Source organism: Kitasatospora aureofaciens, from assembly GCF_019192735.1.
Classification (GTDB): domain Bacteria; phylum Actinomycetota; class Actinomycetes; order Streptomycetales; family Streptomycetaceae; genus Kitasatospora; species Kitasatospora aureofaciens_A.
Genome location: NZ_JAHTKP010000041.1, coordinates 1 through 55323, shown reverse-complemented (window position 1 = coordinate 55323; position 55323 = coordinate 1). Strand labels below are relative to the sequence as shown.

Genomic DNA, 55323 nt, shown 5'->3' with positions numbered 1-55323 from the left:
GTCGGCCGCCCTGACGAAGTCACGACTGGTGGATTTACGGCCTGTTTCCACAGCCGAGATGTAGCTGTCCGAGTACCCCATGGCTGCGGCCAGATCCTCCTGGATCCAGCGCACCGCCTCACGTGAGCTGCGAAGTAGTGCACCGAAGGACTCGCGGGGGGATGACGTTGGATCAAGCTCCTTGCGGTTCACAGCTCACATCCAATTCCACTTGAGGCGCAGACAAGTTGAACGGTTCCCGAGCTTAGCGGACAGTAGACACCCCTGGTAGTCGCAGTGCTACAGAGAGGAGCGGACCTTGAACAGCCCCAAGCCCCCGCAGACCTTGCACGCCCCCGAAGTTGAGGTCATCGAACGCCTCCAGGTGGTGATCTACCTCTCCAAGACCACCTCCGCCTTCCCCGAACTGGAGATGCGGAGCTGCGAGGAGTACGCCCTGACCTTCGGCTGGGACGTCTCCCTGACCGTCGTGGACGACGACATGGAGACACCCCCGGACCGCCGCCCGAAGCTCCAAGTCGCCCTGCAGCGCCTCAAGGACAAGCAGGCCGGCGCGATCCTCGTCCCGAGCAGGGCGACGATCTCGCCCATCGACGGCGAGTACGACGAGTTCGCCCGGCAGGTCGAGAAGGCCGGCGGCTTCCTCCAGGTGGCCCCCCGGTGACCAGCCGATACGGGATCGTCCCCGCCGACGCCCCCAATGGCGCCTCGTACCCGGTGTGGGTCATCCGAGACCACGAGACCGGCCACCTGGTGAAGGCCCTCCCGCCGCGCCCCGAGCCGCTGCGCTTCTACTCCTACGACCGGGCGCAGATCTGGGTGCGCAAGAATGAAAAGCCCGCGCCGGCCAAGGAGGTCACATGACGACCACCGAGCCGGGCAGCAGGAACGTGCCTGGTTCGACATCCAGCTCGCCCGGCTGCTGGACAACAGCAGCTGAACGGCCACACCCGCGCACCATCCGCCACGCGCCGCGGAGACGCCGGGATGCGGACACTGCCAGAAGAACGTATGAGATGACGTATGACCCGCCACGCCCATGACGCCGAACAACCCGCCACCGGCAGCACCGCCCGCGACCACCTGGCCAACGAGCGGACCTACCTGGCCTGGCTCCGTACCGGCATCAGCGTGGCAGCCCTCGGTGTGGCGGTCGCGAAGTTCGCCCCGCACCCAGGCGCCCACGCCGTGGCGGCCGGCCTCATCCTGCTCGTCGCCGGCCTGCTCGTCACCGCCTACGGAACCATCCGCTACCGCTCCGTCGCGCGACAGCTGAACGCCGGCGTGTTCGCACCCGTGAGCTTCGGCGCCATCACCACCGCCGGCGTGGTGACCGTCCTCGCCCTGATCGCCGTCCTGGTCCTGATCTGACGAAGACGCTGGGCTGTCGAGCGCAGTCCGGGATGGATCATGCTGCCTCGACCGCCCGTTCAGAACTGCGCGTCGCTTTCCAACGGACCATGACGTGGATGGAGTCCACTCCCTCAGGCAAGACAGAGATCGCACAGGCGGCCATGCAGCGTATGCGCCGGAGAGCCGAAGAGCTCACCCACCGCGAACACCCCCTCCTCTCCCGGCCCCTTGACGGCCGGCTTCCCAATGGGCCTCAGATCTTCTATCGGTATGCGATACGTGCCGCATTTCCACCTGACTGGACTCATGGTTCACACCCTTGGACATGTCCGAAATGACAGCCTTAAGAGCTCTCGTTACGTTCATCGCAGGTCGGTCGCCCGACCGGCGTCCGTGAGACAGAGAGAAGTGACATGCGCACGCGTACATTAGCTGTGGCCGCTGCCGGAATAGGCGCAACGGTCCTTGCAGCCACCGGCATCACCTACGCCTCGACCCCCGGATCCACCCTGGCGCCCCCGCCCGTCCAGCCAGCGGCCCAGCCTGTCGAGCTGGTGGCCCCGCCCGTCCAACCAGCCGCCCAACCTGTCCAGCCGGTGGCCCCGCCTGTCCAACAAGCCGCCCCGGCCGCGGTCACCTCGGGCGGCGGCAGCGCAAGCGGAGAGAAGCACGAGGACCGCGGACGCGAAGGCGGCGGACGCGAAGGCGGCGGACATGAGGACCGCGGACGCGAAGGCGGCGGACGCGAAGGCGGCGGACATGAGGACCGCGGACGCGAAGGCGGCGGACGCGAAGGCGGCGGACATGAGGACCGCGGACGCGAAGGCGGCGGACGCGAGGACCGCGGACGCGAAGGCGGCGGACGCGAAGGCGGCGGACACGAGGACCGCGGGCGCGAGGGCGGACGCGAAGGCCGCGGACACGAGGGCGGACGCGAACACGGCGGACGCGGCCACGGCCACAGGGAGGGAAGGATCTTCGTCAACGAACGTACGTACTCCGCCCACACCGAGGGCTGCATCACTGTGGCCAGCGGACTGGGCGCCACCAGTTTCAACATCTTCAACGACAGCTGGAAGACTGTCGAGGTCTTCCGCGGCTTCAACTGCGACAACGGCGGTCCGGTCGCCACCGTGGGCCCCCGCAGCGCCACCAACGGCGTTGTGACCCATCGCGGCCACGAAGGCTCGTTCGATTTCGATTGCGATGCCGTCGTGGGCAGCTTCCGGGTGATCCGCCACTTCGACGAGTGGTGACAGCGCCGCCCGGAGCACGGGAACGATCCCGGCCCGCCGGAATCGGGCCGACGCGTTGATCTTCGCTACGACCGTGCGGCATCGGTTGTTGCCACGCTTGCGCCGGCACGTCTGCCGTCACGACAGCGCGGACCGGCTCCCGGCCCCCGCTCACAAGACCGCGAGCGGATTGAGCCGGGGAGCCGGTGGCGCGGTGATGTTCAGGGGCGCGCGGCGACGAAGCGGAACTCCCATCGCGCGGTGCGCGCGCACGCCTCGGCCGGCGGTTCCAGGTCCAGGTTTCTGATCGGCCTTCACCCGGTGAAGGCCGACCGGCCCGAGATGCCCTGCCTCAGACCCAGGAGAGGGGCATCTCGTGCTCCGATCCCCCGTCAACGCCGCCCGGCGCCGTGTCTGACCTGGACGACCGTCAGAATGGCGCCATGAGGATGATCCACACCCTGGCCGGCGTACTGCTGCTCCTGCTCGTCATCGGCAGCATCCTGCGCACGCTGGTCGTCCCGCGCGGCCTGTACTCGGCCCTGGCGCACCGGCTCTGGCGGCTGCTGCGGACGATCCTGCGGCTGTCCGCGGCGCCGATCGGCGGCTACCGCGCCCAGGACCGGGCGCTGACCTGGCTGGCGCCGCTGATCCTGCTCGGGATGCTCGGGGTATGGCTCAGCGGCATGCTGCTCGCGTACACCCTGCTCCTGCACGGCACCTCGGACCTCTCCTGGTCGGTGTCCTTCCGCGAGGCCGGGTCCAGCCTCTTCACCCTCGGCTTCGCCAGCGGCGAGCGGCTCCACCTGTCCGTGATCGACTTCCTGGCCGCCGCCAGCGGCCCGCTGGTGATCGCGCTCCAGATCGCCTACCTGCCCACCCTCTACGCCGCCTACCAGCGACGCGAGACCGAGGTGACCCTCCTCCAGTCCCGGGCCGGCGAACCCGCCTGGGGCCCCGAACTGCTCGCCCGCCAGTCCCTCGTCGACACCGAGACGGCCCTTCCCTCGCTCTACCAGGACTGGGAGCGGCTGGCCGCCGACATCGGCGAGAGTCACTCCAACTACCCGGTGCTGCTGTCCTTCCGCTCCCCGCAGCCCAACCGCAGCTGGGTGGTGGGCCTGATCGCGGTGATGGACGCCGCCGCCCTCCACCTCGCCCTCTGCCCCCGCTCGGCCCCGCCCGAGGCCCGGCTGGTGCTGCGCGCCGGCTTCACTGCGATGCGCGACATCGCGCGCTCGCTGCGCGTCGACTTCGACCCGGACCCCGCGCCGGAGACCGCGATCCGGCTGACCTACGCCGAGTACGACGGCGCCGTCGCGATGATCACCGCCGCCGGCTTCCCCCGCGAACGCGCGGTCGAGGACGCCTGGCCGCACTTCCACGGCTGGCGGGTCAACTACGAGGCCCTCGCCTACGAACTCGCCCGCCGCAGCGACGCCGTCCCCGCCCTCTGGACCGGCCCACGCGACTTCCACGCCCCCGTCATCCCCCCGGCCCGCCCCACCGACCGCCGCCCGGGCCCGTCCCGCCCAACCCTGCCGCCGACCTGACCCGCTACGGTCGGCAGGCCCGGATCATCGCGACCAGCGGCGGCGCGTCGGGGTTCGGCTGGACCTCGTTGACGGCCTCGTACCCCCACGCCTCGTACAGCGCGAGCACTTTGCCGTCCCCGGCCGCCGGATTCACCATCAGCGTGATGCGTTCCTCCGCGCGGCCGCCGGCCAGTTCCTCGTGAATGCTCCGGGCGATACCCGTCCCACGCCAGGGGATACGGACGCCGAGCTCTTTGAGGGCGAAAGTGGGATCGGCCGTCACCTCCGGCGTCATCGGTTTGGCCATCCGCGTCCACCAGCGGTCGCCGGACTCGATCGTGTTGCCGTACGCGTACCCGACCGGCTCCCCCCGGTCGTACCCGACGACGGCCTCGAACCCCGGCTCGCCACCATGCCGGTCCAGGCGTTCGGCGAACGTCTGGACGGCGTAGTTGGGCATGTGCAACAGCGGTGCCCGAACGTCCGCGTACAGGTCGAGCAGCGTCCGGCGCACGGATGCGGTCAGCTCGTGGTGCTGGCGCAGAACGATCTCCGTCACGCGGTCGCGCTCTCGGGCGAAGTCACTTCCCGAACCATCACGGCATAGCGCGGCGAGTCGGCGAACGGCTGCCGGAGGCCCACCTGCCGGTATCCCCAGGACTCGTAGAGCGCCTGCACCTTCGGGTGGTCCGGGTTGACCAGCAGGACTGCGAGCGCCTCGGACCGGTCCGTGATCAGGGCGAGGTGCAGTCGCTCGGCCGTGCCCGTCTTGCGCCAGCGAGGGCGAACCATCAGCTCCGACACACCGAACGTGCTGGACAGCTCCGGCACCGGGTCAAGATGCTCCCGCCACCACTCCCTGCCTTCCACCAGCGGCGCGCCATAGGCGTACCCGACCGCCTCTCCCTCGTCGTAACCGACCACGCAGCTGAATCCTGGCATTCCGCTCCAGTGATCCACGAACCAGGCGAACCGCTGGATGAACGGGTCATCCATACGGTCCGCATAGACGTCCGCATGCACGTCGAGCAGCAGTTGACGGAAGCCCTCGGGCAGTTCTCCGTGGTGGTAGTGCCGCAGGTCGATCAAGATCGGCTCCATTCGGTCCGGAACTGGTCCGCCCACTCTCGCGCAGCGGGTGCGTTCCCCGGAAGGGTCAGCAACTCTCGATGGAAATCACCGAGCCGAGTGCGCAGCCGGCCCGGAATCGGCGCACCGGACATCAGTGTGAAGACCCTGCCCGCCGTACTGGTGGCCAGCTCGACGTCTCCCTGGTGTAGTTGGGCGAACGCAAGGCTCACGGTCGCAAGCGCCCTGTTGCGCCTGAACTGGTCCGGCAGCAGCGCGAGAGCTTGGTGCGATGCCGCCTCGGCTGCCTCCGCGTCCCCGAGCCGGTCGCGAATAACGGCGGTCAGCGCGTGCAGCTCCGCAGGGCCGTAGAACGCGATCCAGGACGGACGAGGCATCTCCCGGGCGCGGCCCATCGCATCGCTGGCCAGCCCAATTGACCGGAGCGCCGCCTGTCTGTCATTCAGGTGCGCCTGTTCGATCGCCGTTCGGGCGTGGGCGAGGGAGGAAAGCATCGGGTCACGGCGCGTGATCCCGACCGCCTGCGCGGCCTTTCCGGCGGCGACGGCTTCGGTGTACTCGTGCCGCTGATGGGCCAGCATCGCAACCAGGTTCCACACGCGGAACTGCGCGTCTGGGTCCTTGGCAAGGCCGGCCAGCCTCATAAAGGTGTCCAGATGCTGCTGAGCACGGTCCAACTCGCGGGCGTCGATGCACGACCACGCGGCGACACCGTTGAACTCGGCAGCGAGGCCGAACATCCGACACCGGACGCGTTCGCTGGCGCTGCCGTTCTGCTGGAGGTCGAGCACCCGACCGGCCCCCATGAGTGCGGCGCGCTCCAACTCTGCATGCCCACCCCGGCGGTTATCCAGAGCGCGAAGCGCTTCCAGGTCTTCGCGCAGCCTCAGGACGTCGGACGCACCGATCGTTGTCCGGGTGGAAAAGACCGGGACGGCCGCCGCTATTGCCGCAGTTGGCCCGGAGGTTATGAAAGTTCGCCGTTGCACCTGCTCCTCCGCTGGCGACGCGGGGCATGCCGCGCCCCGTCGAACGAAACCGAGGGCTTCGGCCTTGCAACCGAAGACCGCCTCCAGTGCAGCACGTTGCTTGACATGTGGCCACCGTGTCTTCCCAGTCAGCCAATCGCGCACGGTGCGCTCGCAGCAGGTCCCGTATCGACCGCTGACGGTTTCGATGTGGTCGTTCACCCGGTGGGCCAACTCGACCTGGGTGATCTCCAGTTCGAGCATTCTCCGGCGAAGAGCAGCGTTGCCCGGCATGAACGCACCGTAACTCACCAGTCACCCTCAGCGCAGGCGCGGGGGGTAAACCCGTTCCCAAAACCACCGGTCGCTCGTGAACCGACAACCCTGAATTCCGCCTCTCCCACCACACCCTGACGGTCGTTGACTGGATGCAACCGCCCGGGAGGCCGCGTCTGCGAGGCCGTCGGGAAGGAACCGGGCGGTTTGCCGGTGCCCGTCTTCGGCCGGCCGAAGACGGGCACCGAACTCCCTCGCCCTGGGCCACCTGAAGGAGCCGCGCCATGCCGCCGACACCCCACCGCCCCGAAACGGCCGTCGTATACATCTGCACGGACGATGCCCCGGTCGGCCTCGCGCTCTGTGCCGACTGGTGCAGGGACCTCGTCACGGCGGCCGGCCTGGCGGTCGCCCACGTGGTTGCCGAGCCCGATCCGCGCACGGCTGTCGCGGATCGGGCGGGCTGGCGGCAGGTGGTCGAGTGGGCCGCATCGGGGCAGGTCGGGTCGGTCATCACCATGAACCGCCGGATGGTCGCGAACTCCCCGCACGAGTGGGCCCACCTGACTGCGGAGCTCCACGCCCTGGGCGTGGAGCTCCGCACCCTCACTTCCCTCTCGGCACCCCGCGCCGATGCCGCGTGAACGGCGGACAGCGTGGCCTGGTCCACCGCATCGCGCTCAACGCGTCTTCCCCTTGTCCGAACACACGGTTGGCGTGTGTCGGACCAGCCCGGGACGCCCTGCGTTCCGTAGCCGAGAGCTGGGGAATCACGGGAGGGGCCTCTCACGACCTCCTCACCGTCGCCTACGAGCTGATGGTCAACGCCATCCGTCACACCCCACCCGGCCGCCTCCAGGCTTCCCTTCGCCTCGCCCCCGATGGCCGCCGGCTCACGGTCGAGGTCCGAGACCTGAGCCGCCACTTGCCCCGCATCCCTGACAACGCATTCGGCGACGACGAGGACGAGTCCGGCCGGGGCCTGCTCATGGTGGCGGCCCTGGCCGAGCAGTGGGGCGCGACCCTCACGGCCGACGGCAAGAGCGTGTGGGCGCGGATCACCCTTCCGGTCGCGATTCCCGTCCCTGCGCTCGCCAGAGCCACCCACCGAGCCCTCGTCGTCGCGGATGTGGTCCGCGCCGCCCGTACTCGGGCATGGGAACCGTGCCCCAGGAGCTCAGACCTCCACCGGGCCGGCGGAGTCCAGGGAGCGCTCGGCAGCGGCCAGGATCTCGACCACGCGCAGGCCGAAGTCGGCGTTGCAGGGGTGCGGTTCGCCGGTCCGGGCGGATTCGCGGAGGGCGTCCAGGGCGCGGTGCAGAGCCGCGATCGGGCCCTCGCCGCGCTCGGGGAGGTGGGCGACGCCGTGCTCGCCGCGGATCTCCATGCCGGTGCCGCCGCTCGCGACGGGGGCGGTCAGGCTGAGCGCCAGCGTGCTGGACGCGCCGCCCGCGTGCCGCAGCACCAGGTGGACGGTGTCGAGCGGGCCCGCCACCGCCGTCACCTGCGTCGCGTCGCCGAGCACCGGCAGCAGCACGGACAGCGCGTGCGGGCCGACGTCCCACAGCGCGCCCTTCTCCTGCCGCCACGGCGAGGCCGCGTACGGGCTGCCGCTGCCGGGCGCGAACACCGAGCCGAGCCAGTCCGAGCGGCCGGTGAACCAGCCGCCCAGCGCCGCCTGCCGCTCGATCCACGGGATCTGGTCGCCGCCGAAGCGGACGGTGAAGAACACCACCGAGGCGACCTTGTGCTCCCGCACGGCCGAAGCCACCCGGCGCGCGTCCGGGACGGTCAGGGCCACCGGCTTGTCGAGCAGCAGGTGGCAGCCGGCCTCGGCGGCGCGCAGCGCGAGATCGGCCTGGACGGTCGGCGGCAGCGCGATCGAGACCGCGTCCACCTCGGCGAGCAGCTTGTCCAGGTCCGCGTACCCGGGGACCCCGTACGCTCCGCCGAGGTCGACGGCCGCCTCGGGGCGCCGGCCCCAGACTCCGACGAACTCCAGCCCGGGGTGCTCGGCGAGCACGGGCGCGTGCACCCGCTCCGCCCAGGGGCCGGTGCCCAGCAGTCCGATCCGCACGGGTTCCTCCAACTTCCTTGTGTCTCAGCTCTGCACGCGGGCCAGCGTGAACCCGTCGTAGCCCTTGCTGCCGACGGTCTGCACCGACGTCGCGGTGACCCGTGGCTCGGCCGCGATCACGTCGTGCAGCTTACGGGTGGCGACCACCGCCGGGTCGGTGCTGTCGGCGTCCGCAACGGCCCCGCCGCGCACCACGTTGTCGACGATGATCAGCGAGCCCGGCCGGGTCAGCTTCAGCGCCCAGCCGAAGTACTCGGGGTTGCTCACCTTGTCCGCGTCGATGAAGACCAGGTCGAACGGCTCCACGTCCGCCGCCGCCAGCGCGGCCAGCGAGTCGGCGGCGCGGCCGAGCCGTACCTCGGCGACCTTGTCCAGCCCGGCGTGCGCCAGGTTCTCCCGGGCGACCTCGGCGTGCTTCGGGTCGATCTCCAGGGTGATCAGCGTGCCGTCCGCCGGCAGCGCGCGGGCCAGCCAGATCGCGCTGTAGCCGCCGAGCGTGCCGACCTCCAGGATCCGCCGGGCGCCCTGGGCCAGCGCGAGCAGGTGCAGCAGCTTGCCCTGGTTCGGCGCAACGGCGATGTGCGGCAGGCCCGCCGCGTCGGCAGCGGCGGCCGCGGCCTCCAGCGCGGGGTCGTGCCCGACCAGCTTCTCGGAGAAGTACGCGTCCACAGCATCCCAGGTCGGCTGCGTCATCGGGGCCTCCAGTGCGGTGCATGATCAACGGTTGCCCGCCGATGCTACTCCGCGACCCCGCCGGCGCAGCCGACCTGCCGTCAGTCGGCGACGGGAGTCTTGACCGAGGCTTCAGCCGCCTCCGCGGCCTCGTGCGCGGCGTGCGCCTTCGCGGCGCGGCGCTTCATGATCCAGGCCGAGGCGCCGCCGACCACGAGGGCGGCGAGCAGCCCGGCCCACGAGAACCGGGACAGCCACGGCTCGATGCTCTTGCCGACCTTGTACACCAGCAGCGTCGTACCGCCGGCCCAGATGACGCCGCCGAGCACGTTCGCGATCAGGAACTTCCAGTACGGCATCTTCAGCGCGCCCGCCAGCGGCCCGGCGAAGATGCGCAGCAGCGCGATGAACCGGCCGAAGAAGACCGCCCACATGCCCCACTTCTGGAACGACCGCTCGGCGGTCGCCAGATGCGACGGTCCGAAGTGCTTCGGGAACTTCCGTCCGAGCTTCTCGAACAGCGGCTTGCCGCCCTTGCGCCCGATCGAGTAGCCGATCGAGTCACCGATGATCGCGCCGAGGATCGCCACCGCCGCGACGCCGACCGGGCTCACCACGCCCTTGACCGACATCAGCGCCGCCGTCACCAGCGCGATCTCGCCGGGCAGCGGGATGCCCAGCGACTCGAGCCCGATGATCAAGCCGACCAGGGCGTACACCGCGCCCGGGGGGACGCTCTCGATCCAGGCGTCGATGTGCAAGGCCAGTACCTCCGTGGCAGGACGGGACGGGCGCAGCCCTCAGCGGCACGCCCGTCCCGGGCAGTCGTTCGATGCGGCCGACCAGGCCGCTTTCCCCGAAAGGCAGCCTAACGCGCCGGGCGGATCCGATCCCCCCGCCGATCGCCTGGTCCGCACCTGGCCTTACGACGTACGGCGTCCGGCCATGGTTCCGGTACGGCCCGCCGGACCTCCCGTTTCGGCGAAGCGCAGTGCGACCACGGACGGCCGGGCGTTCACATGGGCCGCGAGCGGCAGCAGCGCCCGGACGAGACCGCGGCCGCCCTCGGGGTACACCTCGCGGATCCCGGTGACCGCCGGGTGGGCGGTGGCCAGCTTGCCGCGCTCGTCCGCGTTCATGCCGAACGGCATGGGCGGTGCCTGGTAGTGCCGGTCGCGCAGCTTCCCCCGCACGGCCCGGGCGCTGAACCAGCGCGGCACCGCGTCGAGCACGAACGAAGCACCGGGGAAGCGCTCGGCGCAGGCCGCGATCAGCGTGCGGACCTCGGCGGGCCGTAGGTACATCAGCAGCCCCTGGGTGCTGATCAGCACCCCCTGGGCCGGGTCCACCTCGTCCATCCAGCGCGGGTCGGTGGCCGAGCAGGGGAAGATACGGCGCCGGTCGTCGGGCGGCAGCAGGCGCTCGCGCAGCGCGGCGGCCTCCGGCAGGTCCACGGACAGCCAGCGGGCGCGGCCGTTGTCGACCCGCCAGGCCTGCGTCTCCAGCCCCTCGCCGAGGCAGACGACCGTGCCGCGCGGGTGGCGGGCCAGGAAGTCGGCCACCTCCCGGTCGAAGCAGCCCGCCCGCAGCGCCTGCAGCTGCGCGGCCAGCGCGCCGTGCCCGAACCGCTCCTCGAAGGGGAAGTCGATCCGCCCGACCAGCTCGACGGCCTTCGGATCGTGCAGGACGGTGTCCGGCCGCCGCGCCTCCACCGCCCGGTGCCACAGCGTCCACAGCGCCGTCTCGGGCACCTCTCCCAGCTCCGGCCGCTCCCCACCGCTCATCGCTCACTCCCTCGGACGTGCTCCGCGCTCCGGCATGAACCCGCCGATTCTGACACCCCGGGCGCACGGCGGGCGGAGCCGACGCGCGGGCCCGGCCGGCTGCTCAACGTCCCCCTCCGTCCCACGCCTCAGCCGACGCTGAACGCGCCGTCCGGAGGCGGCGGGGAGTCGGTGGCGTCGGCGTCCGTGACCGGGGGCGTCCGGCCGACGAGCGCCGCCAGGTCCGCGCCCTCGGTGAGGCGGGCCGGGAAGATGTCGGCGGCCAGCAGTCGGGTGAGCTCCGCGACGGGCAGCGGGGCGGTCGAGCCGGCCAGCAGGATGTTGCCGTACCGGCGACCGCGCAGCACCGGCGCCTCGGCGATCAGGCAGACCTCCGGGAAGACCGCCCGCAGCGTCGCCGCCTGCGCCCGGGCGAAGGCCAGCGGCGGCCCGTCGGCGAGGTTGGCGGCGTAGCAGCCGCCGGGGCGCAGCGCGGCGGCGGCCAGGCGCACGAACTCCACCGAGGTGAGGTGCGCGGGGGTGCGTGAGCCGTGGAAGACGTCGGCGATCACCAGGTCCAGCGAGCCGCCTGGCTCCTCGGCCAGGGCCGCCCGGGCGTCCCCGACCGTCGCGGTGATGTCCACGCCGGGCCCCTGCCAGGGCAGGTGCTCCTCGACCAGGGCGAGCAGCGGCCCGTCCACCTCGGCCACCCGCTGGCGCGAGCCCGGGCGGGTGGCGGCGACGTAGCGGGGCAGGGTGAGCGCCCCGCCGCCGAGGTGCAGCACGTCGAGCGGCCGGCCCGCGGGGGCGAGCGCGTCGGCGAGGTGGCCGAGGCGGCGGGTGTACTCGAACTCCAGGTGGGTCGGGTCGGCGAGGTCGACGTACGACTGGGGGGTGCCGTCCAGGGTGAGCAGCCAGCCGCCGTCGCGGTCGATGTCGGGCATCAGCTTGGCGAAGCCGAGGTCGGTGGCCCGGCCGACCGGCACCGGCTCGTCCGTCACGCGTGCTCCCCGACGGCGCTGACGTCCTCCCCGACGGCGCTGACGTCCTCCCCGACGACGCTGACGTCCACGTACGCGCCGAGCCAGCGGTCCAGTTCGGCGAAGACCTGGGCCCGCGCGGCCTCGCCGGAGAGGACGAGGTCGTGCATGCCGCCCTTGATCCGGACGATGGTGACGTGCCGGCCCAGCCGCGGGCCCTGCGCCGCGATGTCGTCGGCGCGCAGCACGGCGTCGGCGTGGTGCAGCGCGTTGTGCCACTTGGTGGTGGAGATCGAGGCGGTGGACGCCATCAGCAGCACCGGCACGTCGATGCCGAGCCCGCGCCGGACCTGCCGGTGCCCCTGGTGGATGGCCGAGAGCCAGCCCGCGAACAGCGGGAAGCCCTCGGGGGACTTGAGCGTCAGGTCGAAGTCCCACTCCCCCTTGTGGTCCTTGTGCAGGCTGTGCGTGTAGTGCGGGTTCAGCCCGGACGGCAGCACTCGTGTGGGCGCGAGCCGTCCGATCGCCGTGACGGCGGGCCCGCCCATCACCCGCACTGCGGGCCCGGCCGGCATCGACAGGAACGGACTGTTCAGGAACAGCCCGTCGATCAGCCCGCTCCCCCGGTGCCGCCCGGCCCACAGCGCCCCCACGAGCCCGCCCGTGGAGTGCCCGTTCAGCAGCACCTGCCGGTGCCCGTCCACCTCGCGGACGATCCGCACCGCCTCGTCGATCTCCTCGTCGTACTCGGCGAGGTCGCGGACGAAGTTCGGCGACTGGTGCGGGCGCAGCGACCGCCCGTACTTGCGCAGGTCGAGCGCGTAGAAGGAGTAGCCGAGCCCGGCGAAGTGGTCCGCGAGGTTGGTCTGGAAGAAGTAGTCGTTGTACCCGTGGATGTACAGCACGGCCTTCTCGGACCCGGGCACCACCCGCCGCACCAGCGTCGCGCAGACCTCGCCCTCCTCGTCCGGCCGCAGCGCCAGCTCGACCGCCTCGTAGGGCGCACCCAGGACGTCTTCCCGAAACTCCATAGCTCCGCCGCACCCATCCCGTACTCGGCCCGCCGCAGCAGGTCTCCACCGTTCCAGGGCCCCGACGATACCGGCCGGTAGCCCGCGGCCGCGCGTCGGCGGACGACCCCCACGCACTCCCCGTACGCCTGCTGTGCGCCGGTGGGTCTGTGGAACGCTACGCGGACACATGTCACTCCCCGTATCCACAAGGTGAGTTGAGGAGTCCGCGATGTCGCAGACGCATGGCCGGCAGGCAGAGCACACCGATCCGTCGCTGTATCGTTCGGCCGCCGAGGCGATGGCCGCGCCGCCGGAGCGGCTGGCGTACGTCGCGGGGTTCGACCGGGCGGGGCGGCAGCCGGATGCGCTGCTGACGGTGGACACCGATCCGGGGTCGGCGAGCTACGGGAAGGTCCTGAACTTCGCCGAACTGCCGACCCTGGGCGACGAGTTGCACCACTTCGGCTGGAACGCGTGCTCCAGTGCACTCGCGCACGCCTGCCACGAGAACCCCGAGCGGCGGTATCTGCTGCTGCCGGGCTTGCGGTCGTCGCGGCTGCATGTGATGGACACACGGCCCGATCCGGTGCGGCCGCGGCTGGTGAAGACCGTCGAGGCGGAGGAGTTGGCGGCCAAGGCGGGGTACTCGCGGCCGCACACGTTGCACTGCGGGCCGGACGGGGTGTTCCTGTCGTGCCTCGGAGCCGGGGACGGGTCGGACGGGCCGGGCGGGGTGGCGCTGCTCGACCACACCACGTTCGACGTGCGGCGGGCCTGGGAGACCGAGCGCGGGCCGCAGCACTTCGCGTACGACGTGTGGTGGCACCTGGGGACGAACGTGGGCGTGACCAGCGAGTGGGGTTCGCCGTGGATGGTCGAGGACGGGGTGGTGCCGGACCTGCTGCTGGGGCGCAAGTACGGACACGCGCTGCACTTCTGGGAGCTGGACTCGGGGCGGCACCTGCAGCGGATCGACCTCGGCGACCAGTACCAGATGGTGCTGGAGCTGCGCCCGGCGCACGACCCGCAGGCGGAGTGGGGGTTCGTGGGCGTGGTGGCCAACGTCGAGGACCTGTCGTCCTCCGTCTGGCTCTGGTACCGGGACGGGCCGGCGTTCACCGCGCGCAAGGTGATCGAGATCCCGGCCGATCCGGCCAAGGCCGAGGAACTGCCGCCCGCGCTCCAGCCGTTCGGGGCGGTGCCGCCGCTGGTCACCGACATCAACCTGTCGGTGGACGACCGCTGGCTGTACGTCTCCGCGTGGGGCACCGGCGAGCTGTTCCAGTACGACGTGTCGGACCCCTTCCACCCCCGCCTGGCGAGCTCGGTCCGGCTCGGCGGGGTGGCCGCCCGCACCCCGCACCCGGCCGCGCCCGAGCGTCCGCTGAGCGGGGCGCCGCAGATGGTCGAGATCAGCCGGGACGGGCGGCGGCTCTACCTCACCAACTCGCTGTACGGCGCCTGGGACGACCAGTTCTACCCGGACGGCATCGAACCGTGGATGGTCAAGCTGGACGCCGACACCGAGGCGGGCGGGCTGACCGTGGACCAGCGGTTCTTCCCGCACGGCGCGGACTTCCGGGGTCTGCGGGTGCACCAGACGCATCTCGCGGGCGGCGACGCGTCGTCGGACTCCTACTGCTACCGGTAGCAGCGCTACCGGGACGGCTCCGACGGCCTACCCCGGTCGGTGGCAACCGACTCCTCGGCGGCGGACCGATCGGCCGCGTCGGCGAGGAACTCGGTCGCGGCCCAACTCGCCAGCAGGCGCAGGGACTCGGCCGAGGTGGAGCCCGGTTCGGCGTGGTAGGCGACGAGGACCTGGTCGAGGTCCCCGGCCGGGCGGAGGGTCTCGTACTGGAGGCTGAGGCGGCCGACCACCGGGTGGCGCAGCTCCTTGGTGCCGTGCCCCTTGTCCTGGATGCCGTGCGCGGCCCAGAGGCGGCGGAAGTCCGCGCTCTTGACGGAGAGTTCGCCGATCAGGGAGGCCAGCTTCGGGTCGTCGGGGTCGCGCCCGGCGTCCAGGCGCAGCATGCCGACGACGTCGCTGGCCTTGCCCTCCCAGTTCTCGTACAGCTCGCGGGCAGCCGGATCGAGGAAGACGTGCCAGGCGATGTTGCGCTGCTCGGGCGGCATCGCGCCGAAGTCACCGAGCAGGGCGGTGCCGAGCCGGTTCCAGCCGATGATGTCCAGCCTCCGGCCGAGGACGTACGCGGGCACGCCCTCCATCGCGTCCAGCAGCTGCTGGAGCGCCGGGCGGACCTGCTGGACCCGGGCGGTGGCGCGGCCGGGGCGGCGGCGGGCGGGCTTGGTGAGGCGGCCCAGGTGGTCGCGTTCGGCCGGGCCGAGCCGCAGCGCGCGGGCGATCGCGTCCAGGACGGCGGCGGAGACGTTCTCGCCGTGGCCCTGTTCGAGCCGGGTGTAGTAGGCGGTGCTGACCCCCGCGAGCTGGGCCAGCTCCTCGCGGCGCAGGCCGGGCACCCGGCGGCGGGTGCCGTGGTCGGGCAGGCCCACGTCCTCGGGCCGCAGCCGGGCGCGGCGGGATCGGAGGAACTCGCTGAGTTCGGTGCGCTGGTCCATGCCTGCAGTATGCAAGCGATCGGCGGGCCGGGGGCGCGGGAAGGTGATACTGCCGTGCGTAGGTTCCGCGCTCCTACGTCCCGGTTCCGTACGCCCGGGTTTCGTACGTTGATCCATGGTCTGGTTGGCCCCTTCGGCCCGGCGCAGTCTTGAGGACATGACGAACACGGGCATCACGAACGACACGACGGACGCCGGCACCACCCGCACGGTCGCCGCCTACGCGGCGCTCACCCCGAACTCCCCGCTGCAGAAGACCACCGTTCCGCGCCGGGCGGTCGGCGAGCACGACATCCTGATCGACATCAAGTTCGCCGGCATCTGCCACTCGGACATCCACCAGGTCGGCGAGGACTGGGGCACCGGCATCTTCCCGATGGTGCCGGGCCACGAGATCGCCGGCGTGGTGAGCGAGGTCGGCCCCGGCGTCACGAAGTGGAAGGTCGGGGACCGGGTCGGGGTCGGCTGCTTCGTGGACTCCTGCCGGGAGTGCGACAACTGCCGGGCCGGCCTCCAGCAGTACTGCACTGGTGACGGCGGCACCACCTTCACCTACAACAGCGTCGGCCGCGACGGCCAGCCCACCTACGGCGGCTACGCCAAGGAGCTCGTCGTCGACGAGGGGTACGCGCTGCGCATCCCCGACAGCCTGCCGCTCGACGCCGCCGCGCCGCTGCTGTGCGCCGGCATCACCCTGTACTCGCCGCTCACCCACTGGGGCGCGGGCCCGGGCAAGAAGGTCGCGATCGTCGGCCTCGGCGGCCTCGGCCACATGGGCGTCAAGATCGCCCACGCCAAGGGCGCGGAGGTCACCGTGCTCAGCCAGTCGCTGCGCAAGCGCGAGGACGGGCTGAAGCTGGGCGCCGACCACTACCGGGCCACCTCGGACCCGGCCACCTTCACCGAGCTGGCCGGCACCCTCGACCTGATCGTCAACACCGTCTCGGCCGACCTCGACCTGAGCACCTACCTCGGGCTGCTGCGCGTCGACGGCACGATGGTCCAGGTCGGCGCGCCGGAGAAGCCGGTCACGGTGAACGCGCACGCGCTGCTCACCGGCCGCCGCTCGCTGGCCGGCTCGATGATCGGCGGGCTGCCGGAGACCCAGGAGATGCTGGACTTCTGCGGCGAGCACGGCATCACCGCGGAGATCGAGCTGATCCGCGCCGACCAGATCAACGAGGCGTACGAGCGGGTGCTGGCGAGCGACGTCCGGTACCGGTTCGTGATCGACGCCGCGACGATCTGATCCCGGTCGGGTCACGACGCGCGACGCCCACCCTCGGTGCTCTCCCGACACCGAGAGTGGGCGTCCTCGTCACACCCCGGCCGGACCCGCCGCGCGGCCGCGCGCCGCCCGCTGTTCCGCCTTGCGCTGCTCGCGCCGCGCCCGGCCGCGCCGCAGGGGCTGGTCGGGCTGCCACCCGAAGGTGACGCAGGCGCCGATCACGCCGAGTAGCATCCCGAACAGAAAGCCGCCCAGGTTGGACGTCAGCCAGCTGGCCAGCGAGGCGAGCACGGCCGTGATCGAGTAGAACAGCCGCTGCGCCGGGTTGAAGATGATCAGCACACCGCAGAGCACCATCACCGCCGGGACGAGGTAGCCGGCCATCCCCTGCATCCCGATGTGCAGGACGACCGGCAGCGGCGCCCGCAGGGTGAAGAGGATCTCGGCGCCCCCGAGCGTCACCAGCAGACCGCCCCAGAACGGCCGCTGCCCCCGCCAGTCGCGCTTGACCGGACGGGCGTACGCGACGGCTGCCGCGGCCCCCGTGGTCGGTGCGGACGCGGAGGCGGGCGCGGGCTCGGGCCCGACGGTCGCCGCGGCGGGGGTGGGGGCCGTCCCCTCGGCCTCTCCCCCGCCGGAGCCGGCCGGGCCGGCCGGCTCGGCGCGCGGCGGTGTGGGCTCCGCCATCAGCAGCCCTTCGAGCTGAAGCTCAGCTTCAGGTGCGGCAGCTTGAACTTGGCCGCGGTGCTTGCGTAGTTGTGCTGGTTCACGTGCACCATGTCGACGGTGTCGGCCTGCTGGCCGAAGACACCCGGCTTCCCCTGGACCCCGGCCTTGGTGTACTCGCTGGCGTCCCCGCCGATCTCGATGTTGGTGAACGAGGCGTCACCGGAGAGCAGGTCGGAGTCGGTGGTGAGGTTCTCCGCGGTGACCGGCGTGCCGGCGTCACCCGCGTGGATGACCAGGTTGACACCGCCGAGGTCGACGCTCTGGCAGAGGTTGGTGATCTCGGCCGTCTTGATCGCCGACACCGCGACCAGCACCTGGCCACCGGTGTGCCCCTGGTTGGGGCTGTTCTTGATCATGTGGTCGAGACTGCCGAACTGCTCGAAGCCGTCGCCCTTGAGCCGGTCGGCGGTGATCGTGAACGGCATGCCGGAGATGGAGAACTGCGCGGCGAGCACGCCCTGCGCGGTGAGCGTCATCAGCACGCCGCCCGCGATGACGGCCGGGACGGCCATCAGGGCGGTGCGCTTCAGGCGGACGCGTCCTCTACCGGGCCCGGCCGGTGTGTCGGGTGCCTCCGCCGCGGCGGCGGCGTCCTCGGACATGGCCATGTGTGCTCCCTCAGGGTGGGTTGGGATGGGCAGGCACTGGCACGTTGCCCTGGCGCGGACAGCGTTCCACGGCCCGGCCGGTCGGCCACCCCTCGGCAGCGGGGCGGGATCGGTCGGACCGCGGGTGGAGTAACCGTGAAGCTACTGCCCGGTATTCACCGGGTCAATATGGGTGCACGAAAGATCTTCACCAATGCGGCAGAGATCTTGACCAATCGTCAAATCCTGATCTGTTCAACGGAATTCAGCCCTCCGCACGCCCGCGAGGCCCCAGCCGCCGGACCGCCTCGACCGGCCCGAGGAAGGGCGCGAGACAGAAGAGGCTCAACACCGTGAGCAGTTCCGGCAGTTCGTCCGTCCGGCCGGAGTCCACCCGCCGGTAGACGGCGCTGTAGACGCCGCCCACCACGGCGTCCACCACAGCCTCCACCAGTACACCGCCCGGGAGTTGCGGCACCTCGGCGAAGAACGCCCGGAACTTCTTGAGGAGTTGATCTCGCTCCCGCCGCCCGGCCGGGCCGACCGCCTCGATCTCGATCACCGCCATGGTCGCGAACGCCGGTACGCCGGCCAGCAGCTGGAGCATCGCGTCGAGCGCCTGCCGGATGCCGGCGCACCAGTCCGGCTCGGCCGCGAAGGCCGTCGCCATCCGCCGGATCACCACCCCGGTGCCGTGCCGGTGAGCAGCGAGGAAGGCGTCCTCCTTGCCGCTGAACAACTCGTAGAACACCGGCCTGGTCACCCCGGCGGCACGGCAGATGTCGCTCACCGTGGCGTGCTGGTAGCCGTGCTCGGCGACGGTGTGGACCAGACCGTCGAGCAGCCGCTCGCGCTGGGTCGCGGCGACCACGTCCGGGGGCAGCCGGCTGGGGCCGCGTTTGATCGAACGGGCCGGGTCGCGGCCGGTCCGCGCACCCGGCAGCAGGATCGCGTCGGCACCCCGAACGGTCTTCCGTTCCATCACCAACTCCTGTGTCCTGTCTTGACATTGATGCAACACCGGGTTTACAACACTGGCAGGTTTCCAACCGGTGGGCGACCGGCCGCCGGAGAGCCGCCAGGGGCGCTGGGGTGCCGACTACGCCACCCGGGCCCCGGGATCACGGCGGACGCACGCCCGGCGGTGGCAGCCGCCGGCCGGCACCCCACTGCACCGCGCACCTCCGCACTCCTCCGCCGCACGGGCGGGCCCGTGGCGCCGGGCCCGCCGCGCCGCGGTCCGCGGGGAACCGCACCCGCCGCGCCCCGCACCTTCCCCCGCCGTGCGCCGCATCACACCCCGCACGCGGGCAAACCCCCACCTGACTCAGCACGGAGAGGCACCCTCATGCGCATCCGCCGCACCCTCGGAACGGCAGCCATCGCCGCCCTCGCCCTCGCCGCCACCGCGGTCGGCCCCGCCCAGGCCGACGCCACCGCGGTGCTGACCACCGGCAGCCTGGGCGGCCCGGCCGCCGCCGTGGGCGACGTGCTCACCGCGAGCCTGCTGTCCGGCACCGCCGCCACCTTCTACGACGGCGCCACCAGCACGAACGGGATCAGCTGCGCCAACTCGTCGTTCTCGGCGACGGTCACCGCCAACCCGGCCGCGCCCGGCAACGCCGTCGAGCAGCTCAACACCCAGACCTTCGACTCCTGCACCTCCAACGTCCTGGGCGTCACGGGCGTCCAGAGCATCAGCGTCGACAACCTGTCCTACACCAACACCGTCGGCGACGGCGCCGGCAGCCCGGTGACCCTCTCCCCCGGCACGGCCGGCCCGATGCAGACCACGGTGGTGCTCAACACCATCCTCGGCAGCGTCAACTGCGTCTACCAGCAGGCGACCAGCATCTCCGGCACCACCGACAACACCGCCACCAGCATCGGCTTCGCCGCCCAGCCGTTCGCCCTCACCTCCGGCTCGGGCCTGTGCTTCCAGACCGGCTACTTCACGGCCACCTACGGCCCGGTCACGGACACCTCCGTGGCGGGCAGCCCGGCGATCTACGTCAACTGACGCCCCGCGCGGGCGGAGAACGTCGAGCGGCGTACGGCAACCGAAGTTGCCGTACGCCGCTCCGGCGCGCCCCGATAAACCTGCAACAGATCAAGCCAAGCAACGGCAAAGGACCGGTTCGTCGCTCTCGCCCGGTTCGTACACATCCCCGGCCGTCCCCGGCCGTCCCCGGCCGCCCCCGGCCAACCCCCGAGACAGCGAAGTGACCGGCCGGTAGGGTGCTGGCGGACGGTCAGGGCGAGCGGAAGCGGGGCCGGGATGAACGGCGACGGAACAGGGTTCTTCACCTCGGTGGCGGACGCCGCAGAGCAGTTGGCCGCGACGGGGTACCTCGCCTCCACCGCGGTGGCGACCACCGTGTTCCTCGCCGACCGGCTGGGCAAGCCGCTGCTGGTCGAGGGGCCGGCCGGGGTCGGCAAGACCGAGCTCGCCAAGGCGGTGGCCGAAATTGGTCGTGCCCGACTGGTCCGGTTGCAGTGTTATGAAGGCATCGACGAGGCCCGCGCCCTCTACGAGTGGAACCACGCCAAGCAGCTGCTGCGGATCACCGCCGGTCGCGACGAGAGCTGGGACGAGGCCCGCACCGACATCTTCGGCGAGGAGTTCCTGCTCACCCGCCCTCTCCTGACCGCGATCCGCGGCGAGGAGCCGACGGTGCTGCTGATCGACGAGATGGACAAGGCCGACGTCGAGGTGGAGGCACTGCTGCTGGAGGTGCTGAGCGACTTCCAGGTGACTGTGCCCGAGCTGGGCACCATCACGGCGAGCCGCCGCCCGTTCGTGCTGCTCACCTCCAACGCCACCCGGGAGCTGTCGGAGGCGCTGCGTCGCCGCTGCCTCTTCCTCCATCTCGACTATCCGGACGCGGAGTTGGAGCGCCGGATCGTCCGGCTGAAGGTGCCCGGTCTGGACGGGACTCTGGCCGCGTCGCTGGTCCGGGTGGTCGGCGCGCTGCGCGCGATGGAGCTGCGCAAGGCGCCGTCCGTCGCGGAGACCATCGACTGGGCGCGCACCCTGCTCGCCCTCGGCGCGGACACCCTGGACGAGGCCGTGGTCCGGGACACCCTCGGGGTGATCCTCAAGCACCAGGACGACGTGCGGAAGGCCGCCCAGAAGCTCACCGTCGCATGACGGCCGGCACCGAAGCCGAGGCCGCCGCCGGAGCCGTGGACATCGCCGCCGCCGACACCGCCGCCCGCCTCACCGGCCTGGTCCGCGCCCTGCGCGGGCACGGCCTCCGGATCGGCCCGGCCGAGACGGTGGACGCGGCAGCCGTGCTCGACGTCCTCGGCTTCGCCGACCGCGAGCAGATGCGGGCCGGGCTGGCCGCCGCGCTGCTGCGCTCGGACGGTCAGCGGACCGTCTTCGACGCCGCCTTCGACCTCTTCTTCCCGCTCGGCGTCGGCACCCCGGAAGCGGCCCGCGGCACCCGCCACCCCGAGGAGAAGCCCCGCCCCGGCCACCCCGACCCCGTCCGCGACGAGCTGCGCGAGCGCATCGCCGCCGCGCTCGCCGCCGACGACCGGGCCGCCCTGGCCGGGCTGGCCGGCGAGGCGGTGGAGGCTTTCGGCCGCTACGGCACCGGCTCCGCCCCCGGCTCGGACGGCTGGTCGGCCCACCAGACGCTCGGCCGGCTCGCCCCCGAGACGCTGCTCGCCCGGATCCTCGCCGCCCTGCGCGAACAGGACCGCGAACAGGACCCGGCCCCCGACCTGTCCGACCTCGTCCTCGCCGACGAGATCCGCCGCCGCATCCAGGACTTCCGCGCCCTGGTCGCCGGCGAGGCCCGCCGCCGGGTCGCCGAGCTGCGCGGCGCCGAGCGGATCGCCGAGCGCGCCGTCACCCCGACCGCCGACCGGATCGACTTCCTCGCCGCAGGCCGCGACCAGCTGGCCGAACTGCGCCGCACCGTCCACCCGTTGGCCCGCAAGCTGGCCACCCGCCTGGCCGCCCGGCGCCGAAAGGCGGCCCGCGGGCAGATCGACCTGCGACGCACCCTGCGCCGCTCGCTCTCCACCGGCGGCGTGCCGCTGCGCCCGGCGTACCGGCTGCGCCGCCCGGCCCGGCCCGAGCTGGTGCTGCTGTGCGACGTGTCCGGCTCGGTGGCCGGCTTCGCCGACTTCACCATGCTGCTGGTGCAGGCGATGAGCGAACAGTTCAGCAAGGTCCGGGTGTTCGCGTTCGTCAACCGCACCGCCGAGGTGACCGCCCTGCTCGCCCGCGGCGACGCCGACCCGGCCCGGCTGGCCGCGCGGATCCTCACCGACGCCAAGGTGACGGGCTACCACGGCAACAGCGACTACGGCTCCGCACTGGGCGAGTTCGCCGAGCGGCACCTGGACGCAGTGGGCCCGCGCACCAGCGTGCTGATCCTCGGCGACGCCCGGAACAATCACCGCGACCCGAACCTGGCCGCACTGCGCCGGATCGCCGGCCGGGCGCGGCGGGTCTACTGGCTCAACCCCGAGCAGCCCGCGCTCTGGCCGACCGGCGACTCCGCCGCGCTCGCCTACGCGGGCGTCGTGGAGATGCACTCCTGCCGCAACGCCCGCCGGCTGGGCGAACTGATCGCCCGCCTGCTACCGGTGTGACCCGCCCTCCAGGTGCCCGAGGAAGTCCAGCAGCGCCGCCGTGACCTCCTGCGGCCGCTCCTGCTGCGTCCAGTGGCCGGTCTCCGGCAGCCGGACGTGCCGGTAGAGGCGGGGCGTGAAGGTGTCCAGGAGGAACGTCAGCACGTCCGGCGGGACGATCGCGTTCACGAGGTCCTGCTCGCCGACCACGAACAGCGCGGGCGCCTCGATCGGCCGGCCGGCGAACGGCGCGAGCAGTTCGTTGTTCCGGTCGATGTTGCGGTACCAGTTGAGCCCGCCGGTGAACGCCCGCTCCCCGTGGGTGGCGTAGTCGGCCGCGAAGGCCTCGATGTCCGTCTCGGTGAGCCAGGCCGGCAGCCGCTCCGGCTCCGGGACGGTGTCCAGCAGCTTCCGCCCCTCGGGGATGACCCACGCGCGCGGCTCGGCGGCGGGGCTGGCGCCGCCGAAGACGCGGCGGAAGCTGGACGCCGGGTCGGCCGCGAGCTCGGCGTCGGCGCGGCCGGGCTCCTGGAAGTAGACCTGGTAGAAGCCGTCACCGAAGGCCTCTCGCGACTCCTTCAGCGGCCGCGGGCCGCTCGGCAGCGGCGGCACGCTGAGCCCGACGACGCCGCGCACGAGGTCGGGCCGGAGCGCGGCCGTGGCCCACGCGACCGGCGCGCCCCAGTCGTGGCCGACCACCACCGCCTGATCCGCGCCGAGCGCGCCGATCAGCGCCGTCACGTCCCCCACCAGGTGCAGCAGGGTGTACGCGTCCACACGCTCCGGCTGCTCGCTGCGGGCGTACCCGCGCTGGTCGGGCGCGACGACCCGGTAGCCGGCGGCGGCCAGCGGCGCGAACTGGTGCCGCCAGGAGTACCAGCTCTCCGGAAAACCATGCAGCAGCAGGACCAGCGGACCCTCGCCCTGTTCGGCGATGTGCAGCCGCACGCCGTTCACCTCGACGTGGCTGTGCTTGATCGCGTCGCTCAACTCCCGCTCCCCGGGTCGGTCCGATACGGCTGTTCGATCCGACCCTGCCCAGCCCGGCGCCCCGGGAATCCCCCGCGTGGACCATCCCGGAAAGCATCGACCGTCCCGGAAAGCATGGACCGGTCCGGAAAGCAGCCGAGGCCGCCCCGGAACTCCGGGACGGCCTCGGCCTTGTAACAGAGGGTGTCAGTCCACCCTGTGGCGGTGCGTCAGTTGACCGTGTAGCTGTACGGCAGCGCCGCCAGCACCGAACCGGTCGTGCCCAGGCTGTTGTTGGCGGTCGCCACCGAGGTCGGGGCGGACACCAGGTACAGCACACCGTGGACGGTGCTGCCCTTCGGGCCGGTCGGGGTGAGGGTCACCTGCAGCGAGCCCGTCGCGCCCGGCTGGACGACCACCGGGGTGGCGGCCGGGGCCGAGGCGTTGACCGCGGTGGCGTACGGGTCGCCGGTGCTGGAGGTCAGCGCCGGGTCGAACGCCTGGGTGTGCGCGGTCGCGGTGATGGTGGCGGTGCCGGCCGGCGCGCCGGCGGTGCCGAACGGGCCGATCTGCTGCAGGAAGGTGCCCCAGATGCCGGGGACGATCGGCTGCGCGGCGGTGCCGTTGTCCGTCACGACCGAGATGGTCGAGCCGTCCTGGGCCTTCTTCAGGTTACCGAACAGGTCCGGCGAGCCGGTGGTGGCGCTCAGCTCCAGCTGGGCCGGCGTCGAGGACGCCGCGACCGCCTTCAGCTGGTCGGTGCCCGGCGGGACGAGGAAGGCCGGGACCGCGGAGGTCAGGCTCAGCGGCAGGGTGACCGACGCCGAGGCGCCCTGCGGCACCAGCGGCAGGTCGACGCGGCGGTCGAGGCGGCCGTCGGCCGAGATCTGCTGGGTCGCCACCGTGTTGTTGGTGTAGTTCACCTGGACGGTCACCGGCTTGCCGGCGGCCAGCTTGGTGCGCGCGTCGGTCGGCAGGCCGGCCGCGGTCGCGGTGTTCTGGTTGAACGCGATCGTGCCGGCGAAGTCCTGGCTGAGCTGCTGGCCGCTGACCGGGCCGAGCACGTTCAGGACGAAGCGCCAGCGGCCCTCGGCCGGGTTGACCGTGGTGGCCGAGACGCCCGCGGTGGTGCTGGTCAGGTTGCCCTGCGCGTCGAGGATCGCGTTGCCCTCGATGTCGACCGGGGTGCCGTCCGGGCTGATCAGCGCGCCCTGCATGAGCAGCTTGGAGTCCTTGACGGTGACGCCGACCCGCAGGTCCTTCTGGCCCTTCGGGACGTCGAACGCGTAGGAGAAGCTCTGCGTGGGCGAGCTGCCGCGGCCGTTGCCACCGGTGATGGAGCCGGTGAAGGTGCCCTTGCCCTGGTTGACCGGGACGAGGCTGCGCAGGATCACCGGAACGCTGGTGGTGGCGCCGTTGGAGCCGGAGACGGTGACCGCCTCGCTGGAGTCGCCGCTGGTGGCCGGGGTGGTGACCTGGACCTTGAGGGTCTTGGTGTCACCCGGCTCGATGTCGACGACGTTCGGGCCCACGGTGCCGGCCGGCACCGCGCGCTGGGTGGAGCTGCCCAGCTGGACCGGGCCGGTGTAACCGCCCTTGCCCGCCGGGGTGTAGAGGATCGCGGTCCAGTCGCCGGCGACCGGGTGCGGGACGTCCACCAGACCGAAGTTGGCCGAGGTGGCGCCGCCCTGCGGGCGGGTGTTCGTCTCGAACTTGCCGGTCGGGTCGAGCAGCGTCATGCGGACCACCGGGCCGTTGGCGACCGGGCTGGCCGCACCCTGCCAGGCGATCGACGCCGCGAGGCGGTCGGCACCGGCCGGGACGGTGATCTTGACCTGCTTCTGCACCCAGGGCGCGCCGTTGGTGGCGTACTTGAAGGTGTCGGTGGCGGCCGAGTCCAGCTGGACGGTCTGCTGGCTGCTCGCCTGCGGCACGAAGCTGCGGGTCGCGGCGCTCACCGTCTGGGTGGTGTCACTGGTGTTGGTGACGCTCACGTCGGCGGTGTGGGTCGAGCCGGGGGCGCCGGCGATCTCGACCTGGCCGGTGTTGACGACGACCGTGTTGCTGCCCGGCGTGCCGTCACCGTCGTCGTAGCCGCGGGCGGCCTCGACGGCGGCGCGGACGTTCAGCAGACCGGCGCCCTGCTCCTCGGCCGGCACGCCGAGGTCCTGGGCGGTGCCGGTGATGAACTTCTTCACCAGGGCCGGGGACGGCGAGTCGCCGCCGTGGGTGTCGCGGTAGGCCTGGATGACCAGGGCCGCGGCACCGGTGACGAACGGCGCGGCCTGGCTGGTGCCGCCGAACGACTGGATCGGCTGGCCGGTGCCGGCGAAGCCCTTGCAGTCGGTGTACTTGGTGAGGTCGGGCGAGCACAGCGCCCAGTCCGACTCACCCGGGGCGACCAGGTCGACCGTGCGGCCGGCCTGGGTGAAGCCGCCCGAGGAGAGCGCGGAGATGCGGTTGTTGCTCCAGGTCTTGTTCGAGAACTGGGCGGCCGCGTAACCGGTCTGCTGGTAGTTCTGGTTGTCCGTCGAGGCGCCGACCGCGATCACGTTCGGGTCGGTGGCCGGGGTGCCGACGGTGCCGCTCAGACCGGCGTCACCGGAAGACACGGCGACCGTGACACCGGCCTTGACGGCCTGGTCGTTGAAGAGCGAGATGGTGTCGTGCGCACCGGAGTCCGGGGTGACGTTCCCGCCGAAGGACTCGTTCAGCACGTCGACGTGGGCGACCCGCACCGCGTAGTCGATCGCCTGCAGGATCGACGAGTTGGACATCATCTCGCCGCCGGCCTTCAGGGCGACCAGCGAGGCGTCCGGGGCGAGGCCGCGGACGCGGATGTTGCAGCCCGCCGGGAGCGGGTGCGAGGCGTTGACGAACTTGGAGACGTCGTAGACCTGGCGGCCCTGGGCGATGACCGCCGAGGCGTCGCCGAAGGCCTCCGCGCCACCGGTCGGCGCATTGGTGCCGTCGCCCGCGAAGTCCTGGTAGTCGACGACGGCGTGCGAGCCGTCGGCCCGGATGAAGTCCGGGTTGTTCGGGTCCAGGCCGTCCGCGATGTAGGCGACCTTGACACCCTTGCCGGTGGCCAGGTCGGCCGCGCCGGGCTTGCCGTTGCCGGTGACCCCGTGGGTCGAGTACAGGCCCTCGGGCTCCAGCAGCGGCTTGCTCGGGTCGGAGGGGCAGACCGTGTTGGTCGCGTTCTCCTCCGGGCCCTGGCTGCCGTTACTGCCCGAAACGGCTTCCGGGGCGGCGCCGGCCTTGGCCGCCTGGTCGGTGGCCTCGTCGGCCTTGGTCTTGGCCTTGGTGGCGGCCGGCGGGGCGACGTTGACCTGGGTGTCCGTCACCACGGAGGCGACGGCCGGGTCGGCCTGCAGCTGCGCCCGCAGGGCCGGGCTGACCGTGGCCGAGAAGGCGTTGCCGACCACGAAGCTCTTGATGTTGGTGCCGCCGTGGGCCTTGACCTTGTCCAGCAGCGGGGCCTGCGCGTTCGCGGCCTTCTGCTGGCGCGCGCCCAGGTGGCCGTTGTCGGCCGGGGCGTCCGTTATCTGGTCCTTGAGAATCACGATCACCGGCACCGGGGTCCCGTCCGCCGACGCCGCGGGGGCGTTCGGGGCGTCGGGAATCGGGGCGCCGTTCGCGGTGGTCCCGAAACCCAGGACCATGGACGCGGCGGTGACCGTGACGGCGGCTGCTAGCTGGGATTTCCGCCAGCCGATCAATGGACATCCTTTCGTCTGATGAGACGTCAGGGTGCGCGCGGTCAGCGTACGCGGATCCTGTTCGGCCGCGTGGTTGCTCCGGACCACGCGTCCCGACAGCGGTCGCATTCCAGCGCATCGGACACGATCACGACAAGGGGGGAAATTCCCATCGGCAGGTAAAAATGACCATCAGTAAGTAAAATCGGCGAGGGATATCAGGCCAATCACCGGCCTTTTCGCCGCTCAGGCCTACGAAGCAGTGCCTGACCTGCCCTGTTCACCCCGCTGGCGAACTTTGGACACTGGCGGACAACCGCCATCGGGTACCGGTCGAAAACGGACTGCACCGCTGACCGTCTGTCTCTCTTCCCCGCCACCGCCACCGCAAACCGAACGATGCCGGTCGGGGATGTTCGCGGACAAACACCCCCGACCGGCCGCAATCAGGACATCCCGAGCTTCTCCTGAGCGTCCGTCAGATCTTCGGTCCCGTCGGGGCGGGCGTCGTCCTGGGTCAGCCGGTGGCACCAGTACCCGGAGAAGTCGATCGACGCCTTCGGTACACCGCGCTCCTCCACCAGACGCCGGCGCAGCGCCCGGACGGCGCCCGCGACGCCGCCGCCGCGACCAGGGTCACCGACGAGGAGTGGTGGACCGTCCGCTCCGCCCAACTTACCGAGCTGGCCCACGACTTCACCTCCCGCTTCCCGCTCCTGACCGCCCTGGAGAGCGGCGGCGACCCGGACCCGGAGGAGCGCAACCGGGAGGGCTTTCGCAGCGGCCTCGCCGTCCTGCCCGACGGGATCGAGGCCTCGACCGGTTGAGTGTTCAGCCGCGACGGGCGGAGGGGATCGCCAACACGACACCCAGCACCAGCAACGCGGCGTACCCGGCGGTCTCGTGCCCCGAGGGGACCAGCAGGCGGACGAAGCCGAACAGGCGGAAGCCCCCCAGGTGGTCGGCAAGCAGGCCGGACGCGCCGCCGAGGATCAGAACGAAACCGAGATAGCCGAGCAGGGTCTTCATACCGAAAGCCTAGGAATCCGGCCACGCCCGGTAATCCCACTTTCGGCGCGATCCGGCCTCACCAAAGTCGTCCCGGGCGCCTGCTCGGCGATCGAGGAGTGCTTCCAGACTCCTAATTCGGCCTGTTCGGCGCGGCGTTCAGCGCGCTCACGCTCGCCGCCGGGGTGTGAACGCTAACGTAGCCTGGCGGCCTGACGATGCGGATGGCCGAAGAAGCACCGCCGCGGACCGCGGTCACTCGGACGCCCTCGGCGACGGCGTCCCAGATCCGCAGGTTCAGTCCGACGAGGGCATCCCGCACGTACCACACGGTGGCTCAACTGCCCGTCGTGCTTGGTCCTTTGATGGCTGCCCCGACGGTGGTCGGGGCAGCCATCGGTCAGAAGTTGGCCCGTGCGTACTTCAGGGCCTCGCCCACGTTCGCCAGTCCGGGCCCGGTGGCCTCGTCCGGGCCGGGTCCGGCCGGCCTGTTGAATCGTGGATGGTTGTGGCCGGCGGTCACGTCGGTGGCGGTCTTGACGAGCGCCTCGGTGACCTGTTGGACGGTGAGCCCTGGCCTGCCACCGGTGCCCAGGAGGACCGCGGCGGCACCGGCGATCTGAGGAGCGGCCGCCGAGGTGCCCGAGAAGAGTGCCCAGCCGTCGTCCGACCGGGTGCCGTCGGGGGTGTCCGGGAACTGGCCGTCGGCTGCCCGGCTCTCCTCGACGTCGAGCGTGCAGCCGGGCGGGATGGGGAGCATCAGGTACTGGGCTCGCGGCAGCATACCCACCAGACCGCAGACCGTGGGCACGAGGACACCGTCGAACCAGGGACTGACGTAGCCGCTCGCGTAGTCCGACGCCTGCAGGTCAAGACCGGGGCCGACGAACACCCCTCCCGCCGCGATGACTCCGGGAACCTGCGGCTCTATCGAGAACTGGCCGTTGCCGGCGGAGAACACCACCACGATTCCCTGCTCCACGGCGTCGGTGATCTCGAGCACCCAGACCCGGGACGACGCGGGCGGCCGCGGGTCCGGCGGCGGCCATTCGAGGTCGCCGCCCCAGGAGTTGGTGAGCACCTGCGGGTGGTCGGTCTTCGCCTGGAGGAACCCAGCTATCGCGCTGGTCAGTTGGCCACTGGAGTCACTGGCGCGGTAGAACCGCAGAGTCGCGCCGGGGGCCACGGCGAAGATGTTGGCCGATTCCCCGGTCCCGTGTCCGATGGGGTCCTCGGCGGGACTGGTGCCCGGGACGAGGGTGGTGACGGGGTCGACGTGGTAGCCCTGAAGCGCGAAGTAGGTGTGCGCGTAGTGTCCCGTGTCGACCATGGCGACCTGCACGCCCGCGCCCACCACACCTTGCTGCTGCGCGGCCGTGGCGCCGAGCAGCATGGCCACGTCGCCCGGAAGCCGGAGGTGGTACTTGCTCACGTTCGGCGCCTGTGCGGCCGGCGACAGTTGATGGGGCGAACGCGGTTGCTCCAGCACGACGGCCTCGATCGCGGTGGTACCCCGCGCGGCTCCCACACCCAGATCCTCGGGTTGGCCCTCGCCGACGATATCGAGGTGGGTCACATAGCGGACCCGCCCGTTCGGTACACGTTGCAGCACCTCGTACGATTCGATCCGGCCGCCGGTCAACGCCTCGTACGCGGAGGGCGGCCCGCAGACGGTGAATCCCAGGCGGCTTTCGGCGGTGACCGTGAGCCCGGCCGCCACGGCACGCTCCTTGGCGCGGGCGCGGGTGCCTTCATTGGCGTGGAACGGCCTGGCCGAGCCGAGGTCGGTTGCCTCGGTCATGGGTACGCCGCCCAGTGACTGTGCCGACAGATAGCCGAACACCAGCTCAGGGGGAGGCTGCCCGGTCTTCTTCATCCTGGGAAGCATCATGTCTCCTCATTCGACGCCTTGCCGTACTGCTGACGGAAGGCGGCTTGCGCCACCGGGTGGTCCGCGTCGAGCAGCAGGACGTCTCCGCGGGCCCGCGCCTGGTCCAGCTGGGGACGCAGAGCGGACTGCTCCGGCGCGTACAGCACTTGGACCCGCCCGTCCTCCGAACCCCGCGCTGCCACCGGGGCCACGGCCACGGCGTTGCCTCCCGCATCCGTAACCCACAACTGGAAGTCGTCCTGCTTGAAGAAGACGATCTCGGTGATCGGGCTGGGGTAGTGGTGGACGCCGCCGCCCTGCGGCAGCTCCGCGGAATGCACATCGTGCGGCAGCGGAACGCTGGCGTTGCAGATCGAGTCGGTCCAGCGTGCCACCCCTACGGCATCGGTGATTTCGGTGTCCAGAAGATCTCCGATACCGAGTTCCTTCACGGCGTCCGGGAACGACGCGTAAAGGCGCTTGGCGTTCTGCCGCAGCAGGTCGACCTTGGCGGGGTCGGCGCAGAACTGCGCGGACCACTCGATTCCGGCGAGATTGCGAACGGTGAACCAGCCGTCGGCGTCCTTGAGCCACAGGCCTCCACCGTGGTGGTCCTCGACAGGTTCCGGGCCGTAGAACGGCTTCACCAGTGTGTCGACCACCTTGTGCAACTGAGCGCGAGAAGCGATGTACTCCGTGGAGTCCTGACGGGGCGGGTGCCCGGGAATGTTGATGGTCCAGCCGAGCTTCTCGGCCTCGGTATGGGGCTGGGACGGATCGCCCCTCGCGGCGGTAGTCACGGAAACCCCTCCACCAGATTTGTATACGTTCCAACTAAACTTACAAGAGACGTTTACTCTGTATCTCCAGCGTGCGCTTCGAGCCGGGACGGGTCAACCCCTGCCCCAGGAACAAGGCCCTGCTCGGTCCGGGTCCGCGCCGGGCTCCGGACGGAGCAGCAGGCGCGGCGGCCCGGCGGCGGCGCGGGTACGTTCGCCGTGTGCAGCTAATATCACAGAAGGTCATCAAACTGGCCGCATTGTCCGGCGTGTCCGTCGCATCGGCGATGTCCGGCCTGGCGCTCGCCGCCACCGCCCCGGCGGCGTCCGCGCAGGACTCGACCACCGTCGTCGGCGGCGAGCGGCTCGGCCGCCCGGACGTCCAGGTCGCCCCGCTGGCGGGCGCGCCCGCGCTGCCGGCCGAGCTCACCGGCCGGTCCTGGCTGGTCGCCGACGCCGGCACCGGCGAGGTGCTCGCCGCCCGCAACGCCCACATGCCGCTCCCCCCGGCCAGCACCCTCAAGATGCTGTTCGCGGACACCGTCCTGCCCAAGTTCGACCGCTCCCTGGAACACCAGGTGACCCCGGCCGAACTGGCCAACCTGGGCGTCGGCAGCAGCCTGGTCGGCGTCAAGGAGAACCTGCCGTACCGGGTCGAGGACCTGTGGCGGGGCGTCTTCCTCAGCTCCGGCAACGACGCCGTGCACGTCCTCGCCAACATGAACGGCGGCATCCAGCAGACCGTCGCCGAGATGCAGGCCCGCGCCCAGTCGCTCCAGGCCCGAGACACCAAGGTGGTCTCCCCCGACGGCTACGACATGGACGGCCAGGTCACCTCCGCCTACGACCTCACGCTGTTCGCCCGGGCCGGGCTGCGCAACGCCGACTTCCGCTCCTACTGCTCCACCCGCACCGCGGTCTTCCCCGGCGGGGTGGACACGCTCACCGGCCGCCGCACCACCTTCGACATCGCCAACACCGACCGGCTGCTCGGCAAGTACCCCGGCCTGATCGGCGTCAAGAACGGCTACACCACCAACGCCGGCGCCACCTTCACCGGCGCCGCCGAACGCGGCGGACGGACCCTGCTCGTGACGGTCATGCACCCCGAGGCCCAGGGCAGGGTCTACGACGAGGCCGCCAGCCTGCTCGACTGGGGCTTCGCGGCCGCCGGCAAGGTGCAGCCGGTCGGTGTGCTGGTCGAGGACATGGCGGCGACGGCCTCGCCGAGCGCCCCGAGCGCCCCGGCCGCCGGCTCCGGGCCCACCGCCGTCGTGCAGCCGCACGCCGCCGAGCACAGCGGCCACGACCTCGGCCTCGCCGCCTGGACGGCCGCCGCGCTCGGCGCAGGCCGCGACCGCACCCTCGTCCGGGGCTCCCGCACCCGCCACTGAGGTGGTCTCCGCCGAGGCCACCGCGGTCGGCTTCAGCCTGCTGCTCGTCCCGGTCCTGGACCGGCCGTTCACCGGGGACCTGTGCGTCTCCCCCGAACCGTTCGAGGAGAGCGCCCTCGCCCAGTTCCGGTGACGGCCCGGGCCTGGCTGACCAGCCGTTCTCCGCACTCCGGCTCTAGACTTCCGGCCATGACCACCGACCCCGCCTCCCAGGACCGGCTCGCCCGGATCGTCCGCCTCTCCTCCGGGAGCTACCTGCTCGTCACCACCTACAAGAAGGACGGCACCACCGTGCCGACCCCGGTCTGGGTGGTCCGTGACGGCGACGCGCTCGGCGTCTGGACCGTCGCGGACTCCTGGAAGGTCAAGCGGATCCGCAACCGCGCCGACGTCCTCGTCGGCCCCTGCGACGTCAAGGGCCGCCCGACCGGCGACCAGTTCCCCGCCACCGCCGAGATCCTCGGCCCCGAGCGCACCGCCGCCTACCGCACCCTGCTGCGGCAGAAGTACGGCCTGCTCGGCGTGCTCACCCTCCTCGGCAGCCGGCTGCGGCGCGGCGAGCGCGGGACCGTCGGGATCCGGATCACGTTGGCGGAGTAGTCGGACCACGGGCGCGGAGGCCGTCCGTGGCAGGCTTGCCGTCCATGGGAGAGAACGGAACGGCCCTGCTGGTGGTCGACGGCGCCAATGTCGTCGGGTCGGTGCCCGACGGCTGGTGGCGGGATCGACGCGGCGCCGCCGAGCGGCTGCGCGATGCGCTCGTCGCCGTCGCCGAGCGGGGCCTGCCGGGGCGGGGCGGGCCGCTGGAGGTGGTGCTGGTCGTCGAGGGCGCGGCACGCGGTGTGACCGGGCTGCCGGAGGTCCGGGTGGTCGCCGCGACCGGCAGCGGCGACGACCGGATCGTCGACCTGGTCCGGGCGGCCAGGGCCGAACACCCGGACCGGGACTGCCTGGTCGTCACCGCCGACCGCGAACTCCGGGCCCGGGTCACCGCTCTCGGCGCCGAGGTCACCGGGCCCCGTACGGTCAGGCCGTAGCCACCGCCGTCAGTACCGCACCGCCTTCACCACCACCGGCAGCAACCGCTGACCCGCCGGTTGGTGGCTGAGCGCCACCGGGGTGGCCTGGTCGCCCGACGGGATGTTCTCCGCGCCGACGACGGCGCTGTCGACCGTCTTGCCGCTGGTGTCGGTGAAGTCCACCTGCACGGCGTAGGAGGCCGTGTCGATGCCGTTGTTCTCGATCGTGACGAAGGCGGCGGGCAGACCGCCGCTGTCGGCGAGTGGCACGGCGGTGAGGGTGGTGGCGCCGAGGGCGTTGCCGCCGTTGGGGGCCTGGGCCAGGACGGAGACGGCCTTGTCGTGAACCATCGCCTGCTGGGCGGAGACCGACGCGGCGAAGGAGGCCGCCGCAGCCAAGGCCGACTCGACGGCCGAGGGCGCGGCGGACGGTGACCCGGTCGCCGAGGGCGAGGCCGAGGCGGAGGCCGAAGCGGAGGAGGTCTCCGTGGGCGTCGGGCCCGACCTCACGATGGACGGGTTGGTCGACGAGCTGCTGCACGCCGCCAGGACGCCGCCGGCGGCCAGCATCGCGACCAGGGCGACCGCGCGGGGTGCCGTCCACCGGCGGGGGCTGGGGTGGGTGTGGAGTTCGCGCACCGGGGTTCCCTTTTCTCACTCGGCGGCCTGTACTCACCCCATGCTTCGGGGCGTTCCGCCGCAGCCGCGAGGCATGCACACCCGTTCGAGTGGAGGGGACCGCTACCCGGTCCGCGTCGCTCGGTCATCCGATTGAGTCGCTCGGTCATCCGATTGATCGGGCCGATTTCGCACCGTACGGGAACCAACGCCTCCGGCCGTCCGACTGGTGGGGCGTGAGTGCGAAGTCGCCGGGTGTCCGGCCGTTGAGTGTGCTGGTGGGGTTCGCCCTGCTGCTGGTGGTGGTGTTCGTGGTGGCGTACGGCGTGGGCCGTCAGGTGGGGCCGGTGTCGCCGGGGCTGACGCCCGGGAGCGGGGGCGGCGGGTCGCCCGGGATGAGCGGGCACGACATGGGGGGTGTGCGGTGAGCCCGGTTGCGGGGGCCGATGCCGGGGCCCTGGTGAGCACCGATCTGGCGGTCGGCGGGATGACGTGTGCGGCGTGCGTGGGCCGGGTGGAGAAGCGGCTGGCGCGGATCGACGGGGTGACGGCCGGGGTGAACCTGGCGACCGGACGGGCGCGGGTGCTGCATCCGGCCGGGGTGTCCGTCGCGGAGCTGGTGGCGGCGGTCGAACGGGCGGGCTACACCGCCGAGTTGGCGCCTGCCGGGCCGGCCACCGGACCGGCCGGGGAGGAGCCGGACGAGCGGCGCCGTCTGCTGGTCACCGCGCTGCTGTCCGTCCCGGTGCTGGTGCTGTCGATGGTGCCGTCGCTGCAGTTCGCGGCCTGGCAGTGGGTGTGCTTCGCGCTGGCCGTCCCGGTGGTGACGTGGGGTTCGGCGGGCTTCCACCGCCGGGCGTGGCAGGGGCTGCGGCACGCGGCGGCGACCATGGACACGCTGGTGAGCCTGGGCGTGCTGGCGTCGTTCGGCTGGTCGGCGTACGCGCTGCTGTTCGGCGGGGCCGGGGAGGTCGGCATGAGGATGCCGTTCTCGCTGACGGCCGACGGCGGCGGCGCGGCGCACGTGTACCTGGAGGCGGCCGTCGGGGTGCCGCTGTTCGTGCTGGCCGGGCGGCTGCTGGAGGGGCGGGTGCGGCGGCGCAGCGGTTCGGCACTGCGGGCGCTCGCCGAGCTGGGCGCGAAGGAGGTCTGTGTCCGGGAGAACGGCGAGGAGCGCCTGCTGCCGGTCGAACTGCTTTTGCCTGGGCAGGAGTTCGTGGTGCGGCCGGGCGAGCGGGTGGCCACCGACGGGGTGGTCGTCGAGGGCGGCTCGGCGCTGGACCTGAGCCTGCTGACCGGGGAGAGCGTGCCGGTGGAGGTCGGCCCCGGGGACCGGGTGGCGGGCGCGACGGTGAACGTCGGCGGCGCGCTCGTGGTGCGGGCGACGGCGGTCGGCGCGGACACCCAGCTGGCGCGGATCACCGCCCTGGTGGCGGACGCACAGGCCGGGAAGGCCCGGGCGCAGCGGCTGGCGGACGCGGTGGCCGGGGTGTTCGTGCCGTGCGTGCTGGCGGTGGCGGTGTGCGTGCTGGGCTTCTGGCTGGGCGCGGGCGCGGCTCCGCAGGCGGCGGTGACGGCGGCGGTCGCGGTGCTGGTGGTGGCCTGCCCGTGCGCGCTGGGCCTGGCCACGCCGACGGCGCTGCTGGCGGCGACCGGACGGGGCGCGGAGCTGGGGGTGCTGGTGCGCGGCCCCGAGGTGCTGGAGAGCCTGCGGCGGGTCGACACCGTGGTGCTGGACAAGACCGGGACGCTGACGACCGGGCGGATGGAGCTGGCGTCGGTGGCCGTGGCCGAGGGCCTCGGCGAGCCGGACGTGCTGCGGCTCGCGGGTGCGGTCGAGCACCGCTCCGAGCATCCGATCGGGCGGGCCGTCGCGGCGGCGGCCCGGGAGCGGTGCGGGGCGCTGCCGCCGGTGGGCGGCTTCGCGGCGACCGCCGGGGTCGGAGTGTCCGGGACGGTCGAGGAGCGGGCCGTCCGGGTGGTCCGTCCGGACGGGACGGCCGGGCCGCTGCCGCCCGGGCTGGCCGGGGCGGTGGCGGCGGCCGGGGACGCGGGCCGCACGGCGGTGGTGGTCGAGCTGGACGGGCGGGCCGCGGCCGTGCTCGCGGTCGGCGACACGCTGCGCTCGGGCAGCTGGCGGGCGCTCCACCGGCTGCGCGGGATGGGTCTGGAGACCGTCCTGCTCACCGGGGACGGTCCCGGCGCGGCGCGGGCGGTGGCCCACGAGCTGGGCATCGAGCGGGTGCACGCCTCGGCCTCGCCGGAGCGCAAGGCCGAGGTGGTGGCCGAGCTGAAGGCCGCCGGGCGGACCACGGCGGTGGTCGGCGACGGCGTCAACGACGCGGTGGCGCTGGCCTCGGCGGACCTCGGGGTGGCACTGGCCTCGGGCAGCGACGCGGCGATCGGCGCGGCCGGGCTGACCCTGGTGCGGGGCGGCATCGAGGCGGTGGTGGACGCCGTCCGGCTGGCCCGGCGCACCCTCGCGACGATCCGGGCGAACCTGCTGTGGGCGTTCGGGTACAACGTGGTGCTGGTCCCGCTGGCGGCGGTCGGGCTGCTCAACCCGATGCTGGCGGCCGTCGCAATGTCGCTCAGCTCGCTGCTGGTGGTGGGCAACAGCCTGCGGCTGCGCACCTGGCAGCCCGGGCGTGGCAACAACCGTCAGGGGGCGCGGCGATGACCGTGCCGGAGCGGCTGAAGGTGGTCGGCCCGCCGGTGGGCGCGGCGGCCCTGGCGCTGGCCCTGCTCACGGGGTGGACGGCGGTCGGCGGCGCCGGGCGGCCCCGGCCGGCGGAGGCCGCCGGGCCCGGGTGGCTGCTGCTGCCGACGGCGGGGGCGTCACCGGCGACGACGGCGTTCTTCACGATCCGCAACCCGGGGGACGTGCCGGACGAACTCACGGGCGCTGCATGGGAGTTCGGCGGACCGATCACCCTGAAGCGGCACGTGCACCAGGGCGCCGCGGGCCGCTGGGCGCCCGTGACGACCCTGCCGGTACCGGCGCGGGGGGAACTGGCGATGTCGCCGGAGGACTCCGACCTGATGATCGCCGCCCCGCCGCCGCTGAAGGCCGGCCAGTGGGTGGAGTTCACGCTCACCTTCCGGCACAGCCCGGAGCTGCGCCTCAGGGCGGAGGTCCGGCCGCCCGGCTCCCGGCCGCCGGCCTGAGCCTGGGCCGCTGACACAGCCGGGCGGCGGGCCCCGAGGACCTGCCGCCCGGAGGGCCCGGAGGGACCGGAGGATGCCCCGGCCTTCTTTAGGCCGGGGTGGGGGTACCGCCCGCTTGCGGGGGAGAATCCGGCTTCCCGCGATGGGGGTACCCCCGGCCGGAGGCTGGGGGAGGGGCAGGGATAGCCGTATCACCGTCAAGGCGATCCGGCGTATCGGGAGAGACATTGCCGAGAGCGACCTCAAGCCGGTGCTTGATCTCAGAGTTGAGAGACCTTCGGGCCGTGCGTGCGTTGGTGGTCAGCAGGGTGTGACTGTCAGAGGGCAGTCGTAGTGTGATGCGTACTTCATCATCCATGCGCCTGACTGCAGCGGAAGACTGACACTATGACGACACCGCAGGAAGCGGGGGATGCCGGACATGCCCGGTACACCTACCGGCTTCGCGTGTCGTCCACCGCACTCGCCGCGCTGGAAGGGGAGTGGTCACGGTGTCGGTGGGTCTGGAACGAGTGCGTCGCCCGATCCCGCAAGGCCCACCGGGAGAAGGCCCCGGACGGATGCGGTCCGGCGCGGCTGGACAGGATGCTGACCGAGGCCCGCGCCGCGATGGGATGGCTTCGCGAGGGCAGCAGCGTTTCTCAGCAGCAGATCATCCGGGACTTCGCCAAGTCCCGGGCGAAGACGCTGAAGGACATCAAGGCCCGGTTGCCTGTGCGTCAGCGCGCGGGGATGCCGAAGAAGAAGCGCGCGAAGGCCTGCAAGAAGGTCGCCCGGCAGCGTGAGGACACCGCCCGCAAGTGGGCCAAGCAGGTTGTCCGAAACCACGATGCCCTGGCCGTTGAGGACTTCCGGCCGAAGTTCCTCGCCAAGTTCACCATGGCGAAGAAGGCCGCCGACGCCGCGATCGGCGCGACCAAGCGAGCCCTGATCGAGATGGGACGCAAGCACGGCAGGGCCGTGCACCTGGTCCACCCCGCGCACACCACGATGGACTGCGCGCACTGTCATGCGAGAGCCAAGCATGCACTGCCGCTGGGGATGCGCGTCTACACCTGCACCGCGTGCGGAGTCTCCTCCCCCAGGGACAAGAACTCCGCCCACGTGATGCTTGTCCGGGCAGGTCTGAGCCCGGCTGACGTCGAGAGCAGAGGACCCGCCGGGACGCCGTCCCGGAAGGCAGCTTGAGTCAGAAATCCCCCGACAGAAGCCGGAATCCCCCGCTTCAGCCGGGGGAGCAGTCAATCGTGCGGTACGACCGCCACCGGCGCCTGCGCGTGGTGCAGCACCGCGTGGGCGACCCGGCCCAGGCGCGGGCCGAGCTCGACCGTCCTCCGACGGCGTCCGACGACGACCAGCGAGGCCCTCGCCGAGGCCTCGACGAGGGCCCGGGCGGCGCCCAGGCGGACGTCCTCGACCACGTCGACCTCCGGGTGCCGTTCGCGCTGCCCGGCCACGGCCAGCGCGAGCATCTTCTTCTCCAGCGCCTCAAGCTGGGCAACCTCCGTCTCCGGCGGCACCCAGCCCGCGTACCCGAACACCGGGGGCAGCTCCCAGCCGTGCACCGCCCGAACCCGGGCGCCGCGCAGGGCCGCCTCCTCGAAGGCGAGGGCGAGCACGTCCTCGGCCGAGGCGTGGGCGTCGACGCCGACCACCACCTCGGCCGCCTCCGCGTCCCCCTGCTCGCGCACGACGACCACGGGGACGGTGCTGCGAGCGGCGACCGCCATGCCGACCGAGCCGAGCAGCAGGCCGGTGAAGCCGCCGAGGCCGCGCGAGCCGAGGACGAGCAGTCCGGCGTCCGCGGCGACGGCGACCAGGCCGTCCGCCGGCGCATCGAGGACGACGTCGGTCTGCACGTCGAGGCCGGGGTGCGCCCGGCGGATCCCGGCGGCCGCGTCGGCGATGGTCCGCTGGGCGGCGGCGGGCAGGTGGTCGGGCTCGGCGAGGGCGTCCCGGCCGTCGGTCAGCCACGGCCAGACGTGTACGAGGCGCAGCGGGGCGCCGCGGCGCAGCGCCTCCTCGGCGGCCCAGTGTGCGGCGGCGGTGCTCTCGGGCGAGCCGTCGACCCCGGCGAGTACGGGTGGTGTCATCACAGTTCCTTCGCTCGGTGGGCGCTGCGGTCCGGGGTCCGGACGGTGCGCGCTGACGTTCCGTCCGCTCCTCCCCCACCCTGTCGGCCTGGCCTGGCCCTGCGGCAGAGTCCACAGGACCTCCGCGGACGGGACGAAAGGCCCGCCCGGTGGAGACTACGTCCGACCCCGGGCTGCGGCGGGCCGACACCCGGGCACGGCCCCGCCAGTCTTCTGACGCCACGTCACTGCCCTCCTTGCCCGAACCGCCGAACGAGCCGACACGGGTTCAAAGTTCGAGCACGCTTCCCTGGAAGAACACCCTCAACATCCATTGTCGCCACGCATGTTCGAAGGTAGAGTCGCCGTTCGCCGAGCACGGATGAGCACTTCTGAGCATCATTTGGGGCGGGCATGTCAAATTCTCGCGGTACCCTCCAGGTCGCCCCCGACCTGTCCGACGTGTTCTCCGAAATCGCACGTCGATATCCCCGCCGTCCGGCGATTGTCCAGCAGGGACACGCCCTGAGCTACGGCCGGCTCCACGAGCTGGCGAACGCCCTGGCCACGCGCCTGGGCGACGATCCCGGCACGGTCGCGGTACCGGCCGCGCACTCGCCGGAAACCGTTGTCGCACTTCTCGGCGTCCTCGCGGCCGGGGGCGCCTATTGCCCGGTCGATCCGGCATTCCCGGCCCCCCGTCAGGAGGCCATGACAACGGCCGCCGGCTCTCGTACCGCGGTGGCCACCGGGACGCCACTGGCTCCACAACTCGGGCTGGGATCGGTTGAGTTACCAGCGCCTTCGGAATTACTCGGCGCCCCACCGGGAACCCTTCCCGCGCGGCGCGCCGGGACCGGTCCGGAACGGCCGGCCTACATTCTCTTCACGTCGGGTTCGACCGGGCAGCCGAAATCCGTCGTCACTCCCCGCCGGGCCGTCTCGGCCGCGGTCCACTCGCTCCGCGAGCTGTTCGGGCTCACCCCCGACGACCGCGTGCTCCAGTTCGCCTCGCTCAACTGGGACACCTGCTTCGAGGAGATCCTTCCGGCCCTCACCACGGGCGCCACGCTCGTCCTCGACCCCGACGCGCACCGCGGCTCGTTCCCCCGCTTCCTGCGGATGGTCGAGCGCGAGCGGATCACCGTCCTGGACCTGCCGACCGCCTTCTGGCACGAACTCGTCCTGCACCTCGCCGAGGACCGGCTCACCCTGCCCGGCTGCGTCCGGCTGCTGGTGATCGGCGGCGAGGCGGCCGCCCCCGCCCGGCTGGCCGACTGGAGCGCCCTGGACACCGGGCGGATCCGGCTGGTCAACACCTACGGGTGCACCGAGACCACGCTGATCACCCACGCCGTGGACCTGTCCGGCCCGGGCGCGCCCGGGCGGTCCTGGGACGGCACCACCCGGGCGCCGATCGGCCGCGCGCTCCCGCATGTCGTCGAACACATCAGTGAGCAGGGCGAGTTGATGATCGGCGGGCCTGCCGTCGCGCTCGGTTACCTCGGCCTGCCGGAGGCCACGGCGGCGCGGTTCGTCACCGTCGACGGCGAGCGCCGGTTCCGTACCGGCGACCGGGTCCGCCGTGCACCGGACGGCGTCCTCACCCACGAGGGCCGACTGGACGGCGAGGTGAAGGTGCGCGGCATCCGGGTGGACCCGGCCGAGGTGGAGGCCCACCTCACCGCGCACCCCGACGTCACGGCGGCTGCGGTGACCGCGGCGACGCTCGCCGGCCGGTCCGCCCTCGTCGCGTACGTGGTGCCCCGGCCCCACGCCACCACCGCGGCCCTGGGCGCCGAACTGCTCGCCCACCTGCGGGAGCGGGTGCCCGGCCACCTCGTGCCGAGCCGGGTCACCGTCGTGCCCCGGCTCGTGTTCACCCCGAGCGGCAAGGTCGACCGGGCCGGCTGCCACCGGCGGTACGCCACCCCCCACGACCAGGTCGGAGGAGACCTCCGTTGAGCACTGACACCACCACCCCCGCCACCCCCGACGACGTGGTGGCGATCTTCCGGCGCGTCCTGCAGCGCGAGGACGTCGCGCCCGACTCCGACTTCTTCCAGCTCGGCGGCGACTCGCTGATCGCCACCCGGGTGCTCAGCGCGGTCGCGCGTGCCCACGGCGTGGAGCTGACCTTCGACGAGTTCCTGCTCGCGCCCACCCCGGACGGCCTCGCACAGAGAATCACGGCGGCCAGATGAAAGGCCGAAGAGAGACCCGCACGGCTGTTGTCGTCGGCGCCGGCCTCGCCGGGCTGACCGCCGCCACCGGGCTGGCGGCCCGCGGGATCGGCGTCACCGTCCTGGAGGCCCGCGACCGGGTCGGCGGCCGGACCCACGGCATCGAGGTCGCCCCCGGTCGCTGGATCGACGCCGGCGCCGCCTACCTCGGCGACCGGCACACCGAACTGCTGGCCCTGCTCGGAGAGTTGGGCCTCAAGACCACGCCGACCGCGATGCTCGGCGCCAGCCGCTTCGCCCTCGGCGCGGCTCGGGGCGGCGAACCGACCACCCGGGACGGCCGGTTCCCACCGCTCAACGCCGTCGCCCTCGGCGACCTGTTCGAGCTGCTGGACGAACTCACCACCACCGTAAGGCCGGAGGCCCCCTGGCTCACCCCGGGCGCCGAGCGGCTGGACACCCTCACCGCCGCCGAGTGGGCCGAGCAGCACCTCACCCACCCCGACGCCCGGCTCTTCTTCCCGCTCTTCCTGGGCGAGATGATGGCCGCCGACCCGGCCGCCGTCTCCGTCCTCCACCTGGCCTTCTACCTGCGCTCGGGCGGCGGGCTGCGCTACCTCAACGCCTTCGAGGGCGGCGCCCAGCAGGACCGGATCGCCGGCGGTGCGCACCTGGTGTGCGAGCGGCTGGCCGACCGGCTCGGCGCCCGGGTGCGGCTCGGCGAGCCCGTCCGGGCCGTCCACCAGGACGCCGATGGTGTCACTGCCCTTACAGCGCACGGAAGTTACCGGGCGGACGTCGCCGTGCTGGCGCTGCCGCCGGTGCTCGCCGACGCGATCGAGCACCGGCCGGGCCTGCCGCTGCGCCGGGCCGGCGAGCGCACCGCGCGCGGCTGCGCGGTCAAGGCGAGCCTGGTCTACCCGGCGCCGGTCTGGCGCGACCACGGCCTGTCCGGCTGGTCGGTCAACGCCCGCGGCCCGTTGCTCTCCACCGTGGACGACACGCCGCCCGAGGGCCGGCCGGGCGTGCTGACCGGCTTCGTCACCGGGGCCGAGGCGCACCGGTTCGCTGCCCTCGACCCCGCGCAGCAGCGCGAGGCGGCGGCGCGGCAGGCCGCCCAGCTCTTCCCGATGCTCCCCGAGCCCATCGGCTGCCACATCACCGACTGGGTCAACGAGCCCTACAGCCAAGGCTGTTACGCCGCCCTGCTGGGCCCCGGCGACTGGCTGCGGCACGGCCCCGCCCTCACCGCCCCGAGCGGGCGCGTCCACTGGGCCGGCACCGAGACCAGCACCGCCTACTTCGGGCTCATGGAGGGCGCGATCCGCTCCGGCCACCGCGTCGTCGCCGAGATCCTCGCCCGCGGCTGAGACGCCCCCGCCATCCTCGTTCGCGTCCGAGACACCCCCACCGCCCTTCGCCCGGCGCCGGTTTCACGAGAACCCGCGCCCGGCACCCTACGTCGGGAGACCGCCATGAACGACCACAGTTCCGTCGTGCCCCTCGCCGCCAGACAGCAGCTGATGACCGAACCCGCCCTCGGCGCGGGCAACTTCCTGGACCACGCCATCGCGGCCAACCCGAACCGCGCGGCGCCGTTCGTCTTCACCCACCGCACCGACCACCGCGGCGAGGTCGTGCTGCGCGGCCACAGCCTGCTCGACCTCGCCGCCGTGCGCGACCGCTACGCCACCTGGTACCACGCGAACGGCGTGCGCCCCGGCGAGCCGGTCGGTGTCGTCCTCGGCGAGGGCCTGGAGCCGCTGCTGCACTTCCTCGCGCTCACCGCGCTCGGCGCCGTACCCGCCCTCGTCAACGACGCGATGCGGCACGACGTCATGGTCAACTACCTCGACCACGTCGGCGTGGTCGGCGTCGTCGCGGACGACCCGACCCGGCTCGCCGCCGCCTACCGCCAGGACCCCCAGCGCCGCCCGCGCTTTCTCGCCCCGGCCGCCGAGGTCCGGGCCTTCGACGCCGACCGGGCCGGGCTCCCTGCGGACCACCCGTACCGGCACGCCCCGGACGACGTGGTCGCACTGATCCACTCCTCGGGCACCACCGGCACCCCGAAGTCCACGATGCTCGCCCACCGCCAGTTCTGGGACGGCAAGCAGCCGCGCATGGTGCGCTTCCCCGCCGAGCCGTACGACCGGTTGATGTCGCTCATGCCGCACACCCACGCGGGCGGCCTCAGCTACTTCCTCACCGCCGTCCTGCTCGGCCTGCCCACCGTCGTGATGTCCGACTGGCGGCGCGCAGCCGTCGAGCCGGTGATGGAGGCCTTCCAGCCGACCATGGTCGCCTCCTTCCCGCGCACCTTCGTCGAGTTGGCCACCGGCGAGTTGCCGGTCCGCGGCGCCGCGAAGGTGCACTCCTGGTTCAACACCGGCGACAGCGCGCACCACGGACACATCCGCCGCCTGGTGACGCTCGGCGAGCGGCCGGCCGGGCTGATCCGGCCCTGGCTGCTCCCCCGGCAGAAGGCCGAGCAACCCACCCTGCCCGGTTCGCAGTTCATCGACGGCCTGGGCTCCTCCGAGATGGGCATGGCGCTGTTCGGCCAGGTGACCACCCCGGAGAGCGCCCGGGACGACCGCTGCGTCGGCAGGCCGCTGGAGGTCGTGCTCAAGGCCGCCGTGCTGGACCAGGACGGCACCGAACTCCCGTACGGCCAGGCCGGGTTGCTCGGCATCGTGTCCCCGTCCCGGACCCCCGGGTACTGGAACGACCCGAAGCTGACCGCCGGCTTCGAGCTGGCCGGCTACTGGCTCACCGGCGACGTCGCCCGCCGCACCGCCGACGGCCGCTTCTACCACCTCGACCGCACGGCGGACGTGATCGACACCCTCGACGGACCGGTCTACAGCCTCCCCATCGAGGAGGTGCTGCTCGCCGACTGCACCGACCTCGTGCAGGACTGCTCGGTGGTCGGTGTGCCGAGCCCGAACGGACAACGCCCCATCGCTGTGGTGAAGTTGCAGGCCGAGGCCGCCGCGGCGAACGCCGAGGAGGTCCGGCGGGCCGCCAACAAGGCGCTCGCCGAGGCCGGGCTGGCCGCGCTCGCCGCCGTCCGGATCGCCCGGACGCCCGAGGACTTCCCGCTCGGGCCCACCGGCAAGGTGCTCAAGCGCGAGCTGCGCACCCGCTTCGCCACCCTCCTCGCCGGCCAGTAGCCCGGCGATGGACCACCCCGTGATCCGGCAGCCGTACCCGTACGTGCGGACCGCCCTCACCGAGCCGGACTGGCGCCGGCTGCCGGGCTGGCGCGATGTGACCGCGGCGCAGTGGCGCGACGCCCAGTGGCAGCGGACCCACTCGGTCAAGAACGCCCGGCAGCTGAGGGCCGTCGCGGGCAGCCTGCTCAGCGACCGGTTCTACGCCGAACTCCACGCCGACCAGGCCGAGTTCGCCACGATGGCGATGCTGCTGCCGCCGCAGATGCTCAACACCATGGCCCCGCACGCCCCGGCCGAGCCGGCCGCGTTCACCGAGGCCTTCCTGGCCGACCCGATCCGGCGGTACATGCTGCCGGTGCGCAGCGACCGGCACCCGCACTGGCCCAGCCACCCGAAGGCCGAACGGGACTCGCTGCACGAGGCGAACATGTGGGCCGTCGAGGGTCTGACGCACCGTTACCCCACCAAGGTGCTGGCCGAGTTGACCGCCACCTGCCCGCAGTACTGCGGCCAGTGCACCCGGATGGACCTGGTCGGCACCTCGACCCCGCAGGTCACCAAGGCCCGGCTGGTGCTGCGGCCGGCGGACCGGCAGGAGCAGATGCTCGACTATCTCAAACGCACCCCGGCGGTGCGCGACGTCGTGGTCTCCGGCGGCGACCTCGCCAACGTGCCCTGGCCGCGCCTGGAGACCTTCCTGCTCCGGCTGCTGGACCTCGGCTCGGTGCGGGACATCCGGCTCGCCAGCAAGGCCGTGGTCGGCCTGCCGCAGCACTGGCTCCGGCCGCGGGTCCTCGACGGGGTGGCCCGGGTCGCCGGGGTGGCGGCCCGCCGCGCGGTGAACCTGGCCGTGCACACCCATGCCAACCACGTGCAGTCGGTGACCCCGCTGGTCGCCGAGGCGGCCCGGGCCCTGCTGGACGCGGGCGTGCGGGACGTCCGCAACCAGGGCGTGCTGATGCGCGGCGTCAACGCCACCCCCGAGGCCCTGCTGGACCTCTGCTTCGCCCTCCAGGGCGAGGCGAACATCCTGCCGTACTACTTCTACCTCTGCGACATGATCCCGAACGCCGAGCACTGGCGGACCCCTCTGCACGAGGCCCAGCGCATCCAGGAGGCGATCATGGGCTACCTGCCCGGCTACGCCACCCCGCGCATCGTCTGCGACGTCCCGGACGTCGGCAAGCGCTGGGTGCACCAGGCGGTGGCCTACGACCGCGAGCGCGGCATCTCGTACTGGACGAAGAACTACCGCACCCGCCTGGAGACCGGCGACGGCGGCACGGACGCCCCGCTGGATCGGCGCCACCCCTACTACGACCCGGTGGACACCCTCCCCGAGGCCGGCCGCCGCTGGTGGTCCGGGCAGGCCGCCAACGCATCGCGAGGAGCGCAATGACCGTACAAAGAGGCGCGGTTGACCCGAACGGCCCGCTGCGCCGGCTGTGCTGGATCTTCCCCGACCGGGAGTCCTCCCGGATGGCCGCGATGTGGCACGGCTTCTTCTGGGACCTCTACGCCGAGTGCGCCGCCGACCTCGGACTGCGCTGGACCAGGAACGCCCCGGAATCCGTCAGCGTGGACGCCACCGTCCGCGGCCGGCCCCGGGTCTACGTGGACGACGAGCCCGTCACCCCCGAGGACACGGTGTTCATCACCGCGCTCTACTCGCTGCCGTACCAGTCGATGGACGTCTTCAACCAGTACGCCCTCTACGCGGTCCTCGAACAGGCCGGGTTCTACCTGCCGTTCCCGCCGCAGGTGTCGCTGATCGGCAACGACAAGCTCGCCACCCTGCTGTTCCTCGACGGCTCCCCGGTGCCGACGGTCCCGACCGTCCGGATCGGCACCGGGCGGGACATCAGCAAGCACGGCTACGAGGTGGCGCTCGGCGGCATGACGTACCCGGCGATCGTCAAACCGTCCGGCTGGTGCGGCGGCGGCGGGATCAACCTGGCCCGCAGCCCGGAGGACGTCCGGGGCCTGGCCAGCCTCGCGCAGGGCGGCGACACCACGCTCGTCGTCCAGCCCTACCTCGGGGACGGCACGATCGACTACCGGGTCTACGTCGTCGACGGCGAACCGTACGCCGTGATGAAACGCACCCCCGAACCCGGTTCCCCGGTGGCCAACGCAAGCCGCGGCGGCAGCATGGAGTTCCCGCCCGTGCCGACCGCACTCGCCGCCGCCACACGCTACTTCGCCGAGCGTCTGCCGATCCCGTTCTTCTGCATCGACTTCCTCCACGACGGCGAGACGTACTGGTTCTCCGAGCTCGAACCGGACGGCGTGATCGCCCCCGACCTCACCGACCCGCACCGCACCCTCCAGCGCGACATCACCCGCGCCCGGTTCGCCGCCTACCGGGACGGCCACGCCAAGTGGCTGGCCGACGGCGCGCGCCCGGTCACCCTCGACTCCCGGACGGACGCCCGATGACGCCCTCGTTCTCCCTCCCGCCCGAGGCCGCCACGCCGCGCCTGCACGTCGCCCGGCGGACGCTCGACCGCCTGCGGACCGTGCCCGCGCTCGCCGCGCGCTACGCCGACCACGCGGACGTCCGCACGCTCGGCCAACTCGCCGCGCTCCCAACGCTGGTGAAGGACGACCTCAACACCGCCCTGGCCCACCTGGAACCCGCCGCCGAGCACAGCGCCACCTGGCTGTTCCAGAGCGGCGGCAGCACCGGCGCGCCCAAGGTCGGCTACGCGCCCACCGGCTTCTACATGGCCGGCGTGCACGCCCACTGGCAGCCGCTCGACCGCGCCGACGTCTTCGTCAACGCCTGGGGCGCCGGCCGGATGTGGGGCGCGCACTTCCTCGCCGCCGCGCTCGCCGACCTCTCCGGCTGCCGGATCATCGCCCTCGGCTCGGTCGCCAAGGCGGAGTACGGCGACTGGCTGGCCTTCCTGGCCGCCCGCAGGGTGACCGCCATCGGCGGCACACCCAGCGTGCTGCGGCTCTGGTTCGCGCACGCCCGCGCCACCGGGATCCAACTCCCCACCCTGCGCAAGGTGTTGTGGCTCGGCGAGGCCTGGCAGGCCCAACTCGCCGACGACCTGGCCGCGGTGGCCCCGCAGGCCCGCCGCTGGGGCATGTTCGGCAGCACCGAGACCTGGGTGGTCGGCACCAACACCCCGGACTGCCCGGCCGACACCTTCCACCCGCTGCCCGACCAGCTGGTACACGTCGGCCCCGACGGCCTGCTCGACTTCACCACTCTCAACCCCGAGATGCTGAACCCCGTCCTGCGCTACCGCACCGGCGACGCGGGTGAGTTGACCACCTGCCCGTGCGGCCGCCCGGACCCGGCGATGCGGGTGCACGGCCGACGCGACAGCGTCGTCCAGGTCCGCGGCCTCGGACTGGACGTGGACGAGCTGATCGCGCGGGTGGAACGCGAACCGGGGGTCGCCCGCGCCCAGCTGGTGATCACCCAACAGGGCGGCCGTGCCGGCGGGTTGGACATCCTGCTGCTCACCGTCCCGGGCGCCGCCCCGGACACCGAGCGGCTGCGCAAGGAGCTGCTGGCCGCCACCTTCACGCTCAGCACTGCCTTCCAGCACGACCCCGGGTCCTTCCGGGTCCGCCCGGTCGACGAGCTGATCAGCAACGGCCGCACCGGCAAGACCGCCGCCCTCGTCGTCCGGGAGGAGTCGTGAGGCTGCGGAAAGCCGTGAAGCTGCGCCGCCCTGCCTCGCTGGGCCGCGGGTTCACCCTGTTCTGGGGCGGGCAGACCGTCAGCCTGGTCGGCGACAAGGTCACCGTGTTCGTCGTGCCGACCCTGATGATCTTCGTGCTGTACGCCTCCGCCCTCCAGGTGGGCGTGGTCGCGATGGCCCAGTACCTGGGCATCCCGCTGCTCGGGCCGGTCGCCGGGGTGCTGGTCGACCGCTGGGACAAGCGGTGGACGATGCTCGGGTGCGACCTCGTCCGGCTGGTCGCGGTGGCGGCGATCCCCCTCGCGTACTGGCTCGACGTGCTGTCCACCCCGCTGCTGTTCGCGTGCGTGGCGGTGATCAGCGGCGCCACGATCCTCTTCAACGTCGGCTACCTCGTCGCCGTCCCGGCGGTCGTGCCCGAGGACGGTATGGTCCGCGCCTACTCCCGGCTGGAGGGCAGCGGCTCCGTCGCCGAGGTCGCCGGCCCGTCGATCGCCGCCGCCCTCTACAGCGCGTTCGGCGTCGCCGCCCTGCTCGTCGACGCGGCCAGCTACCTCGTCTCGGCCGTCTGTTTCCGTTACATGCGCCCGTGGGGCGAGCGGACGGTCGAGGAGGGCTCGATCCGGGAGCGGCTGACCCGCGGCTTCCGGCTCAACTGGGCCGATCCGGTGCTGCGCCGGGTCGTCCTGGCCGCCGTGACGCTCAACTCCGGCGGGCCGATCTTCGTCACCGTCCTGCCGGTGCTCGCCTACCGCGGCCTCGGCGTCCCGGTCGGCGTCTTCGGCGCGGCCATGTCGGTCGCCGCCGTCGGCGCGCTGGCCGGCGCCCTGGTCGCCCCGCGGATCAGCGCCCGGCTCGGCCTCGGGCGGACGATGGCCTGGTCGCTGCTCCTGCACTGCCTGGTCGGGCTCGGCGTGCTGGCCGCGCCCGCGCTGCCGGCCGGCCCGGTGATCGCCGTGACGATGGGCTGCTACGGCTTCTTCATGTCCTGCATCAACGTGTGCAGCGCGCCCACCCGGCAGTCCCGGATGTCCGCCCGGAACCAGGGCGTCATGCACGCCGCCTTCCGGACCGTCACCTGGGGCGTGATCCCGCTCGCCGCGCTGGTCGGCGGCCTCGCCGTCACGCTGCTGACCGGCCCGCTGGGCATCCTCGACGCGGCCCGGGCGGTGATGGCGGGCGGCACGCTGCTGGCCGCGTGCTCCTTCCTCCCGGCGGTCGGCATCCAGCCGCTGCTCGACGACGCCGCGCGGGAACCCGCGGAGCAGCTCGCGGAGAGCGCGTCGTGAGCGCCCGGGAGCGGGTGGTCCTGATCACCGGAACGTCCTCGGGCATCGGCCTGGCCACCGCCGTCACGGCGGCGCGCGCCGGGTTCACCACGGTGGCCACGATGCGCGAGCCCGCCCGGGCCGGCGCACTGCGTAAGGCGGCCCGGCGTGCTGGGGTCACCCTGGACGTCCGCCGCCTCGACGTCACCGAGCCCGCCTCCGTCGCCGGCTGCCTGGACGACGTCGCGCGGACGTACGGCCGGCTGGACGCCGTCGTCAACAACGCGGGCGTCGCCAACTCCGATCCGACGCTGGAGATGTCCACCGACGCCGCGCTGCGCGCCAACCTGGAGGTCAACTTCTTCGGCGTCGTCGCCGTCAGCCGGGCCGCGATGCCGCTGCTGCGAGCCGCCGGGGGACGCCTGGTCACCGTCGGCAGCGTCCACGGCGTGGTCGGCCAGCCCTTCAACGAGGCCTACTGCGCGGCCAAGTTCGCCGTCGAGGGGTTCATGGAGGCGCTCGCCCCGGTGGCCGCGGCGCACGGCGTGCGGGTCTCCGTCGTCGTCCCCGGCTTCGTGCCGGACACCTCCTTCGGCATCTTCCCGGACGTCAACCGCAGGACGCTGCACACCGCTTCCGGCCCGTACGCGCCCACCTTCGCCGCGTACATGGACCGGATCGCCGGCCAGGGCTGGGAGTCGGCGGGCCGGCCCGCGCAGGAGGTGGCCGAGGTGGTGGTGCGCACCCTGTCCGAGGAGTGCCCGCCGTTCCGCGTCCCGACCAACCGGTGGGCCTCCGAGTACCTCGCCGCCAAACTCGCCGACCGCGACGGCTCGGCCGTCCAGCGCCTCGCCCGGACCTGGCTCGGGCGGCCCGACACCCCCTCCGAGAACGGGAGTTGACGATCATGCCCGCGAAGTCCCTGCCCGAGCTGGTCGCGTTCGCCCGCACGCACTCGCCGTTCTACGCCGAGCTGTACCGCGACGTGCCCGCCGAGGTCTCCCGCCTCGACCAGCTGCCCGTCATCGACCAGGCCGCCTTCTGGGCCGCCAACACCTGGCCGGACAACCGCGTCCTGACCGGACCGCTCACCGACGCCGGCGTCTACAAGACCGGCGGCACCACCGGCGTCCCGAAGTTCTCCCCCTGGACGCGCACCGAACACGCCGACTCGGTGACGGCCTTCGGCGCGGGCCTCGTCCGGGCCGGCCTGAAGCCGGGCCACCGGGTCGCCAACCTGTTCATGGCCGGCGAACTCTACGGCGGCTTCCTCTACATCGAGAACGCCCTGCACCACGCCCCGGTCGAGAACGTCCGCCTGGCCGTCGGCGGCGCCGCCCCGGACGCCGCCGTCGCCGACCTCATCGGCGGCTTCGGCGTGCACGTGCTGGCCGGCGAGCCGATGAAGCTCAGCGCGGTGGCCGAGTGCCTGGTCCGGCGCGGCGAGCCGGCCGAGTCGGTCGAACTCCTGCTGTTCGGCGGCGACCTGCTCTTCGCCGACCTCCGGCCCATCCTCTCCCGGGCCTTCCCCAACGCGGCGGTGGCGTCGGTCGGTTACGCCTCCAACGACGCCGGGCTGGTCGGCGCCCCGGTGCCCGGCGACGACGTCCGGGTGCACGAGGCCTTCCCCGACCGGACGGTCGTCGAGCTGATCGACGACGCCACCGGGAACGCCATCACCGCCCCGGGCCGGCCGGGCCGGGTCGTCGTCACCAACCTCTTCCGCACCCTGATGCCGATCCTGCGCTACCCCACCGGTGACCGCGCCGAATGGACCGACGCCGAGTGCCGCCGCTTCCGCCTGCTCGGCCGCTCCACCGAAGGCGCCCGGGTCGGCCCGGTCGCGATGCCCACCGAGGAGATCCGCGCGGTCCTCCTCGCCGCCGACCCGGACGACCACATCGCGGGCCTGCAACTCGTGCAGCGCCGCTGGGACGGCCGCGACGGGCTCGTCCTGCGCCTCGGCCACACCGAACAGCCCCCGCCCGGACTGAGCGAACGCCTCGTCGAGGCCGTCTACGCCGCCCGCCCGCTCTACCCCGAGGAGGTGGCGCTCGGCACCATCCACCACCTCACGGTGGAGTGGGTCCCGCGGGCCGATCTGGTCACCAACCCGCGCACCGGCAAGCTCCAGCAGGTGCTCGACGAGCGCCCGAAGGCGTGAGCCCCACCGGGCGGCCGCTCAGCCGGTCGGCGGCCGCCCGGCGATCACCACGCTCTGCCCGCGGAACTCGGCGATCACCGCGCCGTCCGCCTGGCGCACCACCCTCACGTCGTAGACCCCGTTCCGCCCGGCCCGCGTACGCTCCACCGCCTCCGCCACCAGTTCGTCCCCCACCGCCGCCGGAGCCAGGAACACCACCTGCGCCGCCTGCGCGACGGTGACCGGCCCGTGGCTGTTGCACGCGTACGAGAAGGCGGCGTCGGCGAGCAGGAACAGATAGCCCCCGTGCGCCGTCCCGTGCCCGTTGACCATCGCCGCGCCCACCGTCATCCGCATCACGGCCCGCCCCGCCGACACCTCGTCCAGCGCGATCCCCAGCGCCCGACAGGTCTCGTCCCGCGCATACAACGCCGCCATCGCGATCTCATCCATGGCCGGCACAACCTCCTGACGAGTCGTCAACTGTCGGATGAACAACACCGCCAGGACTCCCAGCACCACGCCCACCACCTGGTCGTACGGCGTGTAGCCGACGGGCTGATCCTGGAAACGCGCGACGATCGCGGCGCCGAGCGTCTTGGCCAGCCACGCCGCCCACCACGCGTCGCCCTCCCCGGCGAGAGCGCCCAGCCGGCGCTCAGCTGGGTCCACCTGGCGCTGGCGGTGCCCCTGCTGGCCCTGCGGTGGCGCGAACTCCCCTCGACAGCACGGGCGTTGGCGGGACGGATCGAGGGCGATCCACACTAGAGCCCGTCAGCTCCAGGTGCGGTGGTGCGGGGCCGGTGCGGCTGCGGACGCCTGGCGCAGTTCGGTGGCGATCAGCGCCGCCTGCACCCGGCGCTCCACGCCGAGCTTGGCGAGCAGGCGGGAGACGTGGTTCTTGACCGTCTTCTCGGCGAGGAAGAGCCGCTCGCCGATCTGCCGGTTGGTCAGGCCCTCCCCGATCAGCGCCAGCACCTCCTGCTCGCGTGCCGTCAACTCCGGTACCAGGGTGGACGGTTGTGCGGGCTCGGCGTCGCTGCGCAGGCGATTGAGCAGCCGGGTGGCCGCACCCGGGTCGAGCATCGAGCGGCCGGAGGCGACCGTCCGGACCGCCGCCACCAGGTCCGTCCCGCTGATCTGCTTCAGGACGTAGCCGGCGGCGCCCGCCATCACGGCGTCGAGCAGCGCCTCCTCGTCGTCGAACGAGGTGAGCATCAGGCAGGCCAGCCCGGGCATCCGGGAGCGCAGCTCACGGCAGACGGACACCCCGTCGCCGTCGCCGAGCCGGACGTCGAGCACCGCCACGTCGGGTCGCAGCGCGGGCACCCGGACGAGCGCCTGTTCGGCGGTGGCGGCCTCGCCGACCACCTCCAGGTCCGGCTCCCCGTCCAGCAGGTCGTGCACGCCCCGGCGCACCACCTCGTGGTCGTCCAGCAGGAACACCCGGACGGGCGCCGGTGCCCCGGCACCGGCTGTCATGGTCGCCATCGCGCGGCTCCGTCTTCGTCACCCCCGCACACCGACGGCGGGGCCCAGGGCATCATCACCCGCTCACGGAGGAAGGCCCAGGGCCCAACGGCCCCATTCCGGCGCGGCCCTCCTCTCTCCGTGTCACCCTTCCCCTCTCCCGCTGTTCCGGCGCCCCGGAAGGGCGCAGCGCCTCACCGGCCCCGGCTCAGCCGCCCAGGCGGACGAGTTCCCCGCGCTCCAGCGCCGCGTACACCGCGCCGTCCGGCCCGACCGCGATGCCGTGCGGCTCGGCGCCGGGCCCCGGCAGCGGGTGGCCGTCGTACCGGCCGTCCGGGGCGAGGACGCCGATCCGGCCGGCGCCCCACGCGGTGAACCAGAGCCGGCCCGCGGCGTCGGCGGCGATCGCGTGCGGCCGGGCCGCCCGGTCGGGCAGCGGGTGCTCGGCGACCTTGCCGTCCACCGCGATCCGGCCGACCAGCCCGCCGCCGATGCCGACGAACCAGAGCGCGCCGTCCGCCCCCGCGGTGATCCCGACCGGGGCCGTGCCCCCGGTGGGCAGCGGGTGCACGGTGATCTCACCACCGACGGTGATCCGGGCGACGGCGTTCGCCTGGTTGAGCGTGCACCAGAGCGCCCCGTCCGGGCCCGCCGCGACCCCGTACGGCCCGGCCCCGGCCGGGTTGTGCCCCTCCCTAGGGTGTCCCGTCGACCCCGTCCCCCGACCGCCGGACCGCGCGCGGGCCCGGGACGCCGCGCAGGACGGAGATCACGCCCACGCCCGCGGCGCACAACGGGACGGCGAGCAGGGCGCCGAGGATGCCCGCGACGCCGGAGCCGGCCACCACCGCGACCATGATGGTGGCCGGGTGCAGCTCCACCGTGCGGCTCTGGATGAGGGGTTGGAGGATGTTGCCCTCGATCATCTGCACCGCGAGCACCACACCCAGCGCCCACACCGCCGTGCCGAGCCCGCCGTCCGCGAGCGCGACCAGCACCGCCACCGTCCCGGACAGGAACGCCCCGACGAACGGGATGTAGGCGCCGATGAACACCAGCGCGCCCAGCCCCGGCGCCCCCGGCACGCCCAGGGCCACCAGGCCGACGGTGATGAAGGTGGCGTCGATCAGCGCGATCAGCGTGGTCCCGCGCATGAAGCCGGCCATCGCGTCGAAGGCCCGCTCGGCGCACGCGACCACGGTCTCGGCGGTGCGTCCGGGCAGGTAGGAGCGGATCGCGTCGCCGGTGCGGTGCCCGTCGCGCAGGAAGAAGAAGACCAGGGCGAGCGCCAGAACACCGCCGGTGAGCAGCTGGGTGAGCAGGCCGAGCCCGGACAGCACGCCGCTGGTGAGGGCGGAGACGAGGGAGTTGGTCTCGCCCTTGGCGTTCCCGAGGGCGTGCTGGATCTTCGCACCGAACGGCCCGAGCCAGTCGGCGATCCGCTGCCCGGCCTGCTGGAGCGAGGTGGCGATCTGCGGGGCGCTGTGCACCAGTGAGTTGACCAGCAGGGCGATCACCCCGCCGACGGCGGCGACCAGCACCACGCAGGTCAGCCCGGCGGCCAGGCTGCGGCCGACGCCCCGCCGGACCATCCACGGCACCACCGGGTAGAGCAGCGAGGCCCCGAGCAGCGCCAGCACGAACGGCACGGTGGCGGCCCGCAGCTCGACCAGCGCGAAGACCAGCAGCGAGGCAACGGCGAGGAGCAGGATCACCGCCACCGACCACGCCGCCGCCTGCCGGATCGCGGGCGGCAGCATCAGGTACGGCCGACGGTGGTCCGGCGCGCCGCCGGACGGCAGCCGCTCGGACGGCCGCAACTCGGACGGCCGCCGCTCGGACGGCCGCAACTCGGACGGCCGCAACTCGGACGACTCCCGCTCGGACGGGCCCTCCACGGACACGGCCACCTCCGGATCGTCGATGAGTCCGAACTGCCCCATCTCAGCAGACGATCTGATGAAGTGCCCGCTTTGGCCCGATTCCCGGTGCGCCCGACCGGCCTAATCCGCCGCGCCTAGGGCACGTATTCGGTCGTGATCAATCTGCGCGATTCACCCTCGCGGCGGGTCCTGATCCGGTAGACCGTGTTACGTGACGCGAGCGCAATTGACGGATGCGGAGTGGGTGTTGATCGAGCCGTAC

The 55323-nt window shown here is 72.6% G+C and carries 56 protein-coding genes and 2 pseudogenes (1 of these 58 only partly in view); 31 read left to right on the top strand and 27 right to left on the bottom strand.

The window, feature by feature from the left end; genetic code table 11:
• Positions 1-192, bottom strand: partial view of a helix-turn-helix domain-containing protein gene (locus tag KV557_RS29835; protein ID WP_218204647.1) — the 5' end (the start) only. It extends 633 nt beyond the left edge of the window; 192 of the gene's 825 nt are visible here — the first part of the coding sequence; it begins with the start codon at positions 190-192; the stop codon falls past the left edge of the window.
• 106 nt (positions 193-298) lie between these two features.
• On the opposite strand from KV557_RS29835, the gene KV557_RS29830 reads away from it, so the two are divergent.
• The 5 genes from KV557_RS29830 (at position 299) to KV557_RS29810 (ending at position 4141) form a co-directional block, all read left to right on the top strand.
• On the top strand, positions 299-664 hold the full coding sequence (locus KV557_RS29830; RefSeq protein WP_218204646.1) for a hypothetical protein: 366 nt from the start codon (positions 299-301) through the stop codon (positions 662-664).
• Complete coding sequence (locus KV557_RS29825) at positions 661-864, top strand: hypothetical protein (RefSeq protein ID WP_218204645.1); 204 nt, start codon at positions 661-663, stop codon at positions 862-864. The genes KV557_RS29830 and KV557_RS29825 overlap by 4 nt, the downstream gene beginning before the upstream one ends.
• Positions 865-1023: 159 nt before the next feature.
• Positions 1024-1371, top strand: a complete 348-nt coding sequence (locus KV557_RS29820) for a YidH family protein (protein ID WP_218204644.1) — start codon at positions 1024-1026, stop codon at positions 1369-1371.
• 395 nt (positions 1372-1766) lie between these two features.
• Positions 1767-2609: a hypothetical protein gene (locus KV557_RS29815; protein WP_218204643.1), complete on the top strand. Its 843-nt coding sequence runs from the start codon at positions 1767-1769 to the stop codon at positions 2607-2609.
• Between the two features lie 422 nt (positions 2610-3031).
• Complete coding sequence (locus KV557_RS29810; protein WP_218204642.1) at positions 3032-4141, top strand: hypothetical protein; 1110 nt, start codon at positions 3032-3034, stop codon at positions 4139-4141.
• 4 nt (positions 4142-4145) lie between these two features.
• Here the strand turns inward: KV557_RS29810 and KV557_RS29805 are convergent, their stop codons facing one another.
• From KV557_RS29805 to KV557_RS29795, 3 genes are read right to left on the bottom strand one after another with little or no spacing between them, the layout of a single operon-like run.
• On the bottom strand, positions 4146-4682 hold the full coding sequence (locus KV557_RS29805; protein WP_218204641.1) for a GNAT family N-acetyltransferase: 537 nt from the start codon (positions 4680-4682) through the stop codon (positions 4146-4148).
• Positions 4679-5224: a GNAT family N-acetyltransferase gene (locus tag KV557_RS29800; RefSeq protein ID WP_218204640.1), complete on the bottom strand. Its 546-nt coding sequence runs from the start codon at positions 5222-5224 to the stop codon at positions 4679-4681. Before KV557_RS29800 ends, KV557_RS29805 begins: the two co-directional genes overlap by 4 nt.
• Positions 5209-6474, bottom strand: a complete 1266-nt coding sequence (locus tag KV557_RS29795) for an XRE family transcriptional regulator (protein ID WP_218204639.1) — start codon at positions 6472-6474, stop codon at positions 5209-5211. The genes KV557_RS29800 and KV557_RS29795 overlap by 16 nt, the downstream gene beginning before the upstream one ends.
• 266 nt (positions 6475-6740) lie before the next feature.
• On the opposite strand from KV557_RS29795, the gene KV557_RS43180 reads away from it, so the two are divergent.
• Entirely contained in the window at positions 6741-7100 is a 360-nt protein-coding gene (locus tag KV557_RS43180) for a hypothetical protein (protein WP_256178139.1), read from the top strand.
• Positions 7010-7513, top strand: a pseudogene (locus KV557_RS43175) (ATP-binding protein); the annotation flags it as partial. The gene KV557_RS43180 and the pseudogene KV557_RS43175, both read left to right, overlap by 91 nt.
• Before the next feature lie 120 nt (positions 7514-7633).
• Here KV557_RS43175 and KV557_RS29785 read toward each other — a convergent pair.
• The 6 genes from KV557_RS29785 to KV557_RS29760 form a co-directional block, all read right to left on the bottom strand.
• Positions 7634-8533 carry a Gfo/Idh/MocA family protein gene (locus tag KV557_RS29785; protein ID WP_218204638.1) on the bottom strand — a complete coding sequence of 300 codons (900 nt, stop codon included), beginning with the start codon at positions 8531-8533 and terminating at the stop codon, positions 7634-7636.
• Positions 8534-8557: 24 nt separating this feature from the next.
• Complete coding sequence (locus tag KV557_RS29780; protein ID WP_218204637.1) at positions 8558-9226, bottom strand: O-methyltransferase; 669 nt, start codon at positions 9224-9226, stop codon at positions 8558-8560.
• Positions 9227-9306: 80 nt separating this feature from the next.
• Positions 9307-9966: a DedA family protein gene (locus tag KV557_RS29775; protein WP_218204636.1), complete on the bottom strand. Its 660-nt coding sequence runs from the start codon at positions 9964-9966 to the stop codon at positions 9307-9309.
• Between the two features lie 162 nt (positions 9967-10128).
• On the bottom strand, positions 10129-10989 hold the full coding sequence (locus KV557_RS29770) for a class I SAM-dependent methyltransferase (RefSeq protein WP_218204635.1): 861 nt from the start codon (positions 10987-10989) through the stop codon (positions 10129-10131).
• Between the two features lie 128 nt (positions 10990-11117).
• Complete coding sequence (locus KV557_RS29765; RefSeq protein ID WP_218204668.1) at positions 11118-11912, bottom strand: spermidine synthase; 795 nt, start codon at positions 11910-11912, stop codon at positions 11118-11120.
• A gap of 53 nt (positions 11913-11965) precedes the next feature.
• Positions 11966-12979 carry an alpha/beta hydrolase gene (locus KV557_RS29760; RefSeq protein ID WP_218204634.1) on the bottom strand — a complete coding sequence of 338 codons (1014 nt, stop codon included), beginning with the start codon at positions 12977-12979 and terminating at the stop codon, positions 11966-11968.
• Positions 12980-13190: 211 nt separating this feature from the next.
• Here KV557_RS29760 and KV557_RS29755 point away from each other — a divergent pair, with 211 nt between their 5' ends.
• Positions 13191-14612, top strand: coding sequence for a selenium-binding family protein (locus KV557_RS29755; protein ID WP_218204633.1), 1422 nt, complete (start codon positions 13191-13193; stop codon positions 14610-14612).
• Positions 14613-14617: 5 nt separating this feature from the next.
• Here KV557_RS29755 and KV557_RS29750 read toward each other — a convergent pair whose 3' ends face one another.
• Positions 14618-15541: a helix-turn-helix domain-containing protein gene (locus KV557_RS29750; protein ID WP_218204632.1), complete on the bottom strand. Its 924-nt coding sequence runs from the start codon at positions 15539-15541 to the stop codon at positions 14618-14620.
• 157 nt (positions 15542-15698) lie between these two features.
• Here KV557_RS29750 and KV557_RS29745 point away from each other — a divergent pair, with 157 nt between their 5' ends.
• Positions 15699-16790, top strand: coding sequence for an NAD(P)-dependent alcohol dehydrogenase (locus KV557_RS29745; protein ID WP_218204631.1), 1092 nt, complete (start codon positions 15699-15701; stop codon positions 16788-16790).
• Positions 16791-16859: 69 nt separating this feature from the next.
• Here the strand turns inward: KV557_RS29745 and KV557_RS29740 are convergent, their stop codons facing one another.
• The 3 genes from KV557_RS29740 to KV557_RS29730 form a co-directional block, all read right to left on the bottom strand.
• Positions 16860-17456: a DUF6114 domain-containing protein gene (locus KV557_RS29740; RefSeq protein ID WP_374106690.1), complete on the bottom strand. Its 597-nt coding sequence runs from the start codon at positions 17454-17456 to the stop codon at positions 16860-16862.
• Positions 17456-18106, bottom strand: coding sequence for a DUF6230 family protein (locus tag KV557_RS29735; protein ID WP_218204630.1), 651 nt, complete (start codon positions 18104-18106; stop codon positions 17456-17458). Before KV557_RS29735 ends, KV557_RS29740 begins: the two co-directional genes overlap by 1 nt.
• 244 nt (positions 18107-18350) lie before the next feature.
• Entirely contained in the window at positions 18351-19067 is a 717-nt protein-coding gene (locus tag KV557_RS29730) for a TetR/AcrR family transcriptional regulator (protein ID WP_218204629.1), read from the bottom strand.
• Positions 19068-19433: 366 nt separating this feature from the next.
• Here KV557_RS29730 and KV557_RS29725 point away from each other — a divergent pair, with 366 nt between their 5' ends.
• The 3 genes from KV557_RS29725 (at position 19434) to KV557_RS29715 (ending at position 22696) form a co-directional block, all read left to right on the top strand.
• Entirely contained in the window at positions 19434-20105 is a 672-nt protein-coding gene (locus tag KV557_RS29725; RefSeq protein ID WP_218204628.1) for a Tat pathway signal sequence domain protein, read from the top strand.
• Between the two features lie 258 nt (positions 20106-20363).
• Positions 20364-21236 carry an AAA family ATPase gene (locus tag KV557_RS29720; protein ID WP_218204627.1) on the top strand — a complete coding sequence of 291 codons (873 nt, stop codon included), beginning with the start codon at positions 20364-20366 and terminating at the stop codon, positions 21234-21236.
• Positions 21233-22696 (top strand): vWA domain-containing protein, encoded by a 1464-nt coding sequence (locus KV557_RS29715; RefSeq protein ID WP_218204626.1) that lies wholly within the window; start codon positions 21233-21235, stop codon positions 22694-22696. The genes KV557_RS29720 and KV557_RS29715 overlap by 4 nt, the downstream gene beginning before the upstream one ends.
• Here the strand turns inward: KV557_RS29715 and KV557_RS29710 are convergent.
• From KV557_RS29710 to KV557_RS43170, 3 genes are all read right to left on the bottom strand, one after another.
• The gene (locus KV557_RS29710; protein WP_218204625.1) at positions 22685-23665 is read right to left on the bottom strand and encodes an alpha/beta fold hydrolase; all 981 of its coding nucleotides are present in this window, start codon (positions 23663-23665) and stop codon (positions 22685-22687) included. The genes KV557_RS29715 and KV557_RS29710 overlap by 12 nt on opposite strands.
• 209 nt (positions 23666-23874) lie before the next feature.
• Complete coding sequence (locus KV557_RS29705) at positions 23875-27366, bottom strand: S8 family serine peptidase (protein ID WP_218204624.1); 3492 nt, start codon at positions 27364-27366, stop codon at positions 23875-23877.
• Between the two features lie 425 nt (positions 27367-27791).
• Positions 27792-27926 (bottom strand): hypothetical protein, encoded by a 135-nt coding sequence (locus KV557_RS43170; protein ID WP_308130142.1) that lies wholly within the window; start codon positions 27924-27926, stop codon positions 27792-27794.
• Between KV557_RS43170 and KV557_RS44580 the strand changes: the two genes are divergently transcribed.
• Positions 27870-28172, top strand: a complete 303-nt coding sequence (locus KV557_RS44580) for a hypothetical protein (RefSeq protein ID WP_308130143.1) — start codon at positions 27870-27872, stop codon at positions 28170-28172. The genes KV557_RS43170 and KV557_RS44580 overlap by 57 nt on opposite strands.
• Before the next feature lie 4 nt (positions 28173-28176).
• Here the strand turns inward: KV557_RS44580 and KV557_RS43165 are convergent, their stop codons facing one another.
• The 3 genes from KV557_RS43165 to KV557_RS29690 form a co-directional block, all read right to left on the bottom strand.
• Positions 28177-28374 carry a hypothetical protein gene (locus KV557_RS43165; RefSeq protein WP_256178137.1) on the bottom strand — a complete coding sequence of 66 codons (198 nt, stop codon included), beginning with the start codon at positions 28372-28374 and terminating at the stop codon, positions 28177-28179.
• Between the two features lie 379 nt (positions 28375-28753).
• Complete coding sequence (locus KV557_RS29695) at positions 28754-30244, bottom strand: S8 family serine peptidase (RefSeq protein ID WP_218204622.1); 1491 nt, start codon at positions 30242-30244, stop codon at positions 28754-28756.
• Positions 30241-31023: a DUF6424 family protein gene (locus KV557_RS29690; RefSeq protein ID WP_218204621.1), complete on the bottom strand. Its 783-nt coding sequence runs from the start codon at positions 31021-31023 to the stop codon at positions 30241-30243. The genes KV557_RS29695 and KV557_RS29690 overlap by 4 nt, the downstream gene beginning before the upstream one ends.
• 248 nt (positions 31024-31271) lie before the next feature.
• Between KV557_RS29690 and KV557_RS29685 the strand changes: the two genes are divergently transcribed.
• From KV557_RS29685 to KV557_RS29675, 4 genes are read left to right on the top strand one after another with little or no spacing between them, the layout of a single operon-like run.
• Positions 31272-32396 carry a D-alanyl-D-alanine carboxypeptidase family protein gene (locus KV557_RS29685; protein ID WP_374106689.1) on the top strand — a complete coding sequence of 375 codons (1125 nt, stop codon included), beginning with the start codon at positions 31272-31274 and terminating at the stop codon, positions 32394-32396.
• Position 32397: 1 nt separating this feature from the next.
• The gene (locus KV557_RS43160; RefSeq protein WP_256178147.1) at positions 32398-32529 is read left to right on the top strand and encodes a hypothetical protein; all 132 of its coding nucleotides are present in this window, start codon (positions 32398-32400) and stop codon (positions 32527-32529) included.
• A gap of 56 nt (positions 32530-32585) precedes the next feature.
• On the top strand, positions 32586-32996 hold the full coding sequence (locus tag KV557_RS29680; protein WP_218204620.1) for a PPOX class F420-dependent oxidoreductase: 411 nt from the start codon (positions 32586-32588) through the stop codon (positions 32994-32996).
• A 44-nt stretch (positions 32997-33040) separates the two neighbouring features.
• On the top strand, positions 33041-33433 hold the full coding sequence (locus tag KV557_RS29675) for an NTP pyrophosphohydrolase (protein WP_218204619.1): 393 nt from the start codon (positions 33041-33043) through the stop codon (positions 33431-33433).
• Between the two features lie 9 nt (positions 33434-33442).
• Here KV557_RS29675 and KV557_RS29670 read toward each other — a convergent pair whose 3' ends face one another.
• Entirely contained in the window at positions 33443-34054 is a 612-nt protein-coding gene (locus KV557_RS29670; RefSeq protein ID WP_218204618.1) for a hypothetical protein, read from the bottom strand.
• A gap of 245 nt (positions 34055-34299) precedes the next feature.
• Between KV557_RS29670 and KV557_RS29665 the strand changes: the two genes are divergently transcribed.
• From KV557_RS29665 to KV557_RS29655, 3 genes are read left to right on the top strand one after another with little or no spacing between them, the layout of a single operon-like run.
• The gene (locus KV557_RS29665) at positions 34300-34461 is read left to right on the top strand and encodes a hypothetical protein (protein WP_218204617.1); all 162 of its coding nucleotides are present in this window, start codon (positions 34300-34302) and stop codon (positions 34459-34461) included.
• 29 nt (positions 34462-34490) lie between these two features.
• On the top strand, positions 34491-36713 hold the full coding sequence (locus tag KV557_RS29660) for a heavy metal translocating P-type ATPase (RefSeq protein WP_374106691.1): 2223 nt from the start codon (positions 34491-34493) through the stop codon (positions 36711-36713).
• Positions 36710-37201 carry a copper chaperone PCu(A)C gene (locus KV557_RS29655; RefSeq protein WP_218204616.1) on the top strand — a complete coding sequence of 164 codons (492 nt, stop codon included), beginning with the start codon at positions 36710-36712 and terminating at the stop codon, positions 37199-37201. The genes KV557_RS29660 and KV557_RS29655 overlap by 4 nt, the downstream gene beginning before the upstream one ends.
• Before the next feature lie 88 nt (positions 37202-37289).
• On the opposite strand, the gene KV557_RS44575 is transcribed toward KV557_RS29655, so the two are convergent.
• Positions 37290-37559: an Arc family DNA-binding protein gene (locus tag KV557_RS44575; protein ID WP_218204615.1), complete on the bottom strand. Its 270-nt coding sequence runs from the start codon at positions 37557-37559 to the stop codon at positions 37290-37292.
• Positions 37560-37588: 29 nt separating this feature from the next.
• Here KV557_RS44575 and KV557_RS29645 point away from each other — a divergent pair, with 29 nt between their 5' ends.
• Entirely contained in the window at positions 37589-38389 is an 801-nt protein-coding gene (locus tag KV557_RS29645) for a zinc ribbon domain-containing protein (RefSeq protein ID WP_218204614.1), read from the top strand.
• 53 nt (positions 38390-38442) lie between these two features.
• Here KV557_RS29645 and KV557_RS29640 read toward each other — a convergent pair whose 3' ends face one another.
• Positions 38443-39294, bottom strand: a complete 852-nt coding sequence (locus KV557_RS29640; RefSeq protein WP_218204613.1) for a universal stress protein — start codon at positions 39292-39294, stop codon at positions 38443-38445.
• Positions 39295-39687: 393 nt separating this feature from the next.
• On the opposite strand from KV557_RS29640, the gene KV557_RS29635 reads away from it, so the two are divergent.
• The 10 genes from KV557_RS29635 (at position 39688) to KV557_RS29590 (ending at position 51729) form a co-directional block, all read left to right on the top strand.
• The gene (locus KV557_RS29635) at positions 39688-41238 is read left to right on the top strand and encodes an amino acid adenylation domain-containing protein (RefSeq protein ID WP_256178136.1); all 1551 of its coding nucleotides are present in this window, start codon (positions 39688-39690) and stop codon (positions 41236-41238) included.
• The gene (locus KV557_RS29630; protein ID WP_218204611.1) at positions 41235-41477 is read left to right on the top strand and encodes an acyl carrier protein; all 243 of its coding nucleotides are present in this window, start codon (positions 41235-41237) and stop codon (positions 41475-41477) included. Before KV557_RS29635 ends, KV557_RS29630 begins: the two co-directional genes overlap by 4 nt.
• Positions 41474-42826: a flavin monoamine oxidase family protein gene (locus KV557_RS29625; RefSeq protein WP_218204610.1), complete on the top strand. Its 1353-nt coding sequence runs from the start codon at positions 41474-41476 to the stop codon at positions 42824-42826. The genes KV557_RS29630 and KV557_RS29625 overlap by 4 nt, the downstream gene beginning before the upstream one ends.
• 105 nt (positions 42827-42931) lie before the next feature.
• Complete coding sequence (locus tag KV557_RS29620; RefSeq protein ID WP_218204609.1) at positions 42932-44632, top strand: class I adenylate-forming enzyme family protein; 1701 nt, start codon at positions 42932-42934, stop codon at positions 44630-44632.
• Between the two features lie 19 nt (positions 44633-44651).
• Complete coding sequence (locus tag KV557_RS29615; protein ID WP_308130141.1) at positions 44652-46034, top strand: lysine 2,3-aminomutase; 1383 nt, start codon at positions 44652-44654, stop codon at positions 46032-46034.
• Positions 46031-47074: an ATP-grasp domain-containing protein gene (locus KV557_RS29610; RefSeq protein WP_218204607.1), complete on the top strand. Its 1044-nt coding sequence runs from the start codon at positions 46031-46033 to the stop codon at positions 47072-47074. The genes KV557_RS29615 and KV557_RS29610 overlap by 4 nt, the downstream gene beginning before the upstream one ends.
• A complete protein-coding gene (locus KV557_RS29605; protein ID WP_218204606.1) occupies positions 47071-48297 on the top strand; it encodes a phenylacetate--CoA ligase family protein in 1227 nt (408 codons plus the stop codon). The genes KV557_RS29610 and KV557_RS29605 overlap by 4 nt, the downstream gene beginning before the upstream one ends.
• Positions 48294-49586, top strand: a complete 1293-nt coding sequence (locus KV557_RS29600) for an MFS transporter (RefSeq protein WP_218204605.1) — start codon at positions 48294-48296, stop codon at positions 49584-49586. Before KV557_RS29605 ends, KV557_RS29600 begins: the two co-directional genes overlap by 4 nt.
• Positions 49583-50467, top strand: coding sequence for an SDR family NAD(P)-dependent oxidoreductase (locus KV557_RS29595; RefSeq protein WP_218204604.1), 885 nt, complete (start codon positions 49583-49585; stop codon positions 50465-50467). Before KV557_RS29600 ends, KV557_RS29595 begins: the two co-directional genes overlap by 4 nt.
• 5 nt (positions 50468-50472) lie before the next feature.
• Positions 50473-51729 carry a phenylacetate--CoA ligase family protein gene (locus KV557_RS29590; protein WP_218204603.1) on the top strand — a complete coding sequence of 419 codons (1257 nt, stop codon included), beginning with the start codon at positions 50473-50475 and terminating at the stop codon, positions 51727-51729.
• An 18-nt stretch (positions 51730-51747) separates the two neighbouring features.
• Here KV557_RS29590 and paaI read toward each other — a convergent pair whose 3' ends face one another.
• The 4 genes and pseudogenes from paaI to KV557_RS29570 form a co-directional block, all read right to left on the bottom strand.
• Positions 51748-52161 carry a hydroxyphenylacetyl-CoA thioesterase PaaI gene (gene paaI / locus KV557_RS29585; RefSeq protein WP_218204665.1) on the bottom strand — a complete coding sequence of 138 codons (414 nt, stop codon included), beginning with the start codon at positions 52159-52161 and terminating at the stop codon, positions 51748-51750.
• Between the two features lie 321 nt (positions 52162-52482).
• Entirely contained in the window at positions 52483-53199 is a 717-nt protein-coding gene (locus tag KV557_RS29580) for a response regulator (RefSeq protein WP_374106688.1), read from the bottom strand.
• A gap of 187 nt (positions 53200-53386) precedes the next feature.
• Positions 53387-53854 (bottom strand): annotated as a pseudogene (locus tag KV557_RS29575) (Vgb family protein); the annotation flags it as partial.
• 19 nt (positions 53855-53873) lie between these two features.
• Positions 53874-55121 (bottom strand): AI-2E family transporter, encoded by a 1248-nt coding sequence (locus tag KV557_RS29570; protein WP_256178135.1) that lies wholly within the window; start codon positions 55119-55121, stop codon positions 53874-53876.
• Positions 55122-55323 lie beyond the last annotated feature (202 nt).

What these genes read in the sequence shown, in the direction of transcription:
- KV557_RS29645 (WP_218204614.1), top strand. Translation starts at nt 37,589, where the DNA reads ATGACGACACCGCAGGAAGCGGGGGATGCCGGACATGCCCGGTACACC.
- KV557_RS29580 (WP_374106688.1), bottom strand. Translation starts at nt 53,199, where the DNA reads ATGGCGACCATGACAGCCGGTGCCGGGGCACCGGCGCCCGTCCGGGTG.
- KV557_RS29695 (WP_218204622.1), bottom strand. Translation starts at nt 30,244, where the DNA reads ATGATGCTTCCCAGGATGAAGAAGACCGGGCAGCCTCCCCCTGAGCTG.
- KV557_RS29625 (WP_218204610.1), top strand. Translation starts at nt 41,474, where the DNA reads ATGAAAGGCCGAAGAGAGACCCGCACGGCTGTTGTCGTCGGCGCCGGC.
- KV557_RS29620 (WP_218204609.1), top strand. Translation starts at nt 42,932, where the DNA reads ATGAACGACCACAGTTCCGTCGTGCCCCTCGCCGCCAGACAGCAGCTG.
- KV557_RS29810 (WP_218204642.1), top strand. Translation starts at nt 3,032, where the DNA reads ATGAGGATGATCCACACCCTGGCCGGCGTACTGCTGCTCCTGCTCGTC.
- KV557_RS29745 (WP_218204631.1), top strand. Translation starts at nt 15,699, where the DNA reads ATGACGAACACGGGCATCACGAACGACACGACGGACGCCGGCACCACC.
- KV557_RS29640 (WP_218204613.1), bottom strand. Translation starts at nt 39,294, where the DNA reads ATGACACCACCCGTACTCGCCGGGGTCGACGGCTCGCCCGAGAGCACC.
- KV557_RS29760 (WP_218204634.1), bottom strand. Translation starts at nt 12,979, where the DNA reads ATGGAGTTTCGGGAAGACGTCCTGGGTGCGCCCTACGAGGCGGTCGAG.
- KV557_RS29680 (WP_218204620.1), top strand. Translation starts at nt 32,586, where the DNA reads ATGACCACCGACCCCGCCTCCCAGGACCGGCTCGCCCGGATCGTCCGC.
- paaI (WP_218204665.1), bottom strand. Translation starts at nt 52,161, where the DNA reads ATGGATGAGATCGCGATGGCGGCGTTGTATGCGCGGGACGAGACCTGT.
- KV557_RS29715 (WP_218204626.1), top strand. Translation starts at nt 21,233, where the DNA reads ATGACGGCCGGCACCGAAGCCGAGGCCGCCGCCGGAGCCGTGGACATC.
- KV557_RS29820 (WP_218204644.1), top strand. Translation starts at nt 1,024, where the DNA reads ATGACCCGCCACGCCCATGACGCCGAACAACCCGCCACCGGCAGCACC.
- KV557_RS29610 (WP_218204607.1), top strand. Translation starts at nt 46,031, where the DNA reads ATGACCGTACAAAGAGGCGCGGTTGACCCGAACGGCCCGCTGCGCCGG.
- KV557_RS29795 (WP_218204639.1), bottom strand. Translation starts at nt 6,474, where the DNA reads ATGCCGGGCAACGCTGCTCTTCGCCGGAGAATGCTCGAACTGGAGATC.
- KV557_RS29735 (WP_218204630.1), bottom strand. Translation starts at nt 18,106, where the DNA reads ATGGCCATGTCCGAGGACGCCGCCGCCGCGGCGGAGGCACCCGACACA.
- KV557_RS44575 (WP_218204615.1), bottom strand. Translation starts at nt 37,559, where the DNA reads ATGGATGATGAAGTACGCATCACACTACGACTGCCCTCTGACAGTCAC.
- KV557_RS29770 (WP_218204635.1), bottom strand. Translation starts at nt 10,989, where the DNA reads ATGAGCGGTGGGGAGCGGCCGGAGCTGGGAGAGGTGCCCGAGACGGCG.
- KV557_RS29655 (WP_218204616.1), top strand. Translation starts at nt 36,710, where the DNA reads ATGACCGTGCCGGAGCGGCTGAAGGTGGTCGGCCCGCCGGTGGGCGCG.
- KV557_RS29800 (WP_218204640.1), bottom strand. Translation starts at nt 5,224, where the DNA reads ATGGAGCCGATCTTGATCGACCTGCGGCACTACCACCACGGAGAACTG.
- KV557_RS29720 (WP_218204627.1), top strand. Translation starts at nt 20,364, where the DNA reads ATGAACGGCGACGGAACAGGGTTCTTCACCTCGGTGGCGGACGCCGCA.
- KV557_RS29725 (WP_218204628.1), top strand. Translation starts at nt 19,434, where the DNA reads ATGCGCATCCGCCGCACCCTCGGAACGGCAGCCATCGCCGCCCTCGCC.
- KV557_RS29750 (WP_218204632.1), bottom strand. Translation starts at nt 15,541, where the DNA reads ATGGACCAGCGCACCGAACTCAGCGAGTTCCTCCGATCCCGCCGCGCC.
- KV557_RS29730 (WP_218204629.1), bottom strand. Translation starts at nt 19,067, where the DNA reads ATGGAACGGAAGACCGTTCGGGGTGCCGACGCGATCCTGCTGCCGGGT.
- KV557_RS29815 (WP_218204643.1), top strand. Translation starts at nt 1,767, where the DNA reads ATGCGCACGCGTACATTAGCTGTGGCCGCTGCCGGAATAGGCGCAACG.
- KV557_RS43180 (WP_256178139.1), top strand. Translation starts at nt 6,741, where the DNA reads ATGCCGCCGACACCCCACCGCCCCGAAACGGCCGTCGTATACATCTGC.
- KV557_RS43165 (WP_256178137.1), bottom strand. Translation starts at nt 28,374, where the DNA reads ATGAAGACCCTGCTCGGCTATCTCGGTTTCGTTCTGATCCTCGGCGGC.
- KV557_RS29740 (WP_374106690.1), bottom strand. Translation starts at nt 17,456, where the DNA reads ATGGCGGAGCCCACACCGCCGCGCGCCGAGCCGGCCGGCCCGGCCGGC.
- KV557_RS29765 (WP_218204668.1), bottom strand. Translation starts at nt 11,912, where the DNA reads ATGCCCGACATCGACCGCGACGGCGGCTGGCTGCTCACCCTGGACGGC.
- KV557_RS29590 (WP_218204603.1), top strand. Translation starts at nt 50,473, where the DNA reads ATGCCCGCGAAGTCCCTGCCCGAGCTGGTCGCGTTCGCCCGCACGCAC.
- KV557_RS29570 (WP_256178135.1), bottom strand. Translation starts at nt 55,121, where the DNA reads ATGGGGCAGTTCGGACTCATCGACGATCCGGAGGTGGCCGTGTCCGTG.
- KV557_RS29605 (WP_218204606.1), top strand. Translation starts at nt 47,071, where the DNA reads ATGACGCCCTCGTTCTCCCTCCCGCCCGAGGCCGCCACGCCGCGCCTG.
- KV557_RS29755 (WP_218204633.1), top strand. Translation starts at nt 13,191, where the DNA reads ATGTCGCAGACGCATGGCCGGCAGGCAGAGCACACCGATCCGTCGCTG.
- KV557_RS29635 (WP_256178136.1), top strand. Translation starts at nt 39,688, where the DNA reads ATGTCAAATTCTCGCGGTACCCTCCAGGTCGCCCCCGACCTGTCCGAC.
- KV557_RS29780 (WP_218204637.1), bottom strand. Translation starts at nt 9,226, where the DNA reads ATGACGCAGCCGACCTGGGATGCTGTGGACGCGTACTTCTCCGAGAAG.
- KV557_RS29675 (WP_218204619.1), top strand. Translation starts at nt 33,041, where the DNA reads ATGGGAGAGAACGGAACGGCCCTGCTGGTGGTCGACGGCGCCAATGTC.